The 56783-nt window shown below is 68.3% G+C and carries 55 protein-coding genes and 1 tRNA gene (2 of these 56 only partly in view); 36 read left to right on the top strand and 20 right to left on the bottom strand.

Going from position 1 to position 56783, the window contains the following annotated elements:
- On the top strand, nt 1–3407 hold the 3' portion of the coding sequence (locus V9K99_RS02820) for an FtsK/SpoIIIE domain-containing protein (protein ID WP_337007604.1). It extends 1081 nt beyond the left edge of the window; only the last 3407 of its 4488 coding nucleotides appear in the window; its start codon lies beyond the left edge, outside the window; its stop codon occupies nt 3405–3407.
- A gap of 45 nt (nt 3408–3452) precedes the next feature.
- Here V9K99_RS02820 and V9K99_RS02815 read toward each other — a convergent pair whose 3' ends face one another.
- Both V9K99_RS02815 and V9K99_RS02810 read right to left on the bottom strand, forming a co-directional pair.
- Nucleotides 3453–3761: a hypothetical protein gene (locus V9K99_RS02815; RefSeq protein WP_337007603.1), complete on the bottom strand. Its 309-nt coding sequence runs from the start codon at nt 3759–3761 to the stop codon at nt 3453–3455.
- 26 nt (nt 3762–3787) lie between these two features.
- Nucleotides 3788–4666 (bottom strand): hypothetical protein, encoded by an 879-nt coding sequence (locus tag V9K99_RS02810; RefSeq protein ID WP_337007602.1) that lies wholly within the window; start codon nt 4664–4666, stop codon nt 3788–3790.
- Nucleotides 4667–4728: 62 nt separating this feature from the next.
- Here V9K99_RS02810 and V9K99_RS02805 point away from each other — a divergent pair, with 62 nt between their 5' ends.
- The 3 genes from V9K99_RS02805 (at nt 4729) to V9K99_RS02795 (ending at nt 14507) form a co-directional block, all read left to right on the top strand.
- Entirely contained in the window at nt 4729–11208 is a 6480-nt protein-coding gene (locus V9K99_RS02805) for a hypothetical protein (RefSeq protein WP_337007601.1), read from the top strand.
- Entirely contained in the window at nt 11205–13625 is a 2421-nt protein-coding gene (locus tag V9K99_RS02800; RefSeq protein ID WP_337007600.1) for a right-handed parallel beta-helix repeat-containing protein, read from the top strand. The genes V9K99_RS02805 and V9K99_RS02800 overlap by 4 nt, the downstream gene beginning before the upstream one ends.
- A gap of 72 nt (nt 13626–13697) precedes the next feature.
- Nucleotides 13698–14507: an SGNH/GDSL hydrolase family protein gene (locus V9K99_RS02795; protein WP_337007599.1), complete on the top strand. Its 810-nt coding sequence runs from the start codon at nt 13698–13700 to the stop codon at nt 14505–14507.
- Here V9K99_RS02795 and upp read toward each other — a convergent pair whose 3' ends face one another.
- The gene (gene upp / locus V9K99_RS02790; protein ID WP_337007598.1) at nt 14508–15149 is read right to left on the bottom strand and encodes a uracil phosphoribosyltransferase; all 642 of its coding nucleotides are present in this window, start codon (nt 15147–15149) and stop codon (nt 14508–14510) included.
- Between the two features lie 104 nt (nt 15150–15253).
- Between upp and V9K99_RS02785 the strand changes: the two genes are divergently transcribed.
- From V9K99_RS02785 to V9K99_RS02765, 5 genes are all read left to right on the top strand, one after another.
- The gene (locus tag V9K99_RS02785; RefSeq protein ID WP_337007597.1) at nt 15254–15415 is read left to right on the top strand and encodes a hypothetical protein; all 162 of its coding nucleotides are present in this window, start codon (nt 15254–15256) and stop codon (nt 15413–15415) included.
- Nucleotides 15416–15489: 74 nt separating this feature from the next.
- A complete protein-coding gene (locus V9K99_RS02780; protein ID WP_337007596.1) occupies nt 15490–15987 on the top strand; it encodes a tRNA adenosine deaminase-associated protein in 498 nt (165 codons plus the stop codon).
- A gap of 31 nt (nt 15988–16018) precedes the next feature.
- Entirely contained in the window at nt 16019–16447 is a 429-nt protein-coding gene (locus tag V9K99_RS02775) for a nucleoside deaminase (protein ID WP_337007713.1), read from the top strand.
- A gap of 13 nt (nt 16448–16460) precedes the next feature.
- A tRNA-Ser gene (locus tag V9K99_RS02770) sits at nt 16461–16551 on the top strand.
- A gap of 96 nt (nt 16552–16647) precedes the next feature.
- The gene (locus tag V9K99_RS02765) at nt 16648–18159 is read left to right on the top strand and encodes a potassium/proton antiporter (protein WP_337007595.1); all 1512 of its coding nucleotides are present in this window, start codon (nt 16648–16650) and stop codon (nt 18157–18159) included.
- 50 nt (nt 18160–18209) lie between these two features.
- Here V9K99_RS02765 and V9K99_RS02760 read toward each other — a convergent pair whose 3' ends face one another.
- On the bottom strand, nt 18210–18773 hold the full coding sequence (locus V9K99_RS02760) for a LytR C-terminal domain-containing protein (RefSeq protein ID WP_337007594.1): 564 nt from the start codon (nt 18771–18773) through the stop codon (nt 18210–18212).
- A 32-nt stretch (nt 18774–18805) separates the two neighbouring features.
- Nucleotides 18806–19099, bottom strand: a complete 294-nt coding sequence (locus V9K99_RS02755; protein WP_132149481.1) for a type II toxin-antitoxin system VapB family antitoxin — start codon at nt 19097–19099, stop codon at nt 18806–18808.
- Nucleotides 19100–19258: 159 nt separating this feature from the next.
- On the opposite strand from V9K99_RS02755, the gene V9K99_RS02750 reads away from it, so the two are divergent.
- Together V9K99_RS02750 and V9K99_RS02745 are read left to right on the top strand one after the other, a co-directional pair.
- Nucleotides 19259–19963 (top strand): L,D-transpeptidase family protein, encoded by a 705-nt coding sequence (locus tag V9K99_RS02750; RefSeq protein WP_337007593.1) that lies wholly within the window; start codon nt 19259–19261, stop codon nt 19961–19963.
- Nucleotides 19964–20065: 102 nt separating this feature from the next.
- Nucleotides 20066–21613 (top strand): helicase HerA-like domain-containing protein, encoded by a 1548-nt coding sequence (locus tag V9K99_RS02745; protein ID WP_337007592.1) that lies wholly within the window; start codon nt 20066–20068, stop codon nt 21611–21613.
- A 41-nt stretch (nt 21614–21654) separates the two neighbouring features.
- Here V9K99_RS02745 and V9K99_RS02740 read toward each other — a convergent pair whose 3' ends face one another.
- Nucleotides 21655–22524 carry a DUF4097 family beta strand repeat-containing protein gene (locus V9K99_RS02740; protein WP_337007591.1) on the bottom strand — a complete coding sequence of 290 codons (870 nt, stop codon included), beginning with the start codon at nt 22522–22524 and terminating at the stop codon, nt 21655–21657.
- Nucleotides 22525–22801: 277 nt separating this feature from the next.
- Between V9K99_RS02740 and V9K99_RS02735 the strand changes: the two genes are divergently transcribed.
- Nucleotides 22802–24196 (top strand): GGDEF domain-containing protein, encoded by a 1395-nt coding sequence (locus tag V9K99_RS02735; protein ID WP_337007590.1) that lies wholly within the window; start codon nt 22802–22804, stop codon nt 24194–24196.
- Between the two features lie 73 nt (nt 24197–24269).
- Nucleotides 24270–24788: a hypothetical protein gene (locus tag V9K99_RS02730; protein ID WP_337007589.1), complete on the top strand. Its 519-nt coding sequence runs from the start codon at nt 24270–24272 to the stop codon at nt 24786–24788.
- An 88-nt stretch (nt 24789–24876) separates the two neighbouring features.
- Here the strand turns inward: V9K99_RS02730 and V9K99_RS02725 are convergent, their stop codons facing one another.
- Entirely contained in the window at nt 24877–26076 is a 1200-nt protein-coding gene (locus tag V9K99_RS02725; protein WP_337007588.1) for a hypothetical protein, read from the bottom strand.
- 166 nt (nt 26077–26242) lie between these two features.
- Here V9K99_RS02725 and V9K99_RS02720 point away from each other — a divergent pair, with 166 nt between their 5' ends.
- Nucleotides 26243–26758, top strand: a complete 516-nt coding sequence (locus V9K99_RS02720) for a SigE family RNA polymerase sigma factor (RefSeq protein ID WP_337007587.1) — start codon at nt 26243–26245, stop codon at nt 26756–26758.
- Nucleotides 26758–27741, top strand: coding sequence for a hypothetical protein (locus V9K99_RS02715; RefSeq protein WP_337007586.1), 984 nt, complete (start codon nt 26758–26760; stop codon nt 27739–27741). Before V9K99_RS02720 ends, V9K99_RS02715 begins: the two co-directional genes overlap by 1 nt.
- Before the next feature lie 40 nt (nt 27742–27781).
- On the opposite strand, the gene V9K99_RS02710 is transcribed toward V9K99_RS02715, so the two are convergent.
- Both V9K99_RS02710 and V9K99_RS02705 read right to left on the bottom strand, forming a co-directional pair.
- Nucleotides 27782–28285, bottom strand: a complete 504-nt coding sequence (locus V9K99_RS02710; RefSeq protein WP_337007585.1) for a DinB family protein — start codon at nt 28283–28285, stop codon at nt 27782–27784.
- A complete protein-coding gene (locus V9K99_RS02705; RefSeq protein ID WP_337007584.1) occupies nt 28282–29076 on the bottom strand; it encodes a helix-turn-helix domain-containing protein in 795 nt (264 codons plus the stop codon). The genes V9K99_RS02710 and V9K99_RS02705 overlap by 4 nt, the downstream gene beginning before the upstream one ends.
- A 115-nt stretch (nt 29077–29191) precedes the next feature.
- Here V9K99_RS02705 and V9K99_RS02700 point away from each other — a divergent pair, with 115 nt between their 5' ends.
- Both V9K99_RS02700 and V9K99_RS02695 read left to right on the top strand, forming a co-directional pair.
- On the top strand, nt 29192–29548 hold the full coding sequence (locus tag V9K99_RS02700) for a nuclear transport factor 2 family protein (protein WP_337007583.1): 357 nt from the start codon (nt 29192–29194) through the stop codon (nt 29546–29548).
- Nucleotides 29549–29615: 67 nt separating this feature from the next.
- Nucleotides 29616–30131 carry a hypothetical protein gene (locus tag V9K99_RS02695; protein ID WP_337007582.1) on the top strand — a complete coding sequence of 172 codons (516 nt, stop codon included), beginning with the start codon at nt 29616–29618 and terminating at the stop codon, nt 30129–30131.
- Here the strand turns inward: V9K99_RS02695 and V9K99_RS02690 are convergent.
- Entirely contained in the window at nt 30120–30938 is an 819-nt protein-coding gene (locus tag V9K99_RS02690) for an aminoglycoside phosphotransferase family protein (RefSeq protein WP_337007712.1), read from the bottom strand. The genes V9K99_RS02695 and V9K99_RS02690 overlap by 12 nt on opposite strands.
- Nucleotides 30939–31182: 244 nt before the next feature.
- On the opposite strand from V9K99_RS02690, the gene V9K99_RS02685 reads away from it, so the two are divergent.
- From V9K99_RS02685 to V9K99_RS02675, 3 genes are all read left to right on the top strand, one after another.
- Nucleotides 31183–31476, top strand: a complete 294-nt coding sequence (locus V9K99_RS02685; protein ID WP_337007581.1) for a hypothetical protein — start codon at nt 31183–31185, stop codon at nt 31474–31476.
- A 250-nt stretch (nt 31477–31726) separates the two neighbouring features.
- Nucleotides 31727–32470, top strand: coding sequence for a methyltransferase domain-containing protein (locus tag V9K99_RS02680; protein WP_337007580.1), 744 nt, complete (start codon nt 31727–31729; stop codon nt 32468–32470).
- A 630-nt stretch (nt 32471–33100) separates the two neighbouring features.
- Nucleotides 33101–33853, top strand: coding sequence for a hypothetical protein (locus tag V9K99_RS02675; protein ID WP_337007579.1), 753 nt, complete (start codon nt 33101–33103; stop codon nt 33851–33853).
- Nucleotides 33854–34097: 244 nt separating this feature from the next.
- On the opposite strand, the gene V9K99_RS02670 is transcribed toward V9K99_RS02675, so the two are convergent.
- The 3 genes from V9K99_RS02670 to V9K99_RS02660 form a co-directional block, all read right to left on the bottom strand.
- Entirely contained in the window at nt 34098–34412 is a 315-nt protein-coding gene (locus tag V9K99_RS02670) for a hypothetical protein (RefSeq protein ID WP_337007578.1), read from the bottom strand.
- The gene (locus V9K99_RS02665; protein WP_337007577.1) at nt 34409–34603 is read right to left on the bottom strand and encodes a hypothetical protein; all 195 of its coding nucleotides are present in this window, start codon (nt 34601–34603) and stop codon (nt 34409–34411) included. The genes V9K99_RS02670 and V9K99_RS02665 overlap by 4 nt, the downstream gene beginning before the upstream one ends.
- A 279-nt stretch (nt 34604–34882) precedes the next feature.
- Nucleotides 34883–36274: an MFS transporter gene (locus V9K99_RS02660; RefSeq protein ID WP_337007576.1), complete on the bottom strand. Its 1392-nt coding sequence runs from the start codon at nt 36272–36274 to the stop codon at nt 34883–34885.
- 65 nt (nt 36275–36339) lie between these two features.
- Between V9K99_RS02660 and V9K99_RS02655 the strand changes: the two genes are divergently transcribed.
- Nucleotides 36340–36753, top strand: a complete 414-nt coding sequence (locus tag V9K99_RS02655) for a winged helix-turn-helix transcriptional regulator (RefSeq protein WP_337007575.1) — start codon at nt 36340–36342, stop codon at nt 36751–36753.
- On the opposite strand, the gene V9K99_RS02650 is transcribed toward V9K99_RS02655, so the two are convergent.
- Nucleotides 36725–37927 carry an MFS transporter gene (locus V9K99_RS02650; RefSeq protein WP_337007574.1) on the bottom strand — a complete coding sequence of 401 codons (1203 nt, stop codon included), beginning with the start codon at nt 37925–37927 and terminating at the stop codon, nt 36725–36727. The two genes, V9K99_RS02655 and V9K99_RS02650, sit on opposite strands and share 29 nt — an antisense overlap.
- Before the next feature lie 66 nt (nt 37928–37993).
- Between V9K99_RS02650 and V9K99_RS02645 the strand changes: the two genes are divergently transcribed.
- Nucleotides 37994–38413 (top strand): helix-turn-helix domain-containing protein, encoded by a 420-nt coding sequence (locus tag V9K99_RS02645; protein WP_337007573.1) that lies wholly within the window; start codon nt 37994–37996, stop codon nt 38411–38413.
- A gap of 114 nt (nt 38414–38527) precedes the next feature.
- A complete protein-coding gene (locus V9K99_RS02640) occupies nt 38528–39304 on the top strand; it encodes a GNAT family N-acetyltransferase (protein ID WP_337007572.1) in 777 nt (258 codons plus the stop codon).
- 124 nt (nt 39305–39428) lie between these two features.
- On the opposite strand, the gene V9K99_RS02635 is transcribed toward V9K99_RS02640, so the two are convergent.
- The gene (locus V9K99_RS02635) at nt 39429–40007 is read right to left on the bottom strand and encodes a TetR/AcrR family transcriptional regulator (RefSeq protein ID WP_337007571.1); all 579 of its coding nucleotides are present in this window, start codon (nt 40005–40007) and stop codon (nt 39429–39431) included.
- Nucleotides 40008–40044: 37 nt separating this feature from the next.
- On the opposite strand from V9K99_RS02635, the gene V9K99_RS02630 reads away from it, so the two are divergent.
- The 3 genes from V9K99_RS02630 to V9K99_RS02620 all read left to right on the top strand — a co-directional run bounded on the left by V9K99_RS02630 (nt 40045) and on the right by V9K99_RS02620 (nt 41205).
- Nucleotides 40045–40413 (top strand): nuclear transport factor 2 family protein, encoded by a 369-nt coding sequence (locus V9K99_RS02630; protein ID WP_337007570.1) that lies wholly within the window; start codon nt 40045–40047, stop codon nt 40411–40413.
- Nucleotides 40410–40622, top strand: coding sequence for a heavy-metal-associated domain-containing protein (locus V9K99_RS02625; protein WP_337007569.1), 213 nt, complete (start codon nt 40410–40412; stop codon nt 40620–40622). Before V9K99_RS02630 ends, V9K99_RS02625 begins: the two co-directional genes overlap by 4 nt.
- Nucleotides 40623–40767: 145 nt before the next feature.
- Nucleotides 40768–41205 carry a hypothetical protein gene (locus V9K99_RS02620; protein ID WP_337007568.1) on the top strand — a complete coding sequence of 146 codons (438 nt, stop codon included), beginning with the start codon at nt 40768–40770 and terminating at the stop codon, nt 41203–41205.
- On the opposite strand, the gene V9K99_RS02615 is transcribed toward V9K99_RS02620, so the two are convergent.
- Together V9K99_RS02615 and V9K99_RS02610 are read right to left on the bottom strand one after the other, a co-directional pair.
- Nucleotides 41169–41726 (bottom strand): dihydrofolate reductase family protein, encoded by a 558-nt coding sequence (locus V9K99_RS02615; protein ID WP_337007567.1) that lies wholly within the window; start codon nt 41724–41726, stop codon nt 41169–41171. The two genes, V9K99_RS02620 and V9K99_RS02615, sit on opposite strands and share 37 nt — an antisense overlap.
- Nucleotides 41727–41771: 45 nt before the next feature.
- A complete protein-coding gene (locus V9K99_RS02610) occupies nt 41772–44240 on the bottom strand; it encodes a Tex family protein (RefSeq protein ID WP_337007566.1) in 2469 nt (822 codons plus the stop codon).
- Nucleotides 44241–44479: 239 nt separating this feature from the next.
- On the opposite strand from V9K99_RS02610, the gene V9K99_RS02605 reads away from it, so the two are divergent.
- On the top strand, nt 44480–45043 hold the full coding sequence (locus tag V9K99_RS02605) for a hypothetical protein (RefSeq protein WP_337007565.1): 564 nt from the start codon (nt 44480–44482) through the stop codon (nt 45041–45043).
- Nucleotides 45044–45085: 42 nt separating this feature from the next.
- On the opposite strand, the gene V9K99_RS02600 is transcribed toward V9K99_RS02605, so the two are convergent.
- Together V9K99_RS02600 and V9K99_RS02595 are read right to left on the bottom strand one after the other, a co-directional pair.
- Nucleotides 45086–46570: a DHA2 family efflux MFS transporter permease subunit gene (locus V9K99_RS02600; protein WP_337007564.1), complete on the bottom strand. Its 1485-nt coding sequence runs from the start codon at nt 46568–46570 to the stop codon at nt 45086–45088.
- Between the two features lie 58 nt (nt 46571–46628).
- Nucleotides 46629–47243, bottom strand: coding sequence for a DUF624 domain-containing protein (locus V9K99_RS02595; RefSeq protein WP_337007563.1), 615 nt, complete (start codon nt 47241–47243; stop codon nt 46629–46631).
- A 92-nt stretch (nt 47244–47335) separates the two neighbouring features.
- On the opposite strand from V9K99_RS02595, the gene V9K99_RS02590 reads away from it, so the two are divergent.
- The 5 genes from V9K99_RS02590 (at nt 47336) to V9K99_RS02570 (ending at nt 52884) form a co-directional block, all read left to right on the top strand.
- The gene (locus V9K99_RS02590) at nt 47336–48424 is read left to right on the top strand and encodes a substrate-binding domain-containing protein (RefSeq protein WP_337007562.1); all 1089 of its coding nucleotides are present in this window, start codon (nt 47336–47338) and stop codon (nt 48422–48424) included.
- Nucleotides 48425–48554: 130 nt separating this feature from the next.
- On the top strand, nt 48555–49829 hold the full coding sequence (locus V9K99_RS02585) for an extracellular solute-binding protein (protein ID WP_337007561.1): 1275 nt from the start codon (nt 48555–48557) through the stop codon (nt 49827–49829).
- Nucleotides 49830–49905: 76 nt separating this feature from the next.
- Nucleotides 49906–50844, top strand: a complete 939-nt coding sequence (locus V9K99_RS02580; RefSeq protein ID WP_337007560.1) for a carbohydrate ABC transporter permease — start codon at nt 49906–49908, stop codon at nt 50842–50844.
- Nucleotides 50837–51754 carry a carbohydrate ABC transporter permease gene (locus V9K99_RS02575; RefSeq protein ID WP_337007559.1) on the top strand — a complete coding sequence of 306 codons (918 nt, stop codon included), beginning with the start codon at nt 50837–50839 and terminating at the stop codon, nt 51752–51754. The genes V9K99_RS02580 and V9K99_RS02575 overlap by 8 nt, the downstream gene beginning before the upstream one ends.
- Before the next feature lie 305 nt (nt 51755–52059).
- Nucleotides 52060–52884: an endonuclease/exonuclease/phosphatase family protein gene (locus V9K99_RS02570; protein ID WP_337007558.1), complete on the top strand. Its 825-nt coding sequence runs from the start codon at nt 52060–52062 to the stop codon at nt 52882–52884.
- On the opposite strand, the gene V9K99_RS42700 is transcribed toward V9K99_RS02570, so the two are convergent.
- Nucleotides 52840–53010, bottom strand: a complete 171-nt coding sequence (locus V9K99_RS42700; RefSeq protein ID WP_442914754.1) for a hypothetical protein — start codon at nt 53008–53010, stop codon at nt 52840–52842. The genes V9K99_RS02570 and V9K99_RS42700 overlap by 45 nt on opposite strands.
- Between V9K99_RS42700 and V9K99_RS02565 the strand changes: the two genes are divergently transcribed.
- The 4 genes from V9K99_RS02565 to V9K99_RS02550 form a co-directional block, all read left to right on the top strand.
- Nucleotides 52943–53233: a hypothetical protein gene (locus V9K99_RS02565; protein ID WP_337007557.1), complete on the top strand. Its 291-nt coding sequence runs from the start codon at nt 52943–52945 to the stop codon at nt 53231–53233. The genes V9K99_RS42700 and V9K99_RS02565 overlap by 68 nt on opposite strands.
- A 211-nt stretch (nt 53234–53444) precedes the next feature.
- A complete protein-coding gene (locus V9K99_RS02560; RefSeq protein ID WP_337007711.1) occupies nt 53445–54233 on the top strand; it encodes a nitroreductase/quinone reductase family protein in 789 nt (262 codons plus the stop codon).
- A gap of 130 nt (nt 54234–54363) precedes the next feature.
- Nucleotides 54364–55860: a S8 family peptidase gene (locus V9K99_RS02555; RefSeq protein WP_337007556.1), complete on the top strand. Its 1497-nt coding sequence runs from the start codon at nt 54364–54366 to the stop codon at nt 55858–55860.
- Nucleotides 55861–55866: 6 nt separating this feature from the next.
- Nucleotides 55867–56783, top strand: partial view of a LuxR C-terminal-related transcriptional regulator gene (locus V9K99_RS02550; RefSeq protein ID WP_337007555.1) — the 5' portion only. 598 nt of this gene lie beyond the right edge of the window; the window shows 917 of its 1515 coding nt (coding positions 1–917); the start codon lies at nt 55867–55869; its stop codon lies beyond the right edge, outside the window.

The raw sequence follows: 56783 nt of genomic DNA, 5'->3' as shown, positions 1-56783 counted from the left end.
GCAGCCGGCTGTGGGAGCGACGGCGGACCGATGCGGATCACCTGCTGCTCCGGCTCGGCACCGGTGACCAGCCGTCGTTGAAGGAACTCGAGGACCAGGGACGAGAGGACAACCACCGGACGATCCGGTGGACGATCCCGGACGCGCCGGTCACCGTCCCGGTGGGCGGACATGGCGTCCTGGGTCTCGCGGGTGCGGGGGATACGACACAGGCGGTCGCCCGCTGGCTCGCCATCCAGAGCGCGGTGTTGCATTCGCCGCGCAACCTACGGATCGTGCTGCTCACCGAAGCGGAGCGGATGACCGACTGGGGCTGGCTGCGGTGGTTGCCGCATGTGCGTCCCACCGGCGACACGGCAGCCGCTCTGGTGGGCAACGACGAGGTGTCCACCGCCGCGCGGATCGGCGAACTCGTCGCGCAAGTGCAGCAGCGACAGCGGCTCCTCGCGGCGACCGGCAAGCCCGAGCTGTCCGAGCCCGACGTACTGCTGATCGCCGACGGGTCGCGCCGGCTGCGCGACGTACCGGGCTTCATCCAGGTGCTGGCCGACGGACCCTCGCTCGGCATCTACAGCATCTGCGTGGACTCGGAGGAACGACTGCTGCCCGAGGAGTGCAGCGGTGTCGTCCTGGTGGACGGCGACGTGTTGAGCGTACGGCGTCCAGGCCTGCCCGACGAGGATGCGGTCCGGGCCGACCAGGTGTCGCCGCAGTGGTGCGAGCACGTCGCCCGGGCGCTGGCACCCGTCCGCGACGTCAGCCCGGAGCACGACGCCGGTCTGCCGAAGCAGGTCCGGCTGCTCGAGTTGCTCGATCAGGCCGACCCGGATCCCGCCGCGCTGCTGGAGGGCTGGCAACGACGACCGGCGACGACGTCCTTCGTGCTCGGCAGCGACTACGACGGCACGTTCTCGGTCGACCTGGTTGCCGATGGCCCCCATGGGCTCATCGCAGGTACGACGGGTTCCGGCAAGTCGGAGCTGTTGCAGACCTTGGTCGCGTCACTTGCGGTGGCCAATCGCCCGGACGAGCTGACCTTCGTTCTGGTCGACTACAAGGGCGGCAGTGCGTTCAAGGAGTGTGCGGGGCTGCCACACACGCTCGGTATGGTGACGGACCTCGACGCCCATCTGGTCGAGCGCGTGCTCGAGTCGCTGGAGGCCGAGCTGCGCCGGCGGGAACGGGTGCTCGCCGCGGCCGGAGCCAAGGATCTGCCCGACTACCAGGCCAAGCGTCTCGTCGATCCAGGCCTGGTCCGGTTGCCGCGATTGGTCCTGGTGATCGACGAGTTCGCCGCGATGATCCGCGAGATCCCCGACTTCGTGCCCGGTCTGATCGGGATCGCGCAGCGCGGCCGCTCGCTCGGCATCCACCTGATCCTGGCGACGCAGCGGCCGGCCGGCGTGGTGACGGCCGACATCCGGGCGAACACGAACCTACGGATCGCACTCCGGGTAACCGACCAGTCCGAGAGCCAGGACGTCGTCGACGTCAACGAGGCGGCGTCGATCGCGCCCGGTCTGCCCGGGCGGGCGTTGATCCGCCGCGGTCCGCGGCTGGCCGACATGTTCCAGACCGCATGGGTCGGCGCCGAACGGGTGAGCGAGGACGAGGCGGAGGCCACGATCACACGGGCCCCGGCCGCGATCCAGGTGGCCGAGCTGCCCTGGGAGGGACTCGGCCACGCGACCGGACTGAGCGCCGTACCGGAGGTGGTCGATGAGGGGCCGGCCAAGCTTGCCGTGACCGATCTGCAGGTTCTGGTCGAGGCGTTGCGGGAAGCGGCTGCCGGGTTGGAGGACTTCACAGCGCAGCCGAGTCCGTGGCAGCCGCCGCTGGCCGACGAGATCATGCTGGACGAACTGCCGGACGCCGCTGACCGGACGATGTTCATCCCGTACGCACTGGAGGACCTGCCTGCGCTGCAACAGCGCCGGGTGGCCGGGGCGGACCTGTCGTCCTTCGGGCACCTGTACGTCATCGGTGCGCCACGGTCCGGGCGGACGCAACTGCTGCGCACGTTGGCGGGCTCGGCCGCACGGAACCTGAGTACGGCGGATGTGCACATCTACGGCATCGACGCCGGCGGCGGCGGGCTGGCCGCGCTCGCAACCCTCCCGCACTGCGGTGGTGTCGTGTCCCGGCACGACGTCGAACGACTCAGCCGGCTCGTTCGCAGGTTCAACCTCGAACTGACGCAGCGCCAAGACCTGGCCGGCCGGCACAACGCGACCGGTCTGACCGAGCTCCGCAAGGTCCTGCCGGCGGCCGAACGGCCGGCCCACCTGCTGCTGCTCATCGACGGGTGGGACGCGCTGTCGGTCCAGCTCGACGAGCACGACCACGGCCAGATCCTGCAAGATGTCATGCGCTTGCTCCGCGAGGGCGCCGGCCTTGGCATCCACGTCGTGGCGACGTCCGAGCGGGCGCTGCTCGGTGGCCGGCTGGCTGCGCACAACGACCACAAACTGCTGTTCCGACAGGCCGATCGGACCGACTACCAGGCGGCCGGACTGCGATTGGGCAAGGTCCCGGCGTTCGTCCAGCCGGGACGCGGCTGGCACGTCCTGTCGGGGACGGAGACGCAGGTCGCCGTACTGGCCAAGGGTGGCGGTGCGGATCAGGTCGAGGCGCTGAAGACGATCGCAGCCGAGGCGCGACGCCGCGACGCGAGGGTGCCGGCTGCCCGGCGGCCGTTCGAGGTTGCCGAGTTGCCGGCGACCGTGGAGTTCGCGGCGGCGTACGAGAAAGTCGAAGCGGCGGACCGGCGGCCGCAGTGGGGCCTGGTCGGTCTCGGTGGCGACGATGCGGGACCGGTCGGTGTGGACCTGGCCGGGTCGGCTTCGTCGTTCGCCGTCCTAGGCCCGCCGGGATCAGGGCGGAGCAACGCCTTGGCGTCGTTGGCGATCTCGCTGCTGGCGGGTGGTTCCTCGGTGGTCGTGGTGACGCCGCGGGAGTCGCCCCTGAGGTTGCTCGACCGGCACGCGCAGGCCGTCGTACTGACCGAGGCGGACCCTTCCGAGGACGTGCTCCGGGCCGCGCTCGATCGGTTGCCGGGGGCAAAGGTCGTGGTCATCGACGACGCCGACCTGCTGCTGGCGTCCGCCGCCGCCGACCGGCTGCTCAAGGAGATCGTGGTGTCCGGCCGCGACAACGGGCTCGGACTGGCCTTCGCTGCTTCGACCGACGGCTTCCAGGGGGCGTTGAGCGGCTGGCCGACAGCTGCCCGGCGGGCCCGGCGAGGCGTGCTGCTCGAGCCACGCCAGCTCACCGAGGGCGAACTGGTCGGCGTCCGGTTGAGCCCGAGCATCACCCGGGCCACGCCCCGGGTCGGGCGCGGCTGGACCACCGGCCCCGGGTCCACGCCGCTCGCCGTACAGATCCCACTCACGACCTTGCGCGCCTAGGTACGACGAAGCCCCAGGGAGTCGTTCTCCCTGGGGCCGGTCGGCTCACTTGCTCTGGCTGAGGCTGTTCTTGATGCCCTCGTCGAACTCCTCGGCGTTCTTCTTGATGCTGTTGAACATCTCGGAGAAGTCCTGGATGCCCTTCACCGCCGCCTTCAGGCTGGTGTCGAACTGGTTGTAGGTGTTCCGGATCACGTCACTGGACTGCTTGAACACCATGCCGTCGTCGACCAGGGTGTTGACCCGGGTGCGAAGGTTCTCGATCGTCGGCACGATCTGGTCGTGGGCGGTCGTCATCACGTTGACGACCTCGAGGATCTTGCCGTACTCGAGGTTGATGCCGTCGTAGGCCATGGGACTGGACTCGCTTTCTCGGGGTGTCAGATCTTGTTGGGAACGTGTGCGCCAGGCGGTCCGGGCCGGGGATTCTGGTTCGAGCCGCCGCCGCCGTCGTCATCGGAGTCGTTCGGGTCGTCGCTGCCGGCGGTCAAGACCCAGTCGGGCGCGTCGCCCTGGCTGTCCTTCGGGCCGCGCGTGTAGTTGCTCCAGGAGCCGTCGCTGTTGCGGGTGTACATGGTCCCGCTGCCGTCGGAGTTCAGGTACGTCTCGTTGTGCACCGTGGTGCCGTCGGGGTAGGTGCTGTCGGTGACGATGGTGTTGGTGTTGTTCGTGCTGCTGTAGCTGGTGACCGTCTTGTACACCTTGCCGTCGTACTTGACGGTCGTTTCTTCCCCGGTCACGTTGCCGTTCTGGTCCAAGGTCAGGTGCGTGTGGACGCAGCCGCGGTCGGTGGTGATCACCTGGTCCAGCGGCGGTGGACCGGGATCGGTCGCACTGCAGAAGTCGGGCAACTTGCCGTCCGGGCCGGGTTTGCAGTCGTCCTTGTGGTTCTGGCGGTAGTCCCAGGCGGCCTTGTCCCGCCGCCAGTTGTCCAGGCCGAGGTTCTGCCCGGTGATGCCCATCCCCTGCGCGATCTCGGCGTCGAACTGGAGGAACGCCTCGCCCACCGAGCCGAACGAGTTGCCCAGGGCGATCAACCCGTCGTGCGCCCGGCCGAGCGTGCCTTTGGCCTCGTCGTGCAGGTTGGTGACGGCGTAGCCGACGTCGGAGCTGCCCAGCAGATTGGTCGCGTCCTCGGTGGACGCCAGCCGGCTGAACAGGCTGTCGTCGAGCAGTGGCTTGATGTCGCCCGCGAGTTCGTGCAGGTCCGCTTTGGCGTCGTTGAGGATGTTGTAGTCGATCCGGAGCTTGTCGGGCACACGGCCTCCCGCTGATGGTCGGTTCCGGCTGACCACGTACGGCGGTGTGCCCAGGTTCACCGATGGCCGGAATACGCCAGGTACTGAACCTGGCGGCGGGCTCGCACGTGGTCAGCCGGAGGGACACCACGGCGAGAGGGGACGACGGCATGCCACGCCCTGGCGACTGGGATGCGATCGGCCTGCCGGCTGACCCCACGCCCGGCGATCCGGAGACGATCACCCAGCTCGCCGACATCTTCCAGCATCTGGGCAGCAAGGCGCGGGAGATCTACAACGCGATCGAGACCGTGATGAACACGACCGACGACAGCGTGTTCGCCGGCGCCACCGCGGACGCGCTGCGCGCCAAGGTGGACAACCGGCTCCGCGGTCATGTCGAGGACGTGGCCTGGGCGTTCGAGACGTCCGCGCAGGCGCTGCGCGACTGGCATTCCGTGGTGGTCGAGCAGCAGAGCAAGGCCGATGCGGCGCTCAACGTCGGCCGCGGCCTGGCCGAGGACGATCCCGAACGGCAACGGCAGGCCGACCTCGCCAAGCAGGCCGGCGAATACCAGGCCGAGCAGGGGCAGTCCGTCGCCGGGCGGATCCGCACGGTCTCGCACATCTCGCTGCCGATCTCGGGCTGCCAGGTCTTCTGGGAGGCGTTCCAGTGGCTGGCGATCATCCTGATCATCCCGGCGCTGGTATTTGGCGGCCCGATCGCGCTGCTCGCGCTCGGCGTGAACCTCGCCCTCTTCCTGAAGACCGCGGTCGACTTCGCCAACGGGGACGCCGGGTTCCTCGACCTGTTCCTGGCCGGGCTCGGGCTGATCGCGCCGACCACCAAGGCGCTGCCGATCTTCAGCATCCTCAAGGGCATCGGCAAGGCCGTCCTCACCGGTGCGAAGGGACTGCTCCAGGGCATCAAGCAGGTCTTCACCAGGGACTTCCTGTTCACCCGGCTCCTGCCCGGGTTGTCGCACCTGCCGATCGTCGCCTCGGTCGCGATCCGGGACACCGGTCTGTTCGTGGTGTCCGGGCTCAGGCACGTTGTGGGTTTCGCCGGTGGTCTGCTTCGATCGCCAGTGCAGTTCACCCTCGGTGTACTGCGGGGGGCGTACAACGCCAACGTGGGGATGGTGCGGGCGATCTCCAACGGATTCGCCTTCGCCGGGAGCAAGACCTGGGCCGGCATCCAGACGGGCTGGGCGTTCGCGCGACAGGAGCTGGGCGGGACCCGCTTCCTGCGGTTGATCCTGCCGGTGGACGCCGGTGAGATCCGGGCCTTCGGGTTCTGGGGTGCGCTGAAGATCGGCGTGGTCAACCGGGGTCTGTTCGGTCAGCATGTGTTCGGGGCGCCGCTCGCCGGAGCGGTCGGCCGCGGGATCAGTGCGGCCCCGGTGACCCCGCCCGCACTGCACACCGGGCTCGACGGGATCGGCGCGCTGTCGCAGGTGGTCAGCAACCCGCCGGCGATGGATCTCGGCGCGATCCGGATCGGAACGGACCTGACGTCGCTGCCCGGGCACGGGTTCCACGCGGCCAAGGCGGTCGACGGTCTCGACGGGATCAGGCTCGGTGATTTGGTCAACGTGCGCTCCGGCGACCTCGGGATGAGCGTTGCCGGTACGACGTCCGTCACCGCCTCCGGACTCCATCTTCCGGCCACCGCAGGTACGGCGGCACCGGTGACCCACGGGGCGGCGGTGACCTCGGGACTCGCCGCAGTACCCAATCCTGGTGTGCACGGAACGGCCACGAGTATCGGCGATCTCCTCGCGCCGGCCGTCCGGGGCAACAACCCAGCGCTCGGCCTGCCGCCGTCGATCGGCAGCCGCATCGGCGAAGGCACCACCCACGCGCTGGTCGTGAACCAGCTTCGCCTCAACCTCGACGACCTGGTGACCATTCCGCCTGCCCAGCACCTGTCGGTCGGTCAGGGCATCCAGCCCCCCAGCGTCGACCGGGTGAGCGCCGCGCTGCAGCTGGTCGACAACACCAAACCGGCTGGGCGGGTCGGCTCGGCGGACGGCATTCCCCCTTCCGCGTCGTACGGCGAGAAGGTGGCGGTGCGGCCGATCGCGGTCGACGGACCGGGAACGGCCGGGAAGAACCTGCCCGCGCCGGTGCGGAGCGAGGTGCCGTTGAGCGGAATTCCCGATCGGCCGGATGTGTATGTGCGGATCGAGAAGCAGGGCAGCCTGGTCAGCCATCAGCTGTTCAACGGTGGACCGCACGGGCGGATCGAGCCGCTGCCTGGCGGACAGCTTCGCTTCACCGACACGGCATCCGGGCAGACGTTCCGATTCGATGCTAACGGCAACTTGGTCGACCAGGGTACCCGGTTCATGAAGCCCGAGGGGGCGAAGGCCGGTCAGTGGGACGCCGATCTCGCCGCCCGGGCGGGCGTGTTCCGGCGGCCTGGCGACTCCGATCTGGCCGTGCAGGCCCGGATGGCCGACTGGGAACGGATCCAGCGGGCTCAGCAACACGTCGACGCCACCAGGCTGCGGCTGGACAGCCTGGCCGGTCGACCCGACAGCTCGTCGGCCGGACATCCACTCGACCAAGTACGCCTCGAGCTCGGTGCGGCCGAACGAACTCTGCGCGACCTGAAGGGCACCTTCGGCGCCACTCATGGCCTGGATCCCGACGGCATCGGTCGCAACCTCGACGAGCTGGTGGTTGCTTCGATCAACGAGCGTCCCCGTGCGGTGGGCGGTGTGAAGGCGGCAGCGGCGGGTCCGGAGATTCGCGTGCTGCCCCTGTCGGGCATCCCGGACCACCCCGGCATCCGGGTGCGGATCGAGGGCACCGGCGGCAACGTGACCCATCACCTCGTCGGCGGCGGTGCGCAGAGCAGGCTCGAGGTGCTGGCGGGCGGCAACCTGCGGATCACCGACGTGACGAGCGGACGAACGTTCCACTTCAACCCGAACGGCGCACCGCTGAGCCAGGGCACGCGGCTCGGCGGTGCCCCAGGGCAGGTGGACCGCGTGGTCGTGCACCAACCAGGTGGCGCTTTCGTCCTGACCGATCTTGCCGGACAGAGTGTCCCCGGGGTGACGGTCCGCCGGACCGGACCCGGCGGGTTCCGGATCATCCAGGAGGACGGTGTCAGCCGGCAGTTCGGCCCGGCCGGCTCCTTCCAGGTCGAGTCGCTGTCACTTGCCGATGGCAACCAGATCCGCGGCCAGTGGTTCGTCGAGGACGGTCCGGCCGGCCAGCGGATCGTCGACAACGACGGCGTACCTCGACCCGGCGTGACGGCCCGGCGGTTGGGGGACGGACGGGTCCTGGTCGTGGATGCAACCGGCGGCGCCTGGTACTTGCGTGATGGGATGCAGGACGTCACCGCTGCCCGGGCCGGCGTCAGCCTGCGTTTGACCGAGCCTGGTGGGAACGTCAGGACGTTCGACCTCGACGGCAACCCGACCGTCGGCATCAGGTCCCAGACAGTCGCGTCGTTCGATGGCTATGTGGCCCGGTTGGACAACGGCGGCCTGCGGTGGTCCAGCGATACGGGTCAACTCGCGGTGCATCATCGGATCACGCCGACGAATACCGGCGGGGTGCGGATCGAGGTCGACCTGCCGGGTGCCGCGCGGCATGGCGAGTTCCACGAGTTCGACGCCACCGGGAAGCTGGCGCGGCAGGGGTTCCCGGTGGTGGGGAACGGACGGGCGACGACGTACGACTATGTGGTCGACCATCTCAGCGGCACCTGGTCACGAGTGAACAGGGTCGACAACAGCATCGGTGACGGGGCCTTCCACCACGGGAAGGTGGACCTGGCCGGGATCGGGAACGGCCGGATCCGGTTGCTCAGTTCGACCGGGAAGCCGGTGGAGGTGTTCGAGCGGCGGTGGTTGCCGGATGGACTTGTGCTCGACAGTTTCCGCACGACCGACACGCTCGGGTTCGGCAAGGTCAACCGCAGTACGACGTGGGCGTCGTACGACCAGAACAGCAATCTGACCGGCTGGGGGACGCGGCACTTCGACACCACCGGCTCCGGTTGGCGTGATGTCGATCAGTCCTGGCGGACGATCCGCGAGTACCGCGGCGGCCTGCAGAAGTACCACTCGTCGACCGGTCACGTGCTCGCGATCAAACAGGACGACGGCTGGAAGTGGTTCCGGTACGACGACCACGCGGCACTCGTCGCACAGGGCGATCGCACGCTCGAGCGGATCGGTGACGGCTGGACCGACACCATCACCCGGCGGATCAACGGCCAGGACGTCACCGACGTCGCACAGCAGAAGTGGGGAGCCTGGCACCTCCCGGAGAACGCGGGCCAGTACCAAGAGTTCACGCTCACGCGGGCCGCCGACGGTTCAGTGGATCGGCCGGGTACCTGGACGCAGCACGCGCGCCAGGGCAAGGAGTCCGGCAGCGGGACGAAGGTTGGGACCGAGTTGCTCACGGTCACCCGGCAGGGCGAGCAGCGGCCGCCCGTCTGGGTCCGGGAGAGTCCGCTGCTCGACAACCCGCGCCCAACCGGCATCGCCGCACATCTCGCCGACGACAACCGCTTCCAGATCTTTCACTGGGAGCACGGCCGGCAGCAGAACGGCATCAGGTACACCGCGATGGACGGCGGCTTCGTGGATGTCAATCGGCACGGCGACTTCGTCCGATCGTCCAGCACGCTGTCCGACGGGACCAAGCTCAAGGTCGGAGGCGACACCAGAGTTCCGCAGGCGACGCATCCGAACGGCGGCATTCCCTGGGAAGCCGGGGGTGACAGCGGATGGCGCCTCGTGACCGGAGAGACCTGGAGGGACGTCAAGCAGGTCAACGGCACCTGGGAGGTGATCCGGGAGAGCCGCCCGGGTGGTGTCGTGCGGGAGTACCACGACGTGGCGATCCGGACGCTCTGGACCGAACGCGACGCGCACGGCAACCTGACCGGCTTGTCGACCAGGCAACTCGAACGACCAGGCGCCTTCTTCGTCCAGGCGATGGGATCGGCGGACTCCGCCCGCTGGACCTGGCGCTTGGTGGACAAGGACGGGATCCCGGTCGCCGGTCGTGGCGGTCAGCGGCAGTTCTTCCGTGGCTCGACCGACGATGCACTGTCCTGGGACGACTCGTTCCGCGACTTCGATGCTGGGGGCAACCTGGTCCGAGACCGCCGGATGCTCGACGGCGGCCGGTACGTCGAGTCGTGGCAGACGCCCGTCGGCTGGAAGTCCGGCGAATTCGACAAGCTCGGGCAGCGGGTTGCTGGTTCGGTCGACCTTGATCGGTTGTGGAGCACGGGCGACGGAGTATGGCACCGCGACTGGGAAAGTGGCGCGGTATACAGCCGGGACCAGTTGCCACCGACCGGTGCACTCGGTGCTCAGGTGGTGCGCGAGACGCCGACGCATCTTGACGGCGGCCCGCTCCGGATCCGCGAGTATCACCTGGACAACGGCGTCACGCAGTACGGCAGGTGGAAGGAGTTCGACCACGGGACCGTGGTGCGGCAGCGGCAGCCGTCCGGGCCGAACTACCTGGAGACCGACGCGTGGCGTGGGCAGTGGAAGCTGTACGACCAACACGGCAACCTGCTCGGCGAACGGGCTGACAACGGTCTGGTGTTCGAGATGCGGAACGGAAAGCTGCACCTCACCGGCAACGAGTACGACTTCCGCGGGCCGCTGACCGAGCTGCGCGGCTGGGGGCGGCGGGTTCGCGAGGCGCAGCGGATGCCGTGGCTGACCGGGTCGGACTGGACAATGCGCGGCAGCACGCTCACGCCGTACGGCAACGCGGTCCGGGAGGCGCGGTACGCCCCGGCCTGGAAGGTCATCGGGCAGAAGGCGATGCTCGAGTTCGCCCAGGAGTTCGTCCTCGAGTTCACCGCGAACCTGATCGTCAATGCGATCGTCGCGGCCGCGCAGAACAAGCCGTTCAGCGGGAACGACGCACTGAAGGCACTGATGAACGCCGGTGTCACCTCGACTATCAAGACCGGCGTCGGCTCCGTGCTCGGCGACACCAAACTCGGTGGCGAGTTGCGGAACCTCAAGCTCGGGATGGCCAACCTCGACACCGGCAAGCACTGGAACCGCCGGCCGATGAATCACGACAAGTTCTGGGGCAACGAGTGGGGCGGCAACGAGTCGGCGACCCGCTGGCGTGGCGGCGTGTACGACTTCGGCTTCAACCTCGGCCCGTCGGTGCTGTCCGGATTCGTCAACGGCACGATGAACGCGGCGATCTTCGGTGTGTCGAACGCGGACGGCACCACGGTCAAGCTGAGCGGCGGGGCGGCCGCCGGTGACGGCGGCATCAACGCGCTCGCGTCGTTGACCACCGGTGTCAGTACGGCGCTGGTGAAGAATGTGGCGCTGGGCTTCGGCGGGTCGCGGTTCTTCCACCGGCAGGGATTCGGCGACTTCTGGCTGCAGCTCCCGTTCCGGGTGTTCGAGAAGTCGATCCAGAGCGTGTTCCTGACCAGCGCGTACCGCGCCTCGATCAACCCGCCCTGGTTCCAAGTGCCGCCGGGCTTCGTCCCGCACGAGTCAGGCCTGGTTGTGCCGGCCGGATCGGAAGGAACACTGTGACGACTCGAGTGGTGGCGCCGAAGGGGCGGGGGACGTTCCGCCGGATCACCGACGCGGTCCGGGCCGCCGGTCCCGGCGACGTCGTACTCATTGCCCCTGGCAGCTATACCGAGTCGGTCGTGCTGGACCGGTCGGTCGCGGTGACGGCCGAGCACGGTCCCGGCAGCGTGACGATCACCGGTACGCCGGGCAGCGCCGTACTGACCGTGGACGGGTTGGAGTGCACGCTTCGGGGCCTGGTCCTGCGGGGATCCGGGGACGGGCCGGCCGTGCAGATCTCGTCCGGGGCCGGCGTACTGGTCGAGGACTGCACCATCGGCGGCGGCCGAGTCCATGCCCGAGGCAACGAGCAGTCCGGTTCGGATCTCGCCGGGTACGGGACCACGACGGTCGTCCTCCGCCGGTCCCGGATCGAGGACACCCGGCTGGCCGCGCTCCACCTGTCCGGCCGGGTCCGGGCCCAGGCCGAGGACACGGTCATCGCGAACATCGACGGTATCGGGGCAGTGCTGTCCGGAGCCGCATCCCTTGAGGCGACCAGGCTGCGGCTGGAGAACACGGTCGGCTACGGCATCCGGCTGCGGGGCAGCAGCCGCCTGCGGCTCGTGGATTCCGTCGTACGGCGCACCGGGATGGCCGGCGTACTCCTGGAGGACGCTGCGGCTGGTGCGATGGAGGAGTTGCGAGTGGACGCCGCCGGCGCTGCCGCGATCCATGCCGCCGGATCGGCGAAGGCGGAGTTGACGGACTGCCGGCTGCAGAACGCTGTCGCGAGTGGTCTCGTGGTGCAGGACGAGGCCGAGGTGGTCGCTCGCGGCTGTGCGATCGCGGACGTCGGCGCGAACGGGGTGCTGGTCTCCGGATCCGCCGCGGTGACGCTGACCGACAGCCGCATCGACCGGTCGGCGTACAGCGCGGTGCATCTGACCGGGACGGCGACGAGTGACCTGGCCGACTGCTTGATCCGTGGTGGTTCCGAGCACGGCATTCACGTGACCGGTGAAGCCAAGGTGGAGTTGAAGGCGTGCGGCATCGTCGAGCCGGGGATGTCCGGGCTGTCCGTGGTCGACAGTGCTGCGGCTTCCGCGGACGGCTGCTGGATCACCGGCGGTACGACGGGGATCGATCTGAGCTCAGGCACCGGCACCGCCCGGCTCGCCTCGATGCGCGTCAGTCGTACGTCGGCCGCTGGGATCGTGATCGGCACGGGCGCTACGGCCGAGATCGACAGTACGACGATCGCACACTGCGAGGGGTCCGGCCTGGTGGTGTGGTCCGGAGCCGGCCCGACCGTGCGCGGGCTGCGAATCGAGCAGGTGGCGAAGAACGGTATCTACCTCGGCGAGCAAAGCGCCGGGGTGTTCAGTGATTGCGATGTCGTGGCAACGAAGTACCCCGCTCTGCATCTGAGCAAGGCCTCCGCACCAGCGTTCCGGCACATGCGCATCCGTGACTGCGCTGAGCCGGTCGGCCAGGAGGACGGAGCGAGCCCGGTGTTCGAGGACTGCACGGTCGACGGCCTGGCGATGGTGCCCCAGACGCCGGTCGTCGCCACCAGTGGTGCGCCGGCGCCGGTCGAGCCCCTTGCCGAGAGCATGCCTCCCGAGGATGAGACGCTGGCGGATGTGCTGGCCGAACTCAAGGAGCAGGTCGGTCTGGAGCGGGTGAAGCGCGATGTCCAGTCGATGGTCAAGCTGATGCAGGCGGTCCGGATGCGGCAGGAGGCTGGATTACCGGCGCCACCGCTCAGCCGGCACCTCGTCTTCGCCGGCAATCCCGGCACGGGGAAGACCACCGTGGCCCGGCTGTACGGCCGCGTGCTCAAGGCGCTCGGCCTGCTCCGCCGCGGTCATCTGATCGAGGTGGACCGGACCGCACTCGTCGGCGAGTACGTCGGCCACACCGGCCCGAAGACGACCGCCGCCGTCAACCAGGCGCTGGGCGGCGTGCTCTTCATCGACGAGGCCTACTCGCTGGCGCCGGCCGGCATCGGCAACGACTTCGGTGCGGAGGCGATCGCGACGCTGGTGAAGCTGATGGAGGACCACCGCGACGATCTCGTCGTGATCGTGGCCGGTTACGTCGACGACATGTCCCGGTTCGTCGGCTCCAACCCCGGCCTGTCGTCCCGCTTCACCCGGACGCTGCTGTTCGACGACTACAGCCCGGCCGAACTGGTCGCGATCGTCGAACACCAGGCTCGCGAGCACCAGTACGACGTCACCACCGACGCTCGGACTGCGTTGACCGGGCTGTTCGAGCAGTTGCCCCGCGGCGACGGCTTCGGCAACGGCCGCTCCGCCCGCCAGGTCTTCCAGGCCATGACCGAACGCCAGGCCCACCGCCTCGCCGAGCTCACCGCCCCGACGCCAGCCCAACTCGTCGCTCTCGAGGCTGCGGATCTCCCGGCCGATTGACGAACTGGTCTGACCTCTTGCCCCGGTTGCCCGGCGTCCCGACTATTGGGTGACAACTGTCGAGGGGGAACGATGGCTGGATCACGGTGGGCGGCGGCGCTGGTCGCGGGGTTGACCGGGGTGCTGATGGCGGTGGTCGGGGCGGTGCCGGCGGCCGCGGCGGAGCAGCGGTACCACCTCGCGTTGGGGGATTCGCTGGCGTACGGCTTCCAGTTCGCCAAGCTGGGACAGCCGCCAAGTGCATTCCAGACCGGGTACGCCGACCTGCTCGCGTCCCGGCTCGAGCACGGCGGACGGTTGCCGGAGCTCGTCAACTACGGCTGCGTCGGAGAGTCGACCGTGACCTTCGTGGCTGGCCAATGCCCCTCGCGCGCGGCCGGACTTCCCCTGCACGACCCGTACGACGGTCCGCAACTGGACGCCGCGACGCAGTTCCTCGAAGCACACCGAGGTCGCGTCGACCTGGTCACGGTGTCGTTGTGGGGTAACGACGCCAACGAGTTCGTTGCTTCCTGCAACGGGAACGTCCAGTGCATCGTCGACGGTGCACCGGCGGCGATCGCGCGTGTCGCCGGCAACCTGCAGAACACCCTGCAGGCGCTCCGGAGCGCGGCGCCGGACGCGGACCTGGTGGTGATCGGCGCGTACGACGCCAACCTCGGCGCGTTCCAGCTCACCGGACCGATCTTCACGGCACTCAACCAAGCGATGGCAGCTGCGGCACAAACGGCCCGCGCGGAGTTCGTCGACCCGATGCCGGTCTTCGATGCCGACGGCGGTGCGGCGTTGTGCACCTACACCCTGCTGTGCCGCGACCGCGACGCCCATCCATCCGACGCGGGCTACGCCGCCCTCGCCGACCTGGTCGAAGCCGTCGTCTAGCTACTGGGCGACGCCGTACAAGCGATCCCCGGCGTCGCCGAGGCCGGGGACGATGTAGCCCTTCTCGTTCAGGTGCGAGTCCATCCCCGCGATGACGAGGTTGCAGGGTACGGCGAGCTCGGCCAGCTCACGTTCGATCCGCTCGACCCCCTCGGGCGCGGCGAGCAGGCAGATCGCGGTGATGTGGTCGGCGCCGCGTTCCACCAGGAACTGGATCGCCGCGGCCAGCGTGCCGCCGGTCGCCAGCATCGGGTCGAGCACGTAGCACTGGCGCCCGGACAGGTCCTCCGGCAGCCGTTCGGCGTACGTCGACGCCGTCAGCGTCTCCTCGTTCCGGACCATGCCCAGGAACCCGACCTCGGCGGTCGGCAGCAGTCGGCTCATCCCCTCGAGCATGCCGAGACCGGCCCGCAGGATCGGGACGACGAGCGGCTTCGGTGCGGTCAGCTTGATGCCCTGGGCCTCGGCGACCGGGGTCTGGACGGTGACCGGACCGGTCCGGACGTCGCGGGTCGCCTCGTAGGCGAGCAGCGTGACGAGCTCCTCGGTCAGCCGCCGGAAGGTGGGCGAGTCCGTGCGCTCGTCCCGCAGCGCGGTGAGCTTGTGAGCGACGAGCGGGTGGTCCACGACGAGGATCTGCATAAGCCGGAACGGTACCGTCGGCGATTCGCGGCGCGAAAGCTCGCCCGCTGTCAGACTCGAATGTGCACCGGATCTGCCCTGTTCGCCCCCCAGGGAGCACGCCGATGACGGAGAAGACGCCCGAACAGCTCGACCGCCTCCGCCGGCGCGCTGCTTTTCTGCGCGAACTGGAAGAGGCCCGCGCCCTCCGCGACCGGATCGCGCCACGCCGGGCCAAGGTCCGGCAACTGCGTGAGGCGATGCGGAGAGCGACGTACCATCACTGACCGTTCGTGGTACTGATATCGCGTCGAAACCGGAAAACCTCCCGTGTCCGGCGTGAGTCTGCGACGATGAGCCAGTGTCTGATGCCACGGCTGGGCCGATGACCACCGATCTCGACTTCGCGGTCGCCGCTTACACCGAGGACGGGGTCTGGACCGTCACACCGCTGGTGCTGCGCGGTGAGCCGGACCTGTCCACCCTGGTGTCCGCGCTCCGGCGCTACCCGGGTGAGGCCGGCGTGCTGGGGATGATCTCGGTCGACGAGGACTTCTTCATCCTGCTCCGGGTGGTCGGCGGCCGGGCCCGGTTGCTGATCTCCGACGTCACCGCGGCGACCGAGTGGCCGCTGGCCCGGCAGGTGGTCGACGAACTCGACATCCCGCTGGCCGATGACGACGACGAACAGGTGCCGGCCGGCGATCTCGGCATCATCGCCGACCTCGGCATGTCGGCGATGGATCTGGGCGCGCTGTGCGACGACGTCGACCTCTATCCCGAGGAGATGCTCGAGGAGATCGCCGAGTCGCTCGGGTTCGGCAACCAGTTCCACGAGGCGATCGAAGCCGTTGGTTAGCCCGGCGATCCAGCGGGAATGGGCGCGGCTGATGGCGCTCGCGCTGGCGGAAGGCGAGAAGGCGCTGCCCGACGTACCGATCGGGGCGATCGTGGTGGACGCCGACGGCCAGGTGATCGGCCGCGGTCACAACGAGCGGGAGACGACCGGCGACCCGACCGCGCACGCCGAGGTGGTGGCGATCCGGGAGGCCGCGCGGCACGTCGGGGAGTGGCGGCTGACCGGCTGCACGCTGGTGGTCACGCTGGAGCCCTGCACGATGTGCGCGGGGGCGATCGTGCTGTCCCGGCTGGACCGGCTGATCTTCGCCGCGTACGACGAGAAGGCGGGCGCGGTGGGGTCGCTGTGGGACGTCGTACGGGACCGCCGGCTCAATCATCGGCCCGAGGTGGTGGGCGGTGTGATGGCCGACGAAGCGGGTGCTCGGCTCCGCGATTTCTTCATCGGGCACAGACCTTGATAGCCTCTCCGGCGGTGGCGTGTCCGAGCGGCCGAAGGAGCGCGCCTCGAAAGCGCGTGACGGGCAACCCCCGTCCGAGGGTTCAAATCCCTCCGCCACCGCCAACCGCCCTCAGGGGCGGAGTACGACCGAAGACCCTGATGCTGTGTGATGCGTCAGGGTTTTCGTCTCTCGGGACCTGATGCGGGAGAGGGCCCCACGTGGACGTTGCGGAGCTGGACCGGATTCTGCTGGCCGGGGCGGCCGTGCTGCTGGTCGCGATCGTCGCGGTCCGGCTGACCGGGCGGTTCGGGCTCCCGTCGCTGCTCATCTACCTGCTGATGGGGCTGCTGCTCGGCGAGTCGGGGCCGGGCGGGATCCAGTTCGAGGACGCTCAGCTCGCTCACGCGCTCGGGTTCGCGGCGCTGGTGGTGATCCTGACCGAGGGTGGTCTGACCACCCGGTGGAACGAAGTACGCCCGGTGATGCCGCTGGGCGTCGTACTGGCGACTCTCGGCGTCGCGGTCAGCGTGGGCGTGGTCGCCTGCGTGGCGCACTACATGCTCGGGCTGGACTGGCAAACCGCCGTACTGCTCGGGGCCGTCACCTCACCGACTGACGCGGCGGCCGTCTTCTCCGTACTGCGCCGGGTCCCGATCCGACCGCGGTTGCGGGGTGCTCTGGAGGCCGAGTCCGGTCTGAACGACGCCCCGACGGTCCTGCTGGTCACTCTGGTCAGCACCGGGGAGGTCGGCGAGAAGGGTCTGCTGCACTTCAGCGGGTTGGTGCTCTACGAGCTGGTGGTCGGTGCCCTGTTCGGCTTCCTGATCGGGTGGATCAGCGTCGGCCTGATCCGCCGGGTCGCGCTCGGCTCGGCCGGTCTGTACCCGCTGGCGGTCCTGTCGCTGGCGATCATCTCGTACGCCGGTGGCGCCGTACTGCTCCATGTGTCGGGGTTCGCGGCGGTCTACGTGACGTCGCTGGTCCTCGGACGGGCCGAGTTGCCGCACCGGATGGCGACGCGGTCGTTCGTCGACGGGATCGCGTGGCTGGCCCAGATCGGGCTGTTCGTGATGCTCGGGCTGCTGGCGTCGCCCGGGCGGATCGGGTGGGACGACGTCATCGTCGCCTTGGTGATCGGGATCGCGGTGACGGTGGTCGGCCGGTTCGCGGCGGTCGCGCTGTCGGCGTTGCCGTTCCGATTGCCGTGGAACGAGCAGGCGTTCATCTCCTGGGCGGGGCTGCGCGGCGCCGTCCCGATCGTGCTGGCGACCATCCCGCTGGCCGCGGGAGTGTCGCACTCGGACCGGATCTTCGACGTGGTCTTCGTGCTGGTCTTCCTGTTCACGCTGCTCCAAGGCCCGTCATTGCCGTGGCTGGCCAAACGGCTCAAGGTGCTGGACGAGAACGCGTCGTACGAGGTGGACATCGACGTGGCGCCGCTGGAGTCGCTCGGCGCCGACATGCTCCAGGTGTCCGTACCGAGTGAGTCCCGCCTGGCCGGGGTGGAGATCGGCGAGCTCCGCCTGCCCGGCGGCGTCTCGGTCTCCCTGGTCATCCGCGGCGACCGCTCCTTCGTCCCCGATCTGGGGACCGTCCTGCGTGCCGGAGACTCGCTCCTCGTCGTCGCCCCCAGCCCGGTCCGCGACCAGACCATCCGCCGCCTCCGCGCCGTCTCCCGGGCCGGCCGCCTGGCCGGCTGGTTCGGCGAACGCGGCCGCGAACCCCGCTGACCAGGCCGTGTCTGGTAATCCCTCGCGACGGCGTGGACTACCAGCCTGACCTAGTTCGGGTTCTGGCCCGAGGGGATCGGCTGCGGGGTGTGGATGACCGGGAGGCAGACGGTCGAGTCCGGCGGGACGGTGACCGACGGGAGGCCCTTGAGCTTGAGGGAGCCGAAGCCGGCGCCGATGACCAGGTCGACGGTGTGGTCGGTGCGGCCGTCGCCGACGGTGAGCGCCTTCTGGTTCAGCTGGCCGGCCACCAGCAGCAGCTCGGGCGCGTTGTCGGTGGCACCGCGGACCGACACCACGTCGATCTTGTCGCCCTTGGGCTCGTTCGCGACCTTGTTGATGTTGAACCCGCGCTTCTCGAGCACCTCGGCGACCCGAGCCGCCGAGCCTGCCTTCGCGCCGCCGTTGTAGACGTTCAGCACCACCTGCTTGGGCACCAGGCGGTTGTTCGGCAGCTTCTGCTCGACACAGGTCGGCTCGGCGCTGCTGTTGATCAGTGAGTTCCAGCCCCACCACGCGCCGCCGACGAGCAATCCGAGCAGGATCACCATCGTGATCGGCGTACGCCAATGAATCCGCGAGTGCGGCCTAGGTTGCGGATGGATCGCGGTCATCGGCTCAACCTCCCCCGTGAGCAGCCATTGTGTCAGTCCACGACCAGTACCCGGGCGTGTAGAACCGAACGCTGCTGCAGCGCGGCACGCAGGGCGCGGTGCAGACCGTCCTCGAGGAACATCTCACCCTTCCACTCGACGACATGCGCGAACAGGTCGCCGTAGAAGGTGGAGTCCTCGTCGAGCAGCGCGTTGAGGTCGAGAGTGCCCTTGGTCGTGACGAGCTCGTCCAGCCGCACCTGCCGTGGCGGCAGCGACGACCAGTCCTTCGGCTTGAGCCCGTGGTCCGGGTATGGCCGTTCCTCCCCGACGCGCTTGAAGATCACCCCGCAAAGTCTAGCGGGGACACAGGTCTTGTGAGAGGTCGTGAATGTCACCGGAATAGGCCGGAGTGGAGATTCAACCTTTTGGGCACGATCAGCGTCACACGGGTTAGGGAGTGGGGTGGGCACTTCAGGTGCCCACGACTAAGGGGGGTAAACCGCATGCGAATTCTTTCCAAACTCGGTCTTGCGGCCGCATCGATCACGCTCGTCGCCGCCGGTACGGCGCTACCGGCCGACGCGTTGACCGTGACCCAGGCGAAGGCCGCCCAGAGCCGGCTGAACACGCTCGGCTGCACGGCCGGCCCGGTCGACGGCAAGATCGGCGCGATGACCCAGGCCGCCACGGTCCGGTTCCAGTCGGCCAACGCGCTCAGTCAGACCGGTTCCCTGAGCAGTACGACGTACTCGCGGTTGATGGCCAGTACGGCGAAACGCTGCGACGTCCGGGCGGTGCCGGGACGGTCCGGGACCGGCCGGCGGATCGTCATCAGCCAGACCCAGAACTGGGTATGGCTGATCGATGCCCGGGGCAAGGTCGTCCGGCAGGGCGGGATCATCGACAACCCGACGTACCTGCGGGCCGGGACCTACACCAGCGGATCCAAGTGCGGCCGGGCCGCCCGGATCCTGCGGAACACCGACGGCGGACGGCTGTACCTGAACTACTTCGTCCGGTTCGCGCCGTGCGGCATCGGGTTCCACCAGATCCCGACGTACAAGTCGACCGGGACGCAGATCCACCCGGATTGGCTGCTCGGGACGAACTACCGCGCGTCGCACGGCTGCATCCGGGTCTCCCGATCGATGGCGGCGACCATCTGGACCTTCGCCGCGAGCCCGACCCGGGTCGTCGTGATGCGCTGACCTCCGGCAGTGCCCCGGTGTGTGGATAACGCTCGCAACCACGCCCCGGGGCACTAGCATGCGCAGCGGGTACTTCGTCAAACCGGGGAAAGGCACGCTGACATGGCCGAGACAGCCGACGTCGTGGAGACCGTCAAGCAGGGCTACGCGTTCGAAGGGGCCGCGATCGAGCTCGGCGCGCTGCTGGCCGGGGACGAGCCGAAACCGGAGGCGGCGGTCCGGATCCCGTTGTCGATGGTGAACCGGCACGGCCTGGTCGCCGGTGCGACCGGTACCGGCAAGACGAAGACGCTGCAGTTGATGGCCGAGCAGCTGTCCGCCGCCGGTGTCTCGGTGTTCGCCGCCGACATCAAGGGCGACCTGTCCGGGATCTCGCAGCCGGGGCAGGAGAGCGAGAAGCTGCTGGCCCGGACCAAGACGATCGGCCAGGAGTGGACCGCGACCGGTTTCCCGACCGAGTTCTACGCGCTCGGCGGCCAGGGCACCGGCATCCCGATCCGGGCGACCATCACGTCGTTCGGTCCGGTGCTGTTGTCGAAGGTGCTCGGGCTCAACGACGTCCAGGAGTCCTCGCTCGGCCTGATCTTCCACTACGCCGACAAGCAGGGGCTGACTCTGCTCGACCTGAAGGACCTGCGCGCGGTCATCACGCATCTGACCAGCGACGAGGGCAAGGCCGACCTGAAGGAGCTCGGCGGGCTGTCCGCCGCGACCGCCGGGGTGATCCTGCGGTCGCTGATCGGGTTCGCCGACCAGGGCGCCGAGGCGTTCTTCGGCGAGACCGAGTTCGACACCGCGGACCTGATGCAGGAGCGCGACGGCAAGGGTGTCATCTCCCTGCTCGAGTTGCCGAACCTGCAGGACCGGCCGGCGCTGTTCTCAACCTTCCTGATGTGGCTGCTGGCCGACCTGTTCCACGACCTGCCCGAGGTCGGCGACGTGGACAAGCCGAAGCTGGTGTTCTTCTTCGACGAGGCGCACTTGCTCTTCGACGACGCGTCGAAGGCGTTCCTGGACTCGATCGCGCAGACCGTCCGGTTGATCCGGTCGAAGGGTGTCGGCGTCTTCTTCGTCACCCAGACGCCGAAGGACGTGCCCGACGAGGTGCTCGCGCAGCTCGGTTCGCGAGTGCAGCACCAGCTCCGGGCACACACGCCGAACGACGCGAAGGCGCTGAAGGCGACGGTGTCGACCTTCCCGAGTTCGTCGTACGACCTGGAGGAAGTGCTGACCCAGCTCGGCATCGGCGAGGCGGTCGTCACGGTGATGAACGAGAAGGGTGCACCGACTCCGGTCGCGTGGACCCGGCTGCGGGCGCCGCTGTCGCTGATGGCGCCGGCGTCGGCCGAGCAGTTGACCGCGTCGGTGCAGGCATCGCCGAACAACGCCAAGTACACCGAGGTGATCGACCGCGAGTCGGCGTACGAGAAGCTCGCCGCCAAGGTCCAGGCCGGCGCCGAGCAGGCCGAGGCCGAACGCCAGGCCGAGGAGCAGGGCAGGCCGGCCCCGGAGCCGAAGCCGCGGGCGCAGAAGCAGGACAAGTCGATGGTCGAGCAGGTGATCGGCTCGTCCGCCTTCAAACAGTTCGCCCGCTCAGCCGGCCGAGAAATCGTCCGCGGCCTCTTCGGCGCCGCCCGCCGCCGCCGCTGAGATCTCCCCCGGAGTACGTCGTACTCCGGGGGAAAGGCAGGTCAGCGAGTCAGGTCGGTGCCGCGGGACGGTGCTTGGCGACCATCGAGGGAGCGGCCGGCGCCCGACGTTGCCGGGAGCTCGGGGCTGCTGCGGACACTCTCCCCGGGCACGTTCACCTGGTTCGGGTTCCGGCTTGTGGCAGTGACCCGGAGAGCCGCGGCCGTCTCGGGTGTGTCTGCGTTGACGGCGATCGCGCCGACCTCGGTGTCGGCCTGGATCGAGCCGCCACCTGTGGCGTTGACGGTGATCGCGCCGTCGTTCTTGGTGCCGGCGACGACCGTGCCGTATTCGAAGTTCTTGATGTCGATCGCGCCGCCCTGAGTGCTGACCCAGGTGTCGCCGTCGCTGCGCTCGACCGAAATGGCGCCGGCCTCGGTGCGTGCGTCGATGTGTCTGGCATGGCCGATGGTGAGGTCACCGGAGCCCTTGAGCCGAGCGTCGACCGTGGTCGCCTCGCCGACGGTGAGGTCGCCGCCCTTGAGCCGTGCCCGCAAGTGCTCCGCGTTGTTCACCGTGACGTTGCCCGACTCCGTCCGGGCGTCGACCTCGGTCACTCCGTCGGTGGTGATCGCCGCGCTGGTGGTCGCGGCCTCGAGCGTGCAGCCCGGTGGGACGGTTCCGGTGATCGTCACCGGGCCGCCGGCGGCCTCGCTGCCCGAGACAGTGACCGACAACCGGCCGTCGCGCCATTCGACGACGGCGTTGCCGACCGCGTCGGCGGCCGGCCCGGCCTCCTCGTCGGTCGAGATGACCAGCTCCGCCCGCTGGCAGTCCTTGTCGGCGTTGAGCTCGATCGCACCCGCCAGCCGGGACAGTTCGGCGTCGATGATGATCCGCCCCTCGGCGCCGGCCGTCACTACGCGTTCCACTACTGATTCCTCCTGGGGTCTCCAGTACACCGATGCACAGTCTCGGGAACCTGGAGCTCAGCTCTCGGTTGTCCGGCCTGGTTCGTGGCAGAGTTCACGCGCCCGTCGACTGTCGGCACCCGCCGTTCACTTTCACCTGTGGTGGAAGGGATTCCAGCGTGTGATTCTTGATCAAACGACTGAATTCTCAACGAATGACCATCGTTTCCAGCATCGTCATCCACAGCGCGCCGTCGCGGATTGGGACGAGACGCTTACTCGTCGTACGGTGGAGGCGATGGTTGCGCAGAGTAGGCGAGCGATACGGTTTTGGGCGCTGTGGACCCTGACGGTCCCGGCGTTCGCTGCTGTCGTGCTCGTCGACCTCGCCGCCATCGGGTACGCCGTACAGGCCTTCACCGAGTTGCCGAGCTGGCGCGGTGTCGACGTGGTCTTCGCGCTGACCGTCTCCGCATTGATCTCGGTCGAGGGTGCCCGCCGGGTGGAGAACCGGCGACGGCGGGGCGGCGCGTTGCACAAGGATCTCGCGCCGGCCTGGATGATCGCGGCCGCCGTGGTGCTCCACCCCGCGCTGGCGATCCTGGTCGCCGTACTGCTCCGGATCTGGTGGCGGATCCGGGCCGGCAAGTGCATCCCGTACCGGTGGGCGTTCTCGACCGCGGTGCACGTGCTCGCGGTCGGCGCCGCGCACACCGCGTTCGTGGCAATCAGCGGCCTGACCGGACACGACGGGCTAGGCCTGGTCGTCTCGATGGTCGCGGCGGCGACGGCGTACGTCGCGACCGACACCGTGCTGTGCGGCTTGGCGATCTCGCTGATCCTTCCCGGCAGCAGTTGGCGCGAGGCGTTCGGCGGGAGGGACGATCTGTGCACCGACGCGACGGCCGCGACCCTCGGCTGCCTGCTCGCGGCGGCCTGTCTGGTGAGCCCGTGGTTCGCGTTCGTGGCGATTCCGATCACGCTGACCGCGCAACGGGCGCTGCTGCTCACCCAGCTGGAGTCCGAGGTGCAGACCGATCCGAAGACGAGCCTGACGAGGGTCGACTGGTGGCGGCGACGGACCGAGGAGATGCTGCGGGCCGCGCGGAACCAGAACGAGCCGATGGCGGTGCTGCTGATCGACATCGACCACTTCAAGCAGGTCAACGACCGGCACGGGCACCTAGTCGGCGATGAGGCGCTGCGCGCAGTCGCGACCATCCTGCGCAGCGCGATCCGGGCGAAGGACGTGATCGGCCGGTTCGGCGGCGAGGAGTTCGTCATCGCACTGCCCGACACCGGCCTCGACGACGCGACCGTGACCGCGGACCGGCTCCGCAACGCGGTCGCCGCGAGTCCGCTCGCCGCGATGTGCGCGGGCGTCCTGGACGACCCGGACCTCGATCCGGACACCTTCCACCTCACCGTCTCCATTGGCGTCTCCGTCTATCCCGCCGATGGCATCAGCGTCGACGACCTCCTGCTCCGCGCCGACCGGGCCATGTACGCGGCCAAGGCCGCTGGCCGCAACCGAGTCCGCCTGGCCGCCGACGTACTCCCGCCACCCCGACTAATCCCCCAACCAGCCGCACCGATCGACCGCCCGACTCCCCACTCTGACCGTCCCAACCGCGACGCAGCAGCCGACCGCCCGGTGACCACCGGCGCGGCTGCCCCCACCGACCGCTCCTGACACTCAACGCCGGGGCAGAACCTTTCGGGGCAGTACGGCGTCCTGTGAGGTAGGGCTTCGGGACGGAGTGGGTATGGCGGGTCCGGGGAGTCGTGACGACGACTTCACCGCGTTTGTGCTGGCCAGGTCCGCGCGATTGGTGCACTTCGCGCGGATGCTCTGCGGCGACGCCGAACTCGCGGAGGATCTGGTCCAGACGGCGCTGGAGAATGCGTACCTGCGGGGCTCGATCCGCCGACCGGCCGCCATCGCCAAGCCCGCTCCCGATGACGCCGAGGCGTTCGCGGTCGCGGTCGCGAACAACCTGATCTCGGTCAAGGGGAAGCAGTACGAGTACTACTGGGCCGCCGGTCAGCTGCCGTCAGGTGTCGCGAGCATCGCCTACACGTTCCCCGACGGGCAGACGACGAAAGCCGTCATCACGGGGAACTACTGGGTGATGCAGCACCAGACCGCGACGCCGTGGAAGGAGGGCTCCCCGCAGGGCGCCCAGATCCAGGTCGCGCTGTACCTCGCGAACGGCCAGCCGACGCGGAGCTTCCTGCTCACCTGGGGCCAGGACACCTGCGCCCAGATCAGCCACGGCTGCTGACCGAACCGCCAGGCCATCACAATCGCCGCCGTACGCGATCCCTCCGCGGGGACCTGAGCGTCGGGCGGGATTGTGATGGCCTGGGCGTTCAGCAGGCGCCGAAGGTGCCGGCCGAGACCCACGCCTTCGCGACGTACATGCCGGGGTGGACGCGGAGCCAGATGTTGCTCGTGCCCTGCGAGCCGGTGACGCTCTGCCCGGTCGTCTGGCACTCGACCGTCACCTGCGCGGACTTGCCCGCCATGCCGACGACCGCACCCGAGGAACTGGCCGCGTTCCGCACGTTCAGGTAGCCGGACGAGATCGACACCGTGCCGCGGCCGCCGTCGCCGGTCCACAGGTAGGTCACGTCGACCCACGCGTTGTTCGTCAGCGCGAGCGCGTCCCAGAACGTCCCGTCCGCGAGGTCGATCCCGGCCGGGTTGGCCACGGTCCGGCCGAACTGGTCCTTACCGCCGTTGTAGCCGTCCTGGTACGCCGCCTGCGCCTCGGGCTTGCCCTGCGGCAGGTCCTTCCACATCTCGCGGATGGCGCTCGGGTTCCAGTAGTCGTCCTTGGTGTTCCACGGGCCGACGTCCCACACCGGCTCGAACGCGCACCGGGAGGCGGTGCACACCTTGACCGAGTAGGTGCCGGAGCCTTGGCTGGACAGTCCCCGGCGAGACGGCAGGGCGACGAAGTGGTCGCGGTTCACGATGACGTGGCCGTTGGCCGTCGTACCTCCGACCAGGCCTTCGCGGGTGGCGAAGACCCGGGACTTCAGCGGCGCGGCCTGGACGCTCATCCGGCTCGGGTCCACCTTGTCGGTCGGCAGAACCGTCACGTCGCCGACCCACGGGCTGCCGCCTGTCGGTGGCGCGCTGACGATGATCCGGAGCTGGACCTGGTCACTCGCGCCGGGCAGGGCGGTCGGCGTACCGGACTTGGCGGGAGTCCACTCGGTCCACTTGTCCTTCACCCAGGCCCGTACGTCGACAGACGCCGACGAACCGTCCGGCGTACCGACGGTGTAGCCCACGACGACGGCCGAGGTGGCGGAGTCGAAGCGGACCGGGACGAGTTCGGCCAGGCCGGAGCGCTGCTTGATCTCGGTGGAGCCGATCGCGGCCGGGGCGTCGCCGAGGATGATCCGGCTGCCCTCGACCTTGACGTTGCTGGATCCGGCGACTGGCTGGGCCGCAACCGTGACCGGATCGGTCGGTGCGGCGTTGCTTTGCAAGGTGGTGGTGAAGATCGCCAGCGTCGCGGCCAAACAGGCTGTGAGCTGGGCAGGTCGGGTGATACGCATGGGCGGTTACCTCCGGGGCGGTGAAGGTGATTCACCCAATGTGACAAATGAACAGGGCTCGTGTATAGCCCGTGAATAAATTTCTTCGAAGGAGTTGGTGTACGGACAGAACCGGATCGATCACCCAGCGGGTTTGGACCGGTGTGACAGAGGCAGAGGAGATTCGATGACCCGGACCGCGGACGCCGACTTCGAGCACTTCGTGTTGGCGCAGTCGACCCCCTTGCTCCGCTTCGCGGAGATGCTGTGCGGCGATCGGCACACTGCCGAGGACCTGGTGCAGCAGGCGTTGATGCGGTCCTATCCGAAATGGCACCGGCTGGACGGTGACCCGATGCGCTACGTACGCCGGGTCCTCGTCAACCGGTTCCTCTCCCAGACCCGCCGGCGCTGGAACAACGAGGTTCCCAGCGACCCGGTGAGCAACGACTGGGACCAGCGAGCGGTGGCGGACTTCGCCGGCGAGGTCCAGACCAGGGAGGCCGTGCTCTCGGCTCTCGCCGGTCTGACCGTGCGGGAGAGAGCCGTGGTCGCGCTGCGCTACTCGCAGGATCTCTCCGAGGCCGAGACCGCCGAGCTGCTGGGCATGGCGAACGGGACCGTGAAGAGCACGGCATCCCGCGCGCTGGCCAAGCTGCGTCTGGCACCCGACCTGATCGATTCCGGAGTTGGAGGACACTGATGAGTGACGAGCAGCGGGTACGCAGCGCTCTCGAGTACGACCTGGAGCCCTGGCAGCCGAACGCGACCGACCTGATGCGTCGCGGCAAGCGGCTGACCTGGCTCCGCCGTGGACTGGCCGCGGCGGGCGTCACCGCGTTGGCCGGAACCGTTGCGACGGTGTCCGCCGCGGTCGGCGGTCCGGTGGACGTGAAGAACCTGCTGGCCGGCAACAGCAAGCCGCCGGTACCGGCGATGGTTCCGGCGGACACGCCGAAGCCCTCGGTCGACCCGACCTGCCTGCCCACCAAGCCGACGTTGCCGAAGGCAACTGTGTCGGTGCACAAGACGATCGACCCGAACGAGCAGCCGTCGCTGCCGGCCAAGCCGACCGTGCCGAGCGCGAAGCCTTCGCTGCCGACGCCGTCGTTGCCGACCGGCAAGCCGTCGCTGCCGGCCAAGCCGACGCTGCCGACGACCAAGCCGTCACTTCCGACGGGTACGCCGTCGCTGCCGCCCAAGCCGACCTTCCCGACGGGTAAGCCTTCGCTGCCGACGCCGTCGCTCCCGACCGGCAAGCCCTCGCTGCCGGCCAAGCCGACGCTGCCGACGACCAAGCCGACCCTGCCGTCGGTGCCGGTCCCGAGCCAGAAGCCCTCGCTCCCGACGGCCAAGCCGTCGCTGCCGGGGAAGCCCGTCGCGACGCCGACCCTGCCCGACTGCGTGCACGGCGTGCCGACCGAGAAGCCGTCCGCGCCGGCGCCGAAGCCGACGCTGCCGGGCAAGCCGTCGCTGCCGACGACCAAGCCGTCCGTGCCGAAGCCGGCCGCTCCGACGGTGACGGTCTCAGGTGGAGTCAAGATCACCATCGACCCGGGCAAGCAGCCGTCGGCCTCTGTCCCGACGACCAAGCCGACCTTCCCCACCGCGAAGCCGACCTTCCCCACGGAAACCCCGAGCTTCCCCACCACGTTCCCCACCGGCCCCCCCTCCTCAAGCCGGTAGGGGCCTCTCAGGTCACCGGCGAGTAGGCGAATGCGAGTCCCTACTCGCCGGTGGCCCCATCTGCGAGTTCGCGGACGATGTCCAGATGGCCGGCGTGCCGCGCGTACTCCTGCAACACATGAAAAAGAATCCAGTTCACCGTCGGCCGTTCCTCGCCGAATCGGCCGCCGGTCGCAGCACGGGTGGCGGGATCCACTCCGGTCACCAGACGCCGGGTGATCTCGCCACCTTCGTGTAGCCGGGTGATCAGCCCGGCCAACGTCTCGTCGGCCCCGACCGACCAGCGGCCGTCCGGGTCCGCACCGGAATCACCCCACGGCTCGTCCACCTGCTCGCCGGCGAAACCCCAGCGGAGCCAGCGCCGTTCCATGAACACCAGGTGCTTCAGCAGCTCCAGCGGCGACCATCCGGACGGCAACCGGCTCGACCTCAACTCGGCCTCGCTGAGCCCAGTCAGCTTGGTCTCGATCACATTGCGGTAGTGATCCAGGTAGCCGAGATGCAGCTCGATCGTGTCGCCCTCGTCGATCGGGGGCTCGCTCATGTCAGTCCTCGAAGATATTCGGCGGTCGGCTCGTCGGCCGGATAGAACGATTCGATCATCAGCTCCGAGACGGTGACGTCCAGGGGCGTGCCGAACGCCGCGATCGTGGTGAGCAGCGACAGGTCGTGTCCCTGATGACGGAGATTCATCGGTACGACGACCTCGGCCGGGCCCGGGTGGACGGGCTTGTCGTCGGCGGCGTACTCGCGGAGTTCGTCGTACAGGTCCTGGAGTTCGGGGTCGGCTGTGCCGCTGACCTGGCGTTGCAGGCTGGCCAGTGCGGAGGCGCGGACCTCGGCCAAATTGGTGAGGCGGCGCGCGAGGCCGTCCGGGTGCAGGGTGAGCCGGAGGGCGTTGATCGGTGCTCTGAGCAACTTTTCGTCCACGTCGGCGGTGAAGATCTGGATGCCGGCGTTGGACTCGACGATGTTCCACCAGCGGTCGACCACGAGCGCCGGGTACGGCTCATGGGCCTTCAGCAACCGGCGGAGCGTCGTACGGATCGCGAGCATCGACGGCGAGTGCAGCGACGCCTCGCTGTAGATCGGCGCGTAGCCGCCGGCCAGGAGTAGCTGGTTGCGGTCCCGCAGCGGTACGTCGAGATGCTCGGCCAACCGGAGGACCATTTCGCGACTGGGCTTCGAGCGACCGGTCTCCACGAAGCTCACGTGGCGCGTCGACACCTCGACCCGGTTCGCCAGCTCGAGCTGACTCAGCCGGCGGCGCTCCCGCCAGCCGCGCAAGAGCTCACCCACCGGGCGCTGGAACGTCTCCTCGATCGTCGCTGCCATGGTCCGACCGTAACCGCTGGGGTGGTCGTCGCCATTACCTCCGACGTCATCGACCGGAGGCCGCGCTTGGCGGCAGGGTTCTGGTCATCCGAACAATCCGATTCAGGAGGACACCATGACCGCTCTGGCAGACCAGTACTTCGCGATGTGGAACGAGGCCGACGCCGACCGCCGGGCCGCGCTGATCGAGGCGAGCTGGGCCGCGGACGCGACCTTCGTCGACCCGAGCTTCGAGGTCACCGGCCACGACGACCTGAACAAGCTGGTCGGCAGCGCCCAGCAGATGTTCCCCGGCCTCTCCTTCGTCCGCACCGGAGACATCGACGAGCACCACACCTACCTCCGCTGGACCTGGCACCTGAAGGCGGACGGTCAGGAACCGGTGGCCGGCGGCACCGACATCGTCCTGCTCACCGCCGACGGCCGCATCCAGCAGATCATCGGCTTCCACGACTTCGCCCCAGCGCACTGAGCCGTTACGCTCATCCGCGTGCAGCGGCCGGGGATCCAGATCCTGATCTGGTCGGCGGGGATTCCTGGTGGGATCCGGGATCGGTCTGTGGATGTACCTGAACCACGACCGCGCCGACTTCATCGACGACCCGGTGGTCGAGGACGCGATCTCGGCCGCGTGTACGACGATGACGGACGAGGTACGGGCGGCCGTCGTACCGCACGACGCCGCGGTTGCGATCCGGGTGGCCGCCATCCGGCGGCAGAACGAGGCGATCTGGGACTTCGTCGATGCGGTCCACAAGGTCGGTGACCAGCGCCTGGACGGTGATCTGCCGTCCAGGGCCTGGTTGACTGATTGGAAGTCGATCCTGTCGCTGCGCGAGCGCGCCTCGGTCGACCTCGCAGCCGGTGGTGAGGCGTCGTACGCCGTACCGCTGGTCGACGGCTCCCCGATCACCCGGCGAATGAACGACGCCTCGAGCTACGACTCCGACGAGCAATCCGTGGCAGTCGACCCCGGTGGACGGCGTACCGCCGATCCTCATCTACACATCACGTCGTACCTGCTGGAAGGGAAGCTCCCGCAGTCACAGTGCTGACACGAGGCGGGCGCAGCGGACGGGGTCTTCGGTGAGGCCGACCGAGAGGCCCCAGAGCCAGTAGTCGACGGTGCGGAAGATGACCCAGTCGCGGGCACGATCCCGGTCCAGACCGGCTTCGCGTACGGCGAAGTCGAAGTGCGGCACGATGTCGGTCATCTCGTCGAGCCGGGTCCAGAGCACCCGGCCGAGGTCGTACTCGATGTCGCCGCGCAGCAACACTGGATCAACTGTCAGCCAGGTCTCGCGCGTCCCCGCGAGCACCTGGTCGGAGTGCAGGTCGCCGTTAACCGCGACGTCTGACGTGGTCTCGGTCAACGCCGACGCGACGTCGAGCGCCTCCCGCAGGATGCCAACGTCGAACGGACGGTCGAGCCGTTCCCACTCGCGCTCCAACTCCGCCGACCGTTTGGCCGCGATGTCTGCGGTCGACAGCGCGTCCTCCGGCGCCGGCACCGCCAACCGTCGCATCAGTTGCCCGAGTACGGCGACCGCCTCGTCCACCGGCCTGGTCGTCAACGGCGTCGACAACCGCTCCAGCAACATCGCCCCGGCGTCGAGGTCGGCGTCGTACAGCAACACCATCCCCCGCCCGTCCCACCACCGCAGCGCCCGCACCTGCTCCCCAACCTCAGCCCCCGGCGGATTCATCCGCAACACGAGCTCCTCCCCAACCGGCACCACAATCGCATTGGACCCATAAGCAACGTCGCCACTGACCCGCAAACCCCAGACCTCACACTGCCGCTCCACCGCCCGAGGCAACCCGTCCAACCACTCCGCCCCCTCCCGCCACCACCGCGGCATAGCCAAAAACCCCGCAGGCACTTCGATCATCCGGCCAAGGTAGTCCGCACCCGGTCGCTGACGCTTCTCATTTGGGTGTTGGGTGCCGAAGGACAGGAGGTCGTGCAGGCTGTCCGCGCACCCCAGGCGCAACCGCCTTCCGGAAGGCCACTCGGCCCCACTACCTCCTGTCCGTCGGCACCATTCCTCGAACGCAATCGCCCGCACCGGTGTGACAGCACGGGTGTATGTGGGGCCTGAGCGGGTGCGTGAGTTGGCGGCGCGCAAGGCATGCCTTGAGCACCTCTTCGCGGATCTTGTCGAGATCGGCGCCCGGAAGCTGATCATCGAGCAGGACAAGTCTCTGGTCGAACATGACCGCCGCTGGCTGTTCGCTGCCCACAAAGCCCTCGGAGCCGACCTCGAGTACGACCATCTACGGGCGCATGAGGAGTGTCTGCTCTGGATCGCCGACGCGGTCGCCTGGTGCTGGGCCGCCAAAGGTGTCTGGCGGGAGCGGGCACGGAGGTTCGCGGTGGCAGAGGTCGGCATCCGCTAGCCCACGGTGTCCAGAGATGCGAGACCCGGCTCACCGGTCGTCCGGCCGGCTGCCGGGTTCACTTCCGCAGGCTGGTGCCCTTGGCAGTTCTCGGGATCGCAGGGCTCAGCCAGAGATTGAAGTTCGTTAGACCGGGCCCGTCCGGCACGAAAGTCGCAGCCCGTGGAGTCTCCCCGCGCGGGTGGCAGCGGACCATGATGTGCGCATGGGTGGAGATGGGCTGCAGTTTGATAGTGGGATTTCGCGGCAGGTGGAGGCTGTTTACACGGCGCCGGATGTGGTGGAGCAGCGGCGGGTGGTTCGGGCGGCGTTGGCGTTGCGGCCGGGGGATCGGGTGCTGGATGTGGGCGTCGGGCCGGGGTTGCTGGCGGCGGAGATGGCGCCCGAGGTGGGACCGGGCGGGCGGATCTGCGGGATCGACGTGAGCGAGAGCATGCTGGCGATCGCCCGTACCCGGGCCGACGTTCCGGGCGGGCCGGGGATCGAGCTCGAGCTGGGGTCCGCGACGAACATCCCGCATCCGGCGGAGAGCTTCGACGTGGTCGTCTCGACCCAGGTCTTCGAATACGTCGACGACGTGGCCGCCGCGCTGGACGAGGTACGACGGGTGTTGCGGCCGGCGGGTCGCGTCGTACTGCTGGACACGGACTGGGATTCGGTGGTGTGGCGGTCGAGTGACGACGCGCGGATGCAGCGGGTGCTGACCGCGTTCGAGGAGCATCTGGCCGATCCGCATCTGCCCCGGCGACTGGGCGACGTACTGGAGAAGACCGGTTTCACGCTCACCCATCTGCAGGTGGTGCCGATGCTGAACGCCGGGTACGACGTGCACATGCTGAGCGCCGGCCTGATCGACATCATCTCCGGGTTCGTGCCTGGTCGGGCCGGCGTCACCGAGGAGGAGGCGCAGGCGTGGGCGGATGATCTGCGCGCACTCGGCAGCCACTACTTCTTCAGCCTCAACCGGTATCTGTTCGTCGCTTCGGCGCTCTGACCGTCAGTCACCGGGAGAACCGTCGGTAAGCGGGAGGAGTCCGAGCTCGGCGGGCGCATCCTGGGATACGCCCGCCGGGGCCGGTCGTTCTCCCGCCCCTCAGTGGGAGAACTCGCGGCTCGGTGAACACCACCCATGCCCGAATGGCACTGACCGAACCGCGGGACCACCTACTGGTACCCCATCCAGCACCCGATCACACCTACCGGCACGCGGAATTCCCCGCGATCTTGACGTTCCTCAAACCTAAAGCCTCGATCCGTGATCCTGCCGCGCTGCGCGGCACTCGGCGGGCACATCGCGGCGTTGGAGGACGAGGCACGGAGAACCCACTCCGAGCCTCGCCCTCCGCCTTGCGCTGCACTCCGCCGAGCACCTGCTCGCTGCTGCCAGGATCCACGGATCGAGGCTTCGGTGCCCGAACGGCCGTGGACTGCGACCCCTCGCACACCTACGCTGGACGGCGATTCCGTGCGCCGGGGGAGGCCGCGGGACAGCACCCGGGGGAAGGACCGAGGATGTCGAATCTGTTCGACGAGTTGACTGACGACGACCTGGACGAGCTGGAGGCGCTCGGAGCCGCGGAGGACGCGGACCTGATCGTGACCGCCGCTCTCGACGGGGAAGCAGATGCCTGAGAGCAGGGTCGTCTGGCGGGACAAGCAGCTGAACAAGCGGACGGTGGCGATGATCGAGGCCGCGGAGAAGCTCTACAAATCGAAGTTCGCCCTGCTGCAGGGGTCGTACAACAAGGGTGGCGTGACCGCGTCGGCCGGCACCCATGACGGTGGCGGGGCGGTCGACATCGACGTCGCGTCAAAGAGCCCGGCGCAGCGCCGGGCAGTGGTGACGGCGATGCGGCAGGTCGGGTTCGCGGCCTGGCTGCGGACACCGGCGCAGGGCAACTGGCCGTACCACGTGCACGCGATCGCGATCGGGGACAAGGATCTGTCCCGGGGCGCGGCGCATCAGGTCGCGGAGTACCGCCGTAAGCGCAACGGGCTGGCCAACCGGGGCAAGGACGACGGCCCGGCCGGGTTTTACGGGATGACCTGGGAGCTGTACCTCAAGGCGCACCCGCCGGCGCAGCCGGCGCCCGACTCGACCATCTCGCTCGGTGCGATGGAGCACGCCCGCACCCACGACGCGATGACCGGGGCGTGGGGTGCGGACCGGGCCCGGGTGATCGCCTGGGCGGCGCACCCGCGGGTCGGCGCGATCACGAAGGCGGAGACGGTCCCGCCGAAGGGTGTGCCGTGGCACCTGCACTTCCAGCGGGTGATCCGGAAGGTGCAGCAGCACTTCAAGCTCGAGGTGACCGGCGTCTTCAACAACTCCGTCGCCACGGTGATGAAGCGCTACGGCTACAAGATCGTCGCCTGAGACGGACCGCCAGGCCATCACAATCGCGGTCGCCGTCGGCGCGTGAGCGTCCGGGCCGCCGCGGTGTGCTGGTTGTGATGGCCTGGCGGTCCGCGCCCACAACGACAAGGCCCCACCGGTAGCAGCCGGTGGGGCCTTGGTGGTCCACTACCGCCCGGGCATCCCCGGTGCAGCTGTGGAGGTGGAGAGCGGAACCGACGCCGATGCAGGGGTCAAGACGTCAGCTCCGCTTGCCTGTGTGGAGTTATCTCGTGTCGACCGCCCAGACATGTGCCTGGTGGAACTCGAGGTGCTGCCGCATCGCTGCCGGGGTGCCGACCGAGCCGAGGTGGTTCATCGTCGGTACGACGACGGCGCGGACATCGGTCCGCTTCACCTCCTCGAGCAGTGCGTGGAAGGCCGCGGACTCGGCCGCGTCGCGCTCGGTGTACACGGTGCCGAGGGTGAATCCCTCGGCACTGGCGAAGGCGGCGAGGGAATTCGTCGCCGCGGCCAGCTCCTCCGCGCAGCTCAGCGCGTCGGCCCGTACATATCCGAGCAGCGTGGGCCGGGTCGTCATCGTCCCGGCTCCGCCGCGCTGTCCACCAGCACCGGCTCGCTCGTCACCCGGAGGGAGGCGAACCGCCGCCGCATGGCTTCCTCGTACTGCGCTGCCTGGTCCGCTGTGGCGGTGTGGTCCGCGATCGGGTGAGCGCCGAACCAGACTCGCACGCGGCGGTGCGAGGCGGGGGATTCGAGCGTCTCGGTCATCAGCGGTCCTTCAGCAGTCTCGGTCGGTGCCCCGGACGGCTTTGTCCGGTGCTGAGAAAAGAACACAACACCCGAAGGTCCCTCCGGAACAGTTCCGAAGGGACCTTTACAGAGCCTTGACGCAGAGTAGGGAAACCCTGCGAATCCGCTGGTCAGAGCGGTTGTGGCAGACCGGCCTGGACCGGTTGAAATGTCCTGTCAAGAATGTTTGCAGGAATTTGCCAATAACGATTTGGCGACCCTGCTTTTTCGATCTCGACCGAAATGTATGGCGTCCTGCTAACCGTTTGCAATCACTTGCTTACCCACCGGTATCCTCAGCCCGCCGAAGGCCACGAGAACACCTAGTACGGCGGCCACCAGTGGCACCGCCAGCCCGTTGCGGAAGCCGTCGATCGTCAACTCGTCCGCTGCGGTCAGAACAGCCGCGACAACGGCCAGACCGAGCGCCGACCCGAACTGAAACGAGGTCGTCAGTACGCCGCTCGCCAACCCTTGCTCATCCTCGGAGACTCGCTCGGTCGCCGCGATCGTCAACGGCCCGTAGGCCAAGGCGAATGCGAGTCCCAGCAGCAGGAACGCCGGCAGCATCGCCGCAAAGCTCGATCCCAACGGCAGGAACGCCGCATAGGCGATGACAGCGAGCACGAACCCGCCGAACACGACCCGCCCGTTGCCGAAGCGATTCACCAGCCATGGCGTCAGCGTCGGCGCCAGCACCGAATCGATGCCGATCACCATCAACGCCAGCCCGGTCTCCAGTTCGGACCAGTGCCGCAACTCCTGCAGGTACAGCACCGCGATGAACTGGAATCCGACGAACGACCCGACCAGCAGGATCGCGCCGACATTGGCCCGGATCAGCGCCGTGTTCCGCAATATCCCCAACCGGATCAGCGGTGCCGCCACCCGCTTCTCGATCAGCACGAAGATCGCCAGCAAGACCAGACCACCGATACCGGTAGCCAATGTCTGTCCCGCCGATACATCCGGCGCCCGTACGACGGTTGCCACCAGCAACAACATTGCGACGGTCAGGGTGAGTGCACCGGTGAGGTCGAATCCCTGCCGTGGCACGACGGTCGGGGTGTCCCGTGGGATCAGCGCGATCGCCCCGGCCAGGATCACCGCCGAGACGATCACCGGCGCGAAGAAGACCCAGCGCCAGTCGATCGCGGTGAGCAGTCCGCCGGTGACCATGCCCAACGAGAATCCGCCGGCCGCGGTACCGGCGTACACGAGCAGGGCCTTGGTGCGTTGGGGGCCTTCGGGATAGGTGGTGGTGATGATGGACAGGCCGGCCGGGGTCATGAAGGCCGCGGCGATGCCGGTGACGAAGCGGGCCAGGATCAGCACCCAGCCCTCGTTGGCGAACCCGCCGAGGCCGCTGAACAGCAGGAACACGACCAGCCAGCCGACGAACATCCGGCGCCGGCCGAGCAGGTCCGCGGCCCGGCCGCCGAGCAGCACGAACCCGCCGTAGCTGAGCGCGTACGCGCTCACGATCCACTGCAGTTCACCGGTGGCCAGGCCGAGTTCGGCCCGGATGGACGGCAGTGCGACGCCCATCATCGAGACGTCGATGCCTTCCAGAAAGATCGCGCCGCAGAGCACGAACAGAACGGCCCAGGCGCGGCCGGTCAGCCGCTCCTGGGTGACGGTAGATGACACGAAGACTCCCTCGATTCATGGTTACCTCTTGTAACTAACCCCATCATCAGGAACTATGGGGAGTTGTGGAAGAAGGCACTTCAAAGGAACCGAGTCACTCCTGCTGCACCGAGGACGCGTTCCAGTGGGACACCAGGGAGGACTGCGACGTCCGGCAGATACTCGACCGGATCGGCGACAAGTGGTCCCTGCTGGTGATCGCACTGCTGGACAACCGGTGTATGCGGTTCACCGAGCTGAAGAAGACGATCGACGGGATCAGCCAGCGCATGCTCACAGTGACGTTGCGCCAGCTCGAGCGTGACGGCCTGGTGAGCCGGACCGTGTATCCCGTCGTACCCCCGCGGGTCGACTACGAGCTCACTCCGCTCGGCGTCACCCTGCACGCCACGATCCAGTCGCTCGTCACCTGGACCGAGACCCACCAGACCGAGATCGCCACCGCCCGGGCTAGGTACGACGCACAGGTGACCGTGTGAAGTTCGCCGGATGACCAGGTACGGCGACCAACGTCATAGCGGCCGCGATCACGGCGAATGCCGCCAGCGCGTTGAGGGTCAGCGGTAGATCGAGGAGCAGCGTCAGGGCGGGAGCGGCCAGCGCGCCGACTAGGAGAGCGAGGGAGTCGGCGGCGAAGAACAGGGCGCCGATGCGACCGAGCATGCCGGCCGGCGCGGTGCGCTGGATGGCTGTCTCGGCGATGATCAGAAGGATGCTGCCGGGCAGGCCGATGAGGGCCGCGGCGGCGATTGCCCAGGGGATGCCCGGAGCGTTGAAGAGGGCGAAGTAGGCGACTGCGGTGGCGAGCTGGGTGATGGCAAGCAGGTCGCGGATTCCCAACCAGGTTTGGGCTTTGGTGCTGAGTGCGGCACCGATCAGGTAGCCGGCGCCGAGGCCGGAGATCAGGTAACCGAGCACGTATCCGGGTGCGTGCAGGCGGTTGACCGTGAACGGGACGAGCAGAGCCGTCAGGCCCGCGTTCGCGGTGAGGAAGACCGTCTGGCCGAGCAGGATTCCACGTAGCGCTCGGTGCCGGGCGACGTACCGGAAACCGGCGAGTGGGTTGTCGATTCGCTCCGTGGTCGGATGCCGGTGGGTGCGGACGGTCGCGATGATTGCTGCTGACAACAAATAGCTGACGATGTCGACGGCGAGGACGAACTCGATGCCGGGTCCGGCCAGCAGGAGTGCGCCGAGTGGTGGTGCGGCGAGCCGGATCGCGCTTCCGGTGAAGGCGTTCAGGGCGTTGGCTGCCGCGAGTTCGTTGCCGGTGCCAACGACAGCCGGGAGCAGTGCGCGGGCGGCCGGTCGGAAGACGGTGGTGGCGGTGCTCTCGATCAGGATCGCCAGGTAGATCGGCCAGATCCGATCCGCGTCGGCGAAGAAGATCAGCGCGACCGCGGCCGCACTGACGAGGTCGGCGATCCACATCGCCCGGGTCAGATCGCAGCGGTCCAGGAGGACGCCGGCCCAGGGTCCGATGAGCAGGGCCGGTAGCGCCTCGAGAGCGAGGGCAAGGCCGGTGGCCACGGCGGATCCGGTCAGGTCGAACACGTGGAACGGGATTGCGACGACCAGCAGCCAGGAGCCGATCCCGGAGATCCCGCCACTGATCCACAGGTGGCGGAAGTCGCGGTTCCGAAGGGTCCTCACGAACCGGCAAGCTATCTTGATGAGATAGATCTTTGCAAGAGTGTTCTGTGAGAATATGCTGGCGTGGTGGAACTGGGTGAAGTCCTCCGGGAACGCCGGAAGGCGGCCGGTCGTACGATCGCGTCGGTCGCCGTCGACGCCGGCCTGTCCGTCCCCTACATCGCCAACCTGGAGAACGGCCGCGGCAACCCGACCGTCTCCGCGCTCGACCGGCTCGCGACCGCGCTCGGGGCCCAGCTGGAGGTGAGGATCGCCGACAAACCGCCACCGGGGTTGCCGTCGGTCGGGGCAGACGTTCTGGCTGCATCCCCTCGAGCCGCCCAGGTCGTCGCCACTCTCGCCGCGTCGCAGTCCCGCCCTCGTACTGCGGTCCGCGTCCACCTGATCGACGCTGTCGACTCTCTCGCAGCCGCTCTCGGTCGCCCGCCCGCGCCCTCCGATCTCGACCGCCTGCTGGATCTGCTCCTGCTCGCGGATCAGCCGTGACCGGACCGCCAGGCCATCACAACCGCGGCCTGCCTTGCGACCTGAGCGTGGGGTGCGGCGCGTCGCGCTGGATGTGATGGCCTGGCGATCCGCGGCGGCCCGTAGTGTCCTGGTATGGAGATCGGTGCGCGGATTGCCGCGGCTCAGTTGGCCGGATCGTCGAGATCGAAGCGGCAGATCGTGGCCGGGCCCCTGGTGGGCCTGTTGCACGAGGACGACGCCTGGTACCTGTCCGGCATGCTCGCGGCCGAACCAGGGAAGGCGTTCGATCCGGACGAGGTTCCGTGGGCCCTTGCCACCATTCGCCAGGCGTTCGCCGCCGAAGGTCGCTGGCTGAGCGCCGAACTCGTCGACGAAGCCAACCCCGGGCTGGCCGAACTCCTTGAGGCCAACGGCATGACGATCGTCTCCCACCCACCCCTTCTCGCCGTCGAACCGGCCGACCTGATCCTCCCGGAGCTCCCGGACGACGTCACCGCCGAGCTGGTCACGACCGACGAGGACCAAGCCGAGGCGAACGCGGTCTCGGCGGCCGCCTACGAGATGGAGGGCGCGGCTTTCAGCCGGCCCTCCGATCCGGTGAACGGCGGCTGCGTTCTCGTTCGCGTCGATGGTGTCGCCGCCGCCAGCGCATCCTGGACCGCCGTCGCGGACGCGGTCACCGAGGTCGCCGGCGTGGGCACGATCCACAGCCACCGTCGTCGCGGGCTCGGCGCGATCGCGACGGCGTACGCGACCAAGCAGGCTTTCGACCTCGCCGGCGCCACCCTCGCGTGGCTGACCCCCGGCGACGACGGCGCCGACCGCATCTACCGCCGTCTCGGCTACGCCCCAAAGGCAACCGCCGTACACCTAGGCGACCCAGGCGGCCACCTAACCGACCTCCGCTAAAGCCGCGGTCAGGATGGCAAGCGGAATTGCACCACTCACCAAGCTCAGCCGACAGGCCGCGTCAGCCGTCGGCTGAGCGCGAGCCGGGCGTGCGACGCCTGGTTGGTGAGTGCTGGAGATCCGGCTATCCCGAGGTGAGTAGCCGGATGATGCTCGTGCGGAGGGCGGTGGTCGCCTTCCTCGCCGGTAGGCGACCGGTTGCCACGGCTTCGCCGGCTGTGTGGCCGAGGGCGATCAGGGCTGAGACCAGCCAAGCGACCGGGAGTTCGCGGGTGATCTCGCCCGAGCGTTGACCACGCCGGATCAGTCGCTCGAACCGCTCGACCACCGGACCGTGGCGCTCGTCCTGCTCCAGTGACGGCGGCAGATGCAGCAGCAAGGGGTGTTGCTCGAATCCTCGCCAACCGAGGTCGATCAATGCCAGCACTGTGTCGAGCGGAGGGCCGTGGTCGAGATCGAGGGCGTCGATCGCCTGCACGGTCTCGCGGGTGAGCTCGTCGACGACCGCGGACAGCAGTACGTCGCGCGACGGGAAGTGCGCGTACACGGTCTGCCGGGTGACACCTGCCGCCTCGGCGACGCTCTCCATGCTCGCGTCGATCCGCTCGTCCAGCAACGTGATGGCTGCGGCCAGGATCGCGGTCCGGCTCCGATCCGCGTCCGCTCGCCGCCTTCTTCGCCGTACCGGCTCATCCTTTGACACCTTGTCAAGGTTAGCGGAGCGAGTTAACTTTGACGGTATGTCAGAATTAAGCGTGCAGGACTTCTTCGACTCGTTCACCAGGGAGGTCGTCGCGGGTGGTGATGCGGCGGCGATCGTGGATCGGTACTACACGCCGGATATCGAGCAGATCGTCGACGGCGTGACGCTCGACCGGCAGCGGCTGATCGACCATCTGCGGCCGGTGCGGAAGAACCTGGTGGCCTGGGAGTACGACGTCCACGAGGAGATGCGGTCGGGTGATCGGCTCGCGGCGCGGTTCACCATTCGCGCGGAGCTGCGGCGGGGGCGGACGGTCTCGACCGAGGTCTACCTGTTCGGCGAGGTGGCGCCGGACGGGCGGATTCGCCGTACGACGCAGGCGACGCGGGAGGTGAGTGCGCGATGAGCACGCAGGAGTTCCGTGTGCTGGGGATGAGCTGTGGTCACTGCGTGCGGTTCGTCACCGACGAACTCGAGGTGCTGCCCGGGGTCGAGTCGGTGACGGTCGACCTGACCGCTGAGCGGGTGACGGTCGTGAGCGATCGGGCGCTGGAGCCGGCCGCCGTCCGAATCGCGATCGAGGCAGCCGGCTACGAGCTCGCTGACCAGACCTAGGCCTCAGAAAAGTTCTGGGGGTGCTGTCGGATCGGAGTGGCGGTGTTCGTGGAAGTGGTGAGCGGACGCCTATGAGAGGGGCGGCCCACCGACCCGAACGGAACTGTGGCCATGAAACTGCCAGACGTGAAGAGGCTGTGCCGCGGTGGCGCAGAAGCTGCCGCAACGGACCTGGCTTGTCGGCGCGACGGGCCTCTACGCCTCAGCCCTGCTGAGCCTGTACTTCCTGCAGCCCGGCTCGATTCCGGCGGTCGGCGTGAGCTTCCTGGCCGGATCGATGCTGAGCGTCATGTTCGCGGTTCCGTACACGGCCTTCTACAGCCGTACGCCGCAGAAGCTCCTGGGCCGCGTCGGCAGCCTGGGCGCCGCCTACGGCTCCCTGGTCGGCGCGCTGGCCTCACTCGGATTCGGTCGGCTCATGCACAACCTTTCTGCCCCGCACGCGCTGCTGGCCTGCGCCCTGATCATGGGCGGTCTCGCGATCGCGTTGGCCTCCATGCCGTTCATGCGACTTCTGGACAACCCAGCCGAAGCGCCGGAGGCCGGCTACGAGCTCGCCGAGCTCGAGGCCGTGGCGCGGTAGATGAGCAGTACGACGCCGGAGTCGAAGGGCCGCGCGTCAGTCAGCTGCAGTGATTGCGGGGTCCCGTCGGGAAAGAGCCGGCGGCCGGTGCCGACCACGGTGGGGTAGACGAACAGGCGGTACTCGTCGACGAGGTCGGCCGCGATCAGCGCATGCGCGAGGCTGATGCTGCCGGTGCAGACGATGTCCTTGCCGGCTGAGGTTTTGAGCTCGCGTACGTCGTCCAGGTCGCGCAGGATCGTGGTCGGCTCCCACCCCGGCTCCCGCAGTGTGCTGGACACGACGTACTTGTGCACCTGGTTCAGGTACGCGGTCACCCCGGACGTGTCGTCCGTCTGCTGTGGCCAGTACTCGCGCATCGCCTCGAAGGTCAGGCGTCCGGTCAAGAACGCATCCGCCCGCGAGGCCTGCTCATTCAGTACGTCGAGAACGTCCGAGCCACCGTCCGCCGGGCCGAACCAGTCACCGGCCTCGACGACACCGTCCACGGTGACGTTCTGGGTGACGACCAGATCGCGCATCAGGGCTCCTCCGTTCTGACGGACCTGATCGCCACCCTTCCACAGTCAGCGGACGGTGAAGCCTGCCTTGCGGAAGGCGTCCGCGAGCGAGGTCTCGTCCATCGGGGTCTCGGTCTGCGATCCACCGCGACCTTGCCCGCCCTGACCGCGACCGCCCTGGCCGCCCGGTCCACGTCCGCCACGTCCACCCTGACCGCCGCCTCCCGGCCCACGGCCCTGCCCGCCACCCGGTCCACGGCCCTGACCACCGGGACCGCCTTGACCGCCGCCGGGTCCACGGCCGCCCTGGTTGGCCGCCGTACGGGAGCCGCCTGGGCGGCCGCCGGAGGTTGAGCCGAGTTCGTCGTCGAGGCGGAGGGTGAGGGAGATGCGGTTGCGCGGGATGTCGACCTCGAGCACCTTCACCTTGACGATGTCGCCGGGCTTGACCACCTCACGCGGGTCCTTGACGTAGTTCTTCGACAGAGCCGACACGTGCGCGAGCCCGTCCTGGTGGACACCGATGTCGATGAACGCCCCGAACGCGGCCACGTTGGTGACCTGACCCTCCAGCCGCATCCCCGGCTTGAGGTCGGCGATCTTGTCCACACCCTCGGCGAACACCGCGGTCTTGAACGCCGGCCGCGGGTCCCGGCCTGGCTTCTCCAGCTCGGCCAGGATGTCGGTCACCGTCGGCAGACCGAACATGTCGTCGACGAAGTCCGCTGCCTTCAGCCGCTTCAGCTCCGCCGACCCGATCAGCGCCTTCAGGTCCTGGCCGGTCGCGTCGAGGATCCGCCGGACCACCGGGTACGCCTCCGGGTGCACGCTGGACGCGTCGAGCGGGTCGTCGCCGTCGGGGATCCGGAGGAAGCCGGCCGCCTGCTCGAACGCCTTCGGGCCGAGCCGGGCGACCTCCTTCAGTGCCGTCCGGGAGGTGAACGGACCGTTCTGGTCGCGGTGCAGCACGATGTTGTCGGCCAGGCCGGGGGTGATACCGGAGACGCGGGTGAGCAGCGGCGCGGAGGCCGTGTTCAGGTCGACGCCGACCGCGTTCACGCAGTCCTCGACGACCGCGTCGAGGGAACGGGACAGCGAGTTCTCCGGCAGGTCGTGCTGGTACTGACCGACGCCGATCGACTTCGGGTCGATCTTCACCAGCTCGGCCAGCGGGTCCTGCAGCCGGCGCGCGATCGAGACCGCGCCGCGCAGCGACACGTCCATCCCGGGCAGCTCCTGCGAGGCGAACGCGGACGCGGAGTACACCGACGCGCCGGCCTCGGAGACGACGGCCTTGGTCAGCTTGAGCTCGGGGTGCTTGGCGATCAGCTCCCCGGCCAGCTTGTCCGTCTCGCGCGACGCCGTACCGTTGCCGATGGCAATGAGCTCGACGTTGTGCGCGGCCGCCAGCGCGGCCAGGGTGGCGATCGACTTGTCCCACTGGTTCTGCGGGACGTGCGGGTAGATGACGCCGGTGTTGACCACCTTGCCGGTCGCGTCCACCACGGCGACCTTCACGCCGGTCCGGAAGCCCGGGTCCAGGCCCATCGTCGCCCGGGTCCCGGCCGGGGCCGCGAGCAGCAGGTCGCGCAGGTTGGCCGCGAACACCCGGATCGCCTCGTCCTCGGCGATCTGCCGCAGCCGCATCCGCAGGTCGATGCCGAGGTGGACCAGGATCTTCGTCCGCCAGGCCCAGCGGACCGTCTCGACCAGCCACTTGTCGGCCGGACGGCCCTGGTTCTCCACCCCGACCTTGTGGGCGATGGTCGACTCGTACTCCGTCGGGCCGTCGACCTCGACGCCGGCCGGGAGCGGCTCGACGGTCAGCGTGAGCACGTCCTCCTTCTCACCGCGGAACATGGCCAGGATCCGGTGCGACGGCATCTTCGTGAACGGCTCGTCGAAGTCGAAGTAGTCCGAGAACTTCGCGCCCTCGGTCTCCTTGCCCTCCCGCACCGCCGACGCCAGCCGGCCCTGTGTCCACAGCCGCTCGCGCAGCTCGCCGATCAGGTCGGCGTCCTCGGCGAACCGCTCGACCAGGATCGCCCGCGCGCCGTCCAGCGCCGCCTGCGGATCCGCCACCCCGAGCTCGGGGTTGACGAACACCGCGGCGGCCGCGAGCGGCTCGACGCTCGGGTCCGACATCAGCCCGTCGGCCAGCGGCTCGAGGCCGGCCTCCCGGGCGATCATCGCCTTGGTACGGCGTTTGGGCTTGAACGGAAGGTAGATGTCCTCGAGCCGCGACTTGGTGTCCGCCGCCAGGATCGAGGCCTTCAGCGCGTCGTCGAGCTTGCCCTGGCTCTCGATCGACTCGAGCACCGTCTGCCGGCGCTCCTCCAGCTCGCGCAGATACCGCAGGCGTTCCTCGAGTGTGCGCAGCTGCGCGTCGTCGAGCATCCCGGTGACCTCTTTGCGGTACCGCGCGATGAACGGAACCGTCGACCCCTCGTCGAGCAACGCCACCGCTGCCCGCACCTGGTTCTCGCCGACCTCCAGCTCACTGGCGATCCGCTGCTCGACCGACTGCACCACCACTGTCCGATTCCCCTCTACCGACAAACTTGCCCCGGGCGACCCGCACCCGCGTGGCCCATATCCTTCCCCATCCCACCCCCCACTCCGAAACCCGATCCCCCACCCTGTGGACAAGTTCCGTGCAATGATCTCGCCACGGCCTGGGAGGAACGCATGGGTAAGTCCGACGAATACGTGGTGCGCACGCTGCCGCCACCGCGCGTCGTGCTGCGAATCCTCCAGGCGGTGGGAGGCGGCCGATGACCGAGAAGGTCGCGTCGCCCGGCCGCGGGCCGACCTGGATCGGCGTGCCCGCGTTGGTGTTGGTGCTGCTCGGCGTACTCGTGCTGGTCGACGTCACGTCCCGCCAACGGCTGAGCCGTGAGTTGCTGGACAGCGGGATCGAGACAGTGGCCGACTCGGTCCAGGTCGAGGTGACCGGCGGGGCGGGCCGTCCGGCGATCAGCGAAGTGCGGGTCGACTTCACGGCCGGCGGTGTGGACCGGATCCGGACCAACCTCGGCCACATCCAAGACGACCGGCAGGGAATGCCGGAAGGTGTGCAGACTCCCGCGGCCGGCACCCGCTACGCGATGCCACTGCACATCGTCTACCGGCAGTCCGACCCATCGACCGCGCTGGCCCTGACCGATGCCAGCAACTGGGCCACGGACAAGGACGCCCCACGCCTCGGCCTCGGTCTCCTCGGCGGCGGCGTGCTCCTCGTACTCCTGGCCATGCTCCTCCTGAGCATCGGCGCCCGCCGCCGCGGCCTCTCCTGGTGGCAGTGGTACGCCGAATCCCACGCCCGCCACCGTAAATAGACGAACTCCCCGCAACCACTGCGGGGAGTTCGTCGTACTGGCTCAGGCTGCTTCGAGGGCCAGGTCGTCGTCGGTGGCTTCGACTGGCTGCTTGGCTGGGCGCATCAGGGTGAGGGCGATGGCTACTGCGGTGGTGACGATGGCGGCGGCGATGGCGAAGGAGAGGTGGTAGCCGGAGGTCAGGGCTTCCAGGGGAGCCTTGCCGGCGGCGTCCAGGCCGGCGGTGCGGGTGGCGGACAGGGTGGCCAGGACGGCCAGGCCCAGGGCGGCGCCCACCTGGGCGGTGGTGCCGATGAGGCCGGAAGCCAGACCGGCGTCCTCGGGCTTCACGTCAGCCATCGACAGACCCATCAGAGCCGGGAAGCAGACGCCGGCACCGAGGCCCAGCAGGAGCAGCACGGGCAGCACGTGGACGACGTAGTTGCCGCCGACCGGTGCCTGGGTGAACAGGGCCAGGCCGATCACGATCAGCACCAGTCCGGCGATCATCGGGCGGCGCGGACCGAACCGCATGACCAGCTTCTCGGAGTACCGCACGGACAGCAGACCCATGACCACAGTGGTCGGCAGGAACGCCAGTCCGATCTCCAGAGCGTCGTACCCGAGAACCCGCTGCAGGTAGAGGGAGCCGAGGAAGAAGATGCCGAACATGCCCGAGGCGGACAGCGCCTGGATCAGGTTCGCGCCGGTCAGGTTGCGGGAGCGGAAGATCCGCAGCGGCACCAGCGGGTTGGCCGCGGTCGCCTCACGAACGATGAAGGCCGCCAGCAGGACAACCGTCACCAGGGCGAGGACGAGAGTCCGGGGAGCGGTCCAGCCGAGCTCGGCGGCCGGCTTGACGATGGTGAACACGCCGACCATCAGCGCCGCGGTGATCAGCACGGCCCCCGGTACGTCGGTGCCACGCCCCAGCCCGATGCCCTTGTCCTTCTCGATCAGCTTGAGGCCCAGTACGGCGGTCAGCGCGCCGATCGGCAGGTTGACGAAGAAGATCCAGTGCCAGTTGATCGCCTGGGTCAGGACGCCACCGGCGAGCAGCCCGATCGAGCCGCCGGCTGACGCCACGAAGGCGTAGACGCCGATCGCCTTGGCCTGCTCACGCGGTTCGGGGAACAGCGTCACGATCATGCCCAGGATGACCGCGGAGGTCAGCGCGCCGCCGACACCCTGGACGAAGCGGGCGATGACCAGCACCTCCTGCGACTGGGCGAGCCCGCACAGCACCGAGGCGGCGGTGAAGAGGATCAGGCCGCCGACGAAGACGCTCCGCCGGCCGAGCAGGTCGCCGAGCCGTCCGGCGAGCAGGAGCAGGCCGCCGAACGCGATCAGGTACGCGTTCACCACCCACGCCAGCGAGGAACTGGTGAAGCCGAGGTCGTCCTGGATGGCCGGCAGGGCGACGTTCACCACGGTGACGTCGAGCACGATCATCAACATGCCCGCGCAGAGGGTGTACAGCGCCAGCCAGCGCGAGCGGCCGCCCTGCGCGGCCGGCGTCGTCGCCAGGGTGTCGGTCGTCGCGTTCATGAGTGGTTCTCTCCTTGGTCTGTAGGGGCCTTACACCCTTACGTCGGACCAGGACCGCTCAGATTGACACGTCCCCCGAAGTTTTTCTGGACGGCTTCGTCAGCCAGTATCCGATCAGCGCCGGCACCAGCCCCGATCCGACCACGAACAGGGTCGGCAGCCTGGCCAGCAGTGCGAACCAGGTGAACAGACCGACCACCCCGCCCGCCACCGGCAGCGACCGGCGGAGCAGGAACAGGTTCGCGGCCCGGAACAGACTCTTCGTGGTCGTCTCGTCACCGGCATCAGGCAGTACGGCGAGCGCGCTCAGATACAGGCCGACGATCATCCCGGTCAGCGGGATCAGCACGGCCAGCGCGAAAATCCGGACCACACCGTCGCTGTACGCCCAGAACGCCAGGCCGAAGGCGAGCGCGATCCCGCCGAAGTACAGCCCGAGTCCTATCAGCCAGAACCGCCGGAAGGCCCACCGGAACTGCTGGAAGTACCGCCGCAGCAGCGCCGGCCGGTCCTGGCTGATCGCATCCGGCAGTACTCGCTGCATCGCGACCGCGGCCGGGAAGAGGGTGACGATGCCGAGACTGAGGACCAGGAAGACCAACTGCAACATGAGCAGGTCGCCGATCATCGTCAGCTTCGCCAGGACGGCGTTGGTCCGGCCAGCACCTTCCACCGATTGCCTCCTCATTCCGCACGGGCGTTCGATGATCGTATGATCACGATCAATCACGTGCCACATCACCAGGACACAGCACAGGGGTTCGCATGCTTGCACCGGAGCGCCACGAGCTGATCCTGCGGAGCCTGCGGCAGCACGGCCGGCTCCGGGTGACCGAGTTGGTCGCCGAGCTGGGCGTCTCCGCGATCACAGTACGCCGGGATCTCGCCGAGCTGGACTCGGCCGGTCTGCTCCGCCGGGTGCACGGCGGCGCGATCGGTCCCAGTGCCGAGGGGCGCAACGGCTCGCATGGCAGTCAGGTCACGATCGGGATCGTCGTACCGAGTGCGGCGACGTACTACTCCGACGTGATCCGCGGCGCCGAGGCGATGGCCGACCGGTACGGCGCCCGCCTCGTGCTCGGGGTGTCCAGCTATGACGTGGCGAAGGAGCAGGAGCGGATCGAGCGGGTGCTCGGTGTCGGCGTGGCCGGGCTGCTGCTCAGCACCGCGCTCGGTGATGGCGACGCGGACCGGATCGGATCGCTCCTGGACGACATCGACGCACCGCTGGTGCTGATGGAGCGGGCCTTCGGATTCCCCCAGGTGGCACGTGAATACGACCACGTCCGCACTGATCACGCGTACGGCGCGATGCTCGCGCTCCGGCATTTCGTCTCGCTCGGTCATCGGCGGATCGCGATCAACCTGCAGGCGACGGTGACGGCGTACTGGCTGCGGCGTGGGCTCGAGCAGGCCGCGTCGGCGTTGGACGTCGAGCTGTTCTTGTCCCCGGTCGATCTGCCGGCGCACGGCGACGATCCGGCCGCGCAGGCGCAGTTGGACGCGTTCCTGGCGGAGTGTGAGTCGTTCGGGAGCAGGGCGGTGCTCGTGCACTCCGACGAGCACGGTGCGCGGTTGGTGGAGCGTGCGATGGAGCGTGGTCTGCGGGTCCCCGAGGATCTCGCGGTCATCGCGTACAACGACGTGACTGCCGCGCTGGCCGTCGTACCGCTGACTGCTGTGTGCCCGCCGAAGTTCGCGCTTGGCGAGACTGCGTGCGAGCTCCTGCTGCGCAAACTCCAGGGCGGTCCGGCGCCGGTTCAGCACCTCAGCCTGCTGCCGTATCTGAACATCCGCACCTCGTGCGGGACGGCCCTCACGACGGAACCAGGCGTCGGCTTGTTCCGTAACTGATCGAATGTGATCATTCGAGCGCTGAGGTATTGACGAGGAAAGCCCTTTCCCATACTTTCGCTGCACTTGGGTGGTGGTCTGATCACGGGCCCCCGGCCGTAACACGGTTCGGCAGCGAAGGAGTTCCCCTGTGAGACGTGGTGTGGGACTGACCTTGCTGGCCGCGGCGCTCAGCGTGGTGGTCAGCAGTTGTGGCAACGGGGTGATCGACAAGAGTACGGACGGCGTCCCGCCGGCTGAGGCGACCGGGACGTTACGGGTGCTGATCCCGTCGTTCCCGCCCAGTACGGCGGGCCGGGAAGCGTTCCAGAAGGTCGTCGACGACTTCCACAAGACCTATCCGAAGATGAAGGTCGAACCGGACTTCGCGACGTACAAGAACCTGAACGAGAAGCTGTCCACCTCGATCGCGGCCGGTATCCCGTACGACGTGATGGTCACCGGCGTCGGCTGGGTCCAGCCGTTCGCGTCGAAGCGGATCTTCGAGGATCTGGGCAAGTACGGCGTGACGCCGGACGTGATCAAGGAGAAGAGCATCTCGGCCCTGATCCCGGCGGCGACGTACGACGGCAAACTGTTCGCCTACCCGCTGCTCGCCGACGCCCGCGCGGTCGCATTGCGCAAGAGCGCGTTCCGCGAGGCCGGTCTGGATCCGGACAAGCCGCCGACCTCGCTGGCCGAGATCAAGGTGGCGGCCGAGAAGCTGACCAAGCGGGACAAGGACGGCAACATCACCCGGAGCGGTTTCGACCTGGCCTCTGCGACTGGCTTCCGGCAGTCGTTCACCACCTTCCTGGCCTCCACCGGTACGCCGCTCTATGTCGGCGGCGAGCCGAACTTCAACAACAAGGAAGGCCTGGACACGCTGTTGTGGATCAAGTCGATGATCAACAACGTCCAGCCGTACGGCCAGCAGAACGCGGCCCAGCAACCCCTCGTGCTCAGTGGTGAGGCCGCGATGGGAATCGTCAACGGCGGCGTGGACTGCTCGGACAAGGGCCTCGGCCAGAAGACCTGCGACGACCTGAAGTTCTTCCGCTTCAACAGCGGCAAGGAGATCGAGTACGTCGGTGGCGACCTGGCGTCGATCGGATCGCGCAGCCGGCACAAGGACGCGGCCTGGGCGTTCATCCAGACGCTGATCAAGCCGACCACGCTGGACGCGGTCGCCAAGCTGAACAAGAAGCTCCCGGCCTACAAGGACGTGAGCAACTCACCGCAGGCGAAGTCGAACCCGTTGAGCCAGTTCACCGCCGACGGCCTGGGCTACGCGATCAACGAGAACGAAGTGCCGTCCAACTGGCTCGAGATGCGTGGCAACTTCGACATCCAGCTCACCCAGGCGGTCCTCGGTCAGAAGGATCCCGCCAAGGTGCTGGCCAACCTGGCAGGGCAGTCACGATGAGTGAGCGCAGCGAGCGAACAAAAAACGCAGCCAACATTGTGCTCGTGCCGGAGCCGAGCGCCAGCGAGGTGGAGGCATGAGCACAACACTTGAACGTCCCGCACTCGAAACTCCCCGCAAGGTGGCGCCGTCCAAGGACGGCCGGACCCTGATCCGAAGCCAGGTGCGGACCGGCTGGGCCCTGCTCGCGCCGGCCCTGCTGCACTCCGGCGTCTTCATCGTGATCCCGGTGATCTCGGTCCTGGTGCTGAGCCTGACCGACTACAGCTTCGGCGACACCTGGTCGTGGGTCGGGTTCGGCAACTACAGCGACCTGTTCCGCGACGTCGACTTCCAGGCGTCCCTGTGGCACACGGTGCTCTACGCGCTGGTGGTGATCCCGATCTCGATGGCGATCTCGCTCGCGGTCGCGATCGGGCTGAACCAGAAGATCAAGGGGCTCGGGTTCTTCCGGACCGCGTTCTACATCCCGACGGTGACCGCGACGGTCGCGGTCGCCACCATCTGGCTCTGGATCTACAACCCGGGCTCGGGGCTGGCGAACGGGTTCCTCAGCCTGTTCGGCTTCGCGCCGAACCGCTGGCTGGCCGACCCGGCGACCGCGCTGCCGTCGCTGATGGTGGTCGGTATCTGGCAAGGGCTCGGGACCAAGGTCATCATCTACCTGGCCGCGCTGCAGGGCGTCTCCCGCGACCTGCTCGAGTCGGCCGAACTGGACGGCGCCAACCGCTGGCAGCGGTTCGTCAACGTCACCTGGCCGGCGATCGGCCCGGTCCAGTTCTTCGTCCTCATCACCTCGATCGTCGGCACCTTCCAGGTGTTCGACCTGGTCTACGTGATGACGCAGGGCGGCCCGGGGTCCGAGACGCGGGTGCTCGTGATGGACATCTACCAGAACGCGTTCCAGGACCTGAAACTCGGCTACGCGTCCGCCGAGACCGTGATCATGATGATCGTGATCGCCGTCTTCATCGGGGTCGGACGCCTGCTCCAGAAGGCGGATGCCAATGACTAGCGTGAGTGTTGCCGGCCCGGCGGTGGCGGCGTCGTCTTCGTCGAAGCCGGCGTCGGCCCGGATCGGCAAGATCGTCCTGTACGTCGTCCTGACGGTCGGCGCGATCCTGATGATCACGCCGTTCGTCTGGATGCTGCTGACGGCGTTCAAGAGCAACGCGGAGATCGCCAAGTTCGGCTGGCTGCCCGGCGAACTGCGCTGGCGCAACTTCGTCGAGGCGATGCAGACCGCGCCGTTCCTGCGGTACTTCCGCAACAGCCTGTTCATCGCGGTCGGCGAGACCGCCTTCACCCTCGCGGTCTGTACGACGGCCGGCTACGCGCTGGCCAAGTTGCCGCTGCGCGGGTCGAAGGCACTGCTGAACTACTTCATCGTGCTGCTGCTGGTGCCGTTCCAGATCATCTTGGTGCCGCTGTTCCTGATCGTGAAGTCGATCCCGCTGTTCGGCGGCAACAACATCCTCGGCCAGGGCGGTATCGGCTGGCTGAACTCGTGGTGGGGCCTGATCATCCCGCTCGGTGCGGCGCCGCTGTTCACCTTCCTGGCCCGCCAGTTCTACGTCTCGGTGCCGAACGAGCTGGCCCAGGCGGCCCGGGTCGACGGGCTCGGTGAGTTCGGCATCTTCTGGCGGATCATGACGCCGCTGATCAAACCGGCGCTGATCACCATCGCGGTGTTCCAGATCGAGGCGGCCTGGAACGGGTTCCTCTGGCCGCTGATGATCACCACGTCGGACTCGATGCGGCCGCTGCAGCTCGGGCTGGCGATCTTCTCCCAGAACCCGGCCGAGATCGAGTGGCCGTATCTGATGGCGGGTACGGCGCTGGCGACACTGCCGATGATCGTGTTGTTCGTGTTCGCCCAGAAGCGGTTCGTCGAGGGAATGGCGAACGTGGGCATCAAGGGCTGAAGCCTCGAACAGGTGCTCACCCCGCCCCGGGTGAGCACCTGCGAGGCCCCCCACAACATGCGGTGGTCCCGAAGAAACACCGGAGCATCCCACTCGGTCCCCCCGCCGGGTCGCTCACCCGTTTATCGTCACAGTGAGTCCGCCGTTACAGCAATCGTCCGGTTTTTTCTGCTACTTCCGAGATGATTTCTGCGAGACCTTACCGAATTACCCCTTTCGTACTACGTTTCGCACGCGGCACGCGACCGTGGGTAGGCGGCGCGCTTCCGGGGAACCGGGCCTGCATGCGGATCCGGGTACTCACGATGAATGTCCAGCATGACGCCGGCGACCCACGCCGTACCGAGCTGATCAACGCCGAGCTCCGGCGGTTGTCGCCCGACCTGGTGGCGTTGCAGGAGGTCTGCGACGGCCAGCTCGGCAAGCTGATCGAGGGCACCGGGCTGACGCACACGACCCACCAGTCCGAGGTGCTGATATCGCGCTGGCGTCACGGTTCGGTGCTCGCGACCCGGTGGCCGCATCGTGTTGTCGACGTACAGGAGCATCGGCCTGCGGCGGGGTCGGACGTGCATTGGTGGACGCTGGCCGCGGCGGTCGGCGTACCGGAGCTGGGGGAGTTGCTGTTCATTCACCCCTCGACGCCGTGGCGACTCGATCACGCCGGGCCTCGCGAGCAGCAACTGGTGGCGGCGGTCGATGCGGACCAGCTTCATCGGTTCCGGTTGCCGTCGATCATCGCGGGCGATCTGAACGCGTCGCCGAAGTCGGCCGGGATCCGGTTCCTGACCGGGCTGCAATCGTTGGGTGGTCGCAGTACGCAGTACCACGACGCATGGGCCGTGGCCGGCGACGGCACCGGATACACCTGGACCGTGTCGAACCCGCTCGCTGCCGCCGAGATCGACGAGCTGATCGGCCAACCGCGACACCGGCGCCGGATCGACTACATCTTCGTCGGTTCCGCACACTCCCATCCGGACGCACTCGCCAGAGTCCTTCACGCCGAACTGGTCGGCGATGCCCCGGTCGACGGCGTCTGGCTCAGCGACCACTTCGGCGTACTCGCCGACCTGGACTACTCGCTAGGCGAGGTGGACACGGACGACGTGCCTGACGAGCGGGGTTAGGTCGTCGGTACCGAAGAGATCCAGGGCTCGGGTTGCGCGGAGCGTGGCCAGGCCGTGGATGTTGGTCCAGAGGGCGATGGCGCGGTCGCGGGCGTCGGTGCTGCCGGGGCGGGCCTGGTCGGCCAGGTCGGCGAAGTGCTGGAACAGCGGGAGTGATCGCGAGCGGAGGTTGCCGCCGGCGCCTTCCAGCAGGTCGTGCCTGATCTGCCCGCCGCTCGACCTCTCGCCGTACGTCGGCCGCCAGCTGAACCAACCGGTCGTGCGCCAGGCGACCGATCATTTGATGCGCGTCCTGCAGTCCCACTCGCAGCAGGAGTACGTCGATGCCTACGCCCGCAGGGCATCCTGATTGTTTTGAAGTGGATCTCCGTCTAGGATTCCGGACGTGACTGCCGGGTCGGCCTTGGGCCATTCACGAGCTGGGTTCCCGGCCGCGTTCTGAGCGCCGGGAGGGCCATTCGCGGCCCACCTTTCGATTTCTTCTTTCCTGCCAGTTCTTTCTCGTCTGCCCTGACGGCAGGCAACGTCGTCATGCCCTGAAACCCTCATGAAAGAAGCGAATCCTGAACGATCTCATCAAGCAGTTCCGGGCCGACGCCGGCGCGTTCGACGACAGCAGGTACTTGCTGTTGACAACGACCGGCGCGCGCTCGGGTCGGCAGCACACCGCGATCCTCGGCTACTACCCGGACGGCGATCGCGTCCTCGTCGTCGGCTCGGCCGGCGGCGGTCCCAAGCACCCGGACTGGTACCACAACCTGGTCGCCAACCCCGAGGTCACGGTCGAGACCGGCCTGTTCACCTACCCGGCCACGGCCGTCGTACTGCGGGATGCCGAACGCGACGAGGTGTTCGCCCGGCTGGTCGAGGCGGAACCTGGGTGGGGTGAGTACCAGTCGAAGACCACCCGCACGATCCCGGTCGTGGCGCTGGTCCACAAGCCCGGCCCACCCTCCGGCGGCGGCTCGTTTGCTGAACTGCTGAAGTTGATCCACACCTCCTTCCGGCGCGAGCTGGCTCTCATTCGCAAGGAAGTCGCCACGTCCGGCACGGCAGGTCTCGGCGCTCAGTTGCGGATCAACTGCCTCACGCTCTGCCAAGGTCTGCACAATCACCACACCGGTGAGTCGACCGCCCTCTTCCCGGGACTCGCGGCTCAGCACCCGGAGTTGGCCGACACGATCGCCGCGCTCCAGACCGAGCACGACCAGATCGCCGTACTCCTCGAAGAGCTGGAGAAGCAGATCTCCAATCCGTCCCCCGACCTGCTTCCACAGGTCGACCGCCTGATCACCGCCCTCATCGCTCACCTCGACCACGAGGAGGCCGTGCTGCTGCCTCATCTGTGACTTGGTAAGGGCTTCGCTCTTGCGCCGGGCGCGACGACATGATCATGATCCGGCCACCGCCAGCATGGTTTCTGGGGAGCCAGCCCGCGGCACACGGAAGGTCAAACAGATCGATCCAAGGGGAGGGACCGTGAGCCGAGTAGCCCTGCACAGAAGGGTGTTCGTCGCTGCCAGTGTTCTGGCGCTCGCTGGGGGTAGCGTGATTGCGCTGCCTCCGGCGTCCGCCGATACCGGAGTTCAATCAACGTATGTCGTGCTCTACACCGCCGGAGCCAAGAGCACCGGAGCGCAGCAGGCGGTCGAGTCCGCCGGCGGCACGCTTGTCGCCAACTACGCGGAGATCGGAGTGGTCATCGCCCGGTCGTCGCAGAGTGGTTTCGCCGCCGCCATGAACCGCACCAACGGCGTCGACAGCGCGGTTGCCACCGGCGCCTTCGGCGTCAAGGCGCCCGGCACTGCGGCCGACGACGCGGCGTCAGCCAGCGCGCTTGCCACCTGGGGCGACTCGCTGTCCGGCCTGCAGTGGGATATGCGTCAGATCAACGTGCCGCAGGCGCACGCGATCAACGCAGGCAGCCGATCGGTGGTCGTCGGTGACATCGACACCGGCCTCGACTTCACCCATCCGGACCTGGCGCCGAACTACGACGCGTCCCGCAGTACCGACTGCTCCAGCGGCGCTCCGCAACCCCTTGCTGTCGGCAACGACAAGAGCGGGCACGGAACCCACACGGCCGGCACGATCGCGGCCGCGGCGAACGGCACCGGTGTCGTCGGGGTCGCGCCGAACGTGACCATCGCGGGAATCAAGTCCAGCAACGACGACGGGTTCTTCTTCCCGGAGATGGTGATCTGCTCGTTCGTCTGGGCCGCGACGCACGGCATCGACGTGACCAACAACAGCTACTTCGCCGACCCGTGGCTGTTCAACTGCCGCAACGACGCCGGCCAGCGGGCGATCTGGAACGCCGAACGCCGGGCCATCGGCTACGCGCAGTCCAAGGGTGTCCTGGTGGTCGCCTCACAAGGCAACGACAGCACCGACCTGTCCCACCCGACGACGGATGTGATCAGCCCGGACTTCCCGCCGAACTCCGAGGTCGAGCGCGACATCACCAACGCGTGCGCGGTGGTCCCGGTCGAGGTGCCGGGTGTCGTGGGCGTCACCGCGACCGGTAACAAGCGGCTGAAGTCGTTCTACTCGTCCTACGGCACGTCGTCCGCCGACGTTGCCGCGCCGGGTGGCGACTCCATCCTTCAGGTGACCGCCGATGCGCCCAACGGTCGGGTTCTGTCGACGTTCTCGAGCGTCGGCACCATCTGCCCGCCCGCGCGGCGCGTGGTGGAGAACGGCGCGCAGTACTGCTACCTGCAAGGCACCTCGATGGCCGCTCCGCACGCCACCGGCGTCGCCGCGCTCATCCTCAGCAGCCAGGGTGACATGAGGCCCGGCGCCCTGTCGTCCGCACTGCAACGGTCGACGAACTCGCTGAGCTGCCCAGCCGACCTGTCGATCTACGCGCCGTTCCCGCAGAACAGCGGCGCTCCGCAGACCTGCCAGGGAGGTTCCGGACACAACAGCTGGTACGGCTCCGGCGAGGTCGACGCCTTGAAGGCCGTGAACTAGACCCTCATGTACGGCGAGGCCGTGAAGGCCGGCCAGGATGCCCTCAAGCAGGGCGCCTGGCCGGCCGCTCGGGTGTGGTTCGAGAAGGCTCTCGAAGGTGCGGCGACTGCTCAGGCATATGAGGGGTTGAGCTGGGCTGCGTGGTGGTTGGAGGACGTGGCTGCTTGTCTGGATGCGCGTGAGCGGGCGTATCGGTTGTATCGGCAGGCTGATGACGTGCGGGGCGCGGCGCGGATGGCGTTGTGGCTCGGAGATGACCACAACGAGTTCCATGGCGCGGGTGCGGTGGCTGAGGGGTGGTTCAACCGGGCCGGTCGGCTGCTCGAAGACCTGGACTGTCCGGAGCGCGGCTGGCTGACTGTGTTCGACGCTCACACCGCGCTGAGTCGCCATGACAGCGGTCGGGCGCGGCAGCTCGCCGTACAGGCTCGAGAGGTCGGTCGGCGGCATCGGGCGGTGGATTTGGAGATGTTCAGCCTGGCCACCGAAGGGTTGGCGCTGGTGGCGGAGGGTTCCGTCGAGCAGGGGATGCGGTGTCTCGACGAGGCGACGGCGGCGGCGCTCGGGGGAGAGTACGAGAACCTCGCGCCGGCGGCGTGGACGTGCTGCCGGTTGATGTCGGCCTGTGAGGAGGTCCGCGACTACGAGCGTGGTGCCCAGTGGTGCCGGCAGGTCGAGGAGTTCAGCCGGCGGATGGAGGCGAGGTTCGTCATCGGGGTCTGCCGGGCGCACTATGCGGCGATCCTGGGCTGGCATGGGAAGTTGGCCGAGGCGGAGCAGGAGCTGACCGGCGCCCGGGAAGACCTGACCGCGAAGCGACCGTACTGGCGGGCTGAGGCCGTCGTGCGACTTGGTGAGCTGCGCAGGCGACAGGGACGTCTTCTCGAGGCGGAGAGCCTCTTCAATGAGGTGCCGTGGCATCC

The organism is Kribbella sp. CCNWLW201, assembly GCF_037203805.1.
Taxonomy (GTDB): Bacteria; Actinomycetota; Actinomycetes; order Propionibacteriales; family Kribbellaceae; genus Kribbella.
Note: the sequence above shows the minus strand (reverse complement) of the source record. Positions and strands in the feature narration are given on the sequence as shown.

Bases quoted from the DNA above. Each gene is read 5' to 3' on its own strand.
- V9K99_RS02735 (WP_337007590.1), top strand. From the start codon at position 22,802: ATGGTTGCGCAGAGTAGGCGAGCGATACGGTTTTGGGCGCTGTGGACC.
- V9K99_RS02745 (WP_337007592.1), top strand. From the start codon at position 20,066: ATGGCCGAGACAGCCGACGTCGTGGAGACCGTCAAGCAGGGCTACGCG.
- V9K99_RS02710 (WP_337007585.1), bottom strand. From the start codon at position 28,285: ATGAGCGAGCCCCCGATCGACGAGGGCGACACGATCGAGCTGCATCTC.
- V9K99_RS02725 (WP_337007588.1), bottom strand. From the start codon at position 26,076: ATGCGTATCACCCGACCTGCCCAGCTCACAGCCTGTTTGGCCGCGACG.
- V9K99_RS02705 (WP_337007584.1), bottom strand. From the start codon at position 29,076: ATGGCAGCGACGATCGAGGAGACGTTCCAGCGCCCGGTGGGTGAGCTC.
- V9K99_RS02750 (WP_337007593.1), top strand. From the start codon at position 19,259: ATGCGAATTCTTTCCAAACTCGGTCTTGCGGCCGCATCGATCACGCTC.
- V9K99_RS02675 (WP_337007579.1), top strand. From the start codon at position 33,101: ATGCCTGAGAGCAGGGTCGTCTGGCGGGACAAGCAGCTGAACAAGCGG.
- V9K99_RS02605 (WP_337007565.1), top strand. From the start codon at position 44,480: ATGACCGAGAAGGTCGCGTCGCCCGGCCGCGGGCCGACCTGGATCGGC.
- V9K99_RS02670 (WP_337007578.1), bottom strand. From the start codon at position 34,412: ATGACGACCCGGCCCACGCTGCTCGGATATGTACGGGCCGACGCGCTG.
- V9K99_RS02730 (WP_337007589.1), top strand. From the start codon at position 24,270: ATGGCGGGTCCGGGGAGTCGTGACGACGACTTCACCGCGTTTGTGCTG.
- V9K99_RS02575 (WP_337007559.1), top strand. From the start codon at position 50,837: ATGACTAGCGTGAGTGTTGCCGGCCCGGCGGTGGCGGCGTCGTCTTCG.
- V9K99_RS02615 (WP_337007567.1), bottom strand. From the start codon at position 41,726: ATGCGCGATCTGGTCGTCACCCAGAACGTCACCGTGGACGGTGTCGTC.
- V9K99_RS02760 (WP_337007594.1), bottom strand. From the start codon at position 18,773: ATGACCGCGATCCATCCGCAACCTAGGCCGCACTCGCGGATTCATTGG.
- V9K99_RS02690 (WP_337007712.1), bottom strand. From the start codon at position 30,938: ATGCCGCGGTGGTGGCGGGAGGGGGCGGAGTGGTTGGACGGGTTGCCT.
- V9K99_RS02590 (WP_337007562.1), top strand. From the start codon at position 47,336: ATGCTTGCACCGGAGCGCCACGAGCTGATCCTGCGGAGCCTGCGGCAG.
- V9K99_RS02775 (WP_337007713.1), top strand. From the start codon at position 16,019: ATGGCGCTCGCGCTGGCGGAAGGCGAGAAGGCGCTGCCCGACGTACCG.
- V9K99_RS02600 (WP_337007564.1), bottom strand. From the start codon at position 46,570: ATGAACGCGACGACCGACACCCTGGCGACGACGCCGGCCGCGCAGGGC.
- V9K99_RS02625 (WP_337007569.1), top strand. From the start codon at position 40,410: ATGAGCACGCAGGAGTTCCGTGTGCTGGGGATGAGCTGTGGTCACTGC.
- V9K99_RS02630 (WP_337007570.1), top strand. From the start codon at position 40,045: ATGTCAGAATTAAGCGTGCAGGACTTCTTCGACTCGTTCACCAGGGAG.
- upp (WP_337007598.1), bottom strand. From the start codon at position 15,149: ATGCAGATCCTCGTCGTGGACCACCCGCTCGTCGCTCACAAGCTCACC.
- V9K99_RS02715 (WP_337007586.1), top strand. From the start codon at position 26,758: ATGAGTGACGAGCAGCGGGTACGCAGCGCTCTCGAGTACGACCTGGAG.
- V9K99_RS02570 (WP_337007558.1), top strand. From the start codon at position 52,060: ATGAATGTCCAGCATGACGCCGGCGACCCACGCCGTACCGAGCTGATC.
- V9K99_RS02720 (WP_337007587.1), top strand. From the start codon at position 26,243: ATGACCCGGACCGCGGACGCCGACTTCGAGCACTTCGTGTTGGCGCAG.
- V9K99_RS02815 (WP_337007603.1), bottom strand. From the start codon at position 3,761: ATGGCCTACGACGGCATCAACCTCGAGTACGGCAAGATCCTCGAGGTC.
- V9K99_RS02565 (WP_337007557.1), top strand. From the start codon at position 52,943: ATGTTGGTCCAGAGGGCGATGGCGCGGTCGCGGGCGTCGGTGCTGCCG.
- V9K99_RS02805 (WP_337007601.1), top strand. From the start codon at position 4,729: ATGGCCGGAATACGCCAGGTACTGAACCTGGCGGCGGGCTCGCACGTG.
- V9K99_RS02640 (WP_337007572.1), top strand. From the start codon at position 38,528: ATGGAGATCGGTGCGCGGATTGCCGCGGCTCAGTTGGCCGGATCGTCG.
- V9K99_RS02795 (WP_337007599.1), top strand. From the start codon at position 13,698: ATGGCTGGATCACGGTGGGCGGCGGCGCTGGTCGCGGGGTTGACCGGG.
- V9K99_RS02785 (WP_337007597.1), top strand. From the start codon at position 15,254: ATGACGGAGAAGACGCCCGAACAGCTCGACCGCCTCCGCCGGCGCGCT.
- V9K99_RS02700 (WP_337007583.1), top strand. From the start codon at position 29,192: ATGACCGCTCTGGCAGACCAGTACTTCGCGATGTGGAACGAGGCCGAC.
- V9K99_RS02580 (WP_337007560.1), top strand. From the start codon at position 49,906: ATGAGCACAACACTTGAACGTCCCGCACTCGAAACTCCCCGCAAGGTG.
- V9K99_RS02665 (WP_337007577.1), bottom strand. From the start codon at position 34,603: ATGACCGAGACGCTCGAATCCCCCGCCTCGCACCGCCGCGTGCGAGTC.